Origin of the sequence: Nocardia sp. NPDC059154, from assembly GCF_042755705.1 — a bacterium.
Taxonomy (GTDB): domain Bacteria; phylum Actinomycetota; class Actinomycetes; order Mycobacteriales; family Mycobacteriaceae; genus Nocardia.
Genome location: NZ_JBHZCS010000082.1, coordinates 1 through 43,048 on the forward strand (window position 1 = coordinate 1; position 43,048 = coordinate 43,048).

The 43,048-nt window shown below is 66.9% G+C and carries 28 protein-coding genes; 14 read left to right on the plus strand and 14 right to left on the minus strand.

Annotated features, from left to right (window positions below; genetic code table 11):
- The coding region (locus ACFXN1_RS43545; protein WP_379463923.1) for a helix-turn-helix domain-containing protein at window positions 1–338 on the minus strand (338 nt) is incomplete at its 3' end.
- Between the two features lie 86 nt (window positions 339–424).
- Here ACFXN1_RS43545 and ACFXN1_RS43550 point away from each other — a divergent pair.
- Window positions 425–748, plus strand: a complete 324-nt coding sequence (locus tag ACFXN1_RS43550; protein ID WP_379439243.1) for a hypothetical protein — start codon at window positions 425–427, stop codon at window positions 746–748.
- A 43-nt stretch (window positions 749–791) separates the two neighbouring features.
- Here the strand turns inward: ACFXN1_RS43550 and ACFXN1_RS43555 are convergent, their stop codons facing one another.
- Together ACFXN1_RS43555 and ACFXN1_RS43560 are read right to left on the minus strand one after the other, a co-directional pair.
- Window positions 792–1,358, minus strand: coding sequence for a helix-turn-helix domain-containing protein (locus ACFXN1_RS43555; protein WP_354845361.1), 567 nt, complete (start codon window positions 1,356–1,358; stop codon window positions 792–794).
- Window positions 1,359–1,559: 201 nt separating this feature from the next.
- A complete protein-coding gene (locus ACFXN1_RS43560) occupies window positions 1,560–4,352 on the minus strand; it encodes an aconitate hydratase (RefSeq protein ID WP_379439244.1) in 2,793 nt (930 codons plus the stop codon).
- A 248-nt stretch (window positions 4,353–4,600) separates the two neighbouring features.
- On the opposite strand from ACFXN1_RS43560, the gene ACFXN1_RS43565 reads away from it, so the two are divergent.
- Together ACFXN1_RS43565 and ACFXN1_RS43570 are read left to right on the plus strand one after the other, a co-directional pair.
- Window positions 4,601–5,143, plus strand: a complete 543-nt coding sequence (locus tag ACFXN1_RS43565) for a DUF6676 family protein (RefSeq protein ID WP_379439246.1) — start codon at window positions 4,601–4,603, stop codon at window positions 5,141–5,143.
- Between the two features lie 299 nt (window positions 5,144–5,442).
- The gene (locus ACFXN1_RS43570; RefSeq protein ID WP_379439247.1) at window positions 5,443–6,858 is read left to right on the plus strand and encodes an NlpC/P60 family protein; all 1,416 of its coding nucleotides are present in this window, start codon (window positions 5,443–5,445) and stop codon (window positions 6,856–6,858) included.
- A gap of 103 nt (window positions 6,859–6,961) precedes the next feature.
- Here ACFXN1_RS43570 and ACFXN1_RS43575 read toward each other — a convergent pair whose 3' ends face one another.
- The 3 genes from ACFXN1_RS43575 to ACFXN1_RS43585 form a co-directional block, all read right to left on the minus strand.
- Entirely contained in the window at window positions 6,962–7,360 is a 399-nt protein-coding gene (locus tag ACFXN1_RS43575) for a DUF6463 family protein (protein WP_379439249.1), read from the minus strand.
- A 104-nt stretch (window positions 7,361–7,464) separates the two neighbouring features.
- On the minus strand, window positions 7,465–7,860 hold the full coding sequence (locus ACFXN1_RS43580) for a DUF6463 family protein (protein WP_379439250.1): 396 nt from the start codon (window positions 7,858–7,860) through the stop codon (window positions 7,465–7,467).
- Window positions 7,829–9,112 carry a ubiquinone/menaquinone biosynthesis methyltransferase gene (locus ACFXN1_RS43585; RefSeq protein WP_379439252.1) on the minus strand — a complete coding sequence of 428 codons (1,284 nt, stop codon included), beginning with the start codon at window positions 9,110–9,112 and terminating at the stop codon, window positions 7,829–7,831. Before ACFXN1_RS43585 ends, ACFXN1_RS43580 begins: the two co-directional genes overlap by 32 nt.
- Window positions 9,113–9,206: 94 nt before the next feature.
- Here ACFXN1_RS43585 and ACFXN1_RS43590 point away from each other — a divergent pair, with 94 nt between their 5' ends.
- Complete coding sequence (locus ACFXN1_RS43590) at window positions 9,207–9,767, plus strand: TetR/AcrR family transcriptional regulator (RefSeq protein ID WP_379439254.1); 561 nt, start codon at window positions 9,207–9,209, stop codon at window positions 9,765–9,767.
- Window positions 9,768–9,970: 203 nt separating this feature from the next.
- On the opposite strand, the gene ACFXN1_RS43595 is transcribed toward ACFXN1_RS43590, so the two are convergent.
- Complete coding sequence (locus ACFXN1_RS43595) at window positions 9,971–10,960, minus strand: helix-turn-helix transcriptional regulator (protein WP_379439255.1); 990 nt, start codon at window positions 10,958–10,960, stop codon at window positions 9,971–9,973.
- A gap of 114 nt (window positions 10,961–11,074) precedes the next feature.
- Here ACFXN1_RS43595 and ACFXN1_RS43600 point away from each other — a divergent pair, with 114 nt between their 5' ends.
- From ACFXN1_RS43600 to ACFXN1_RS43625, 6 genes are all read left to right on the plus strand, one after another.
- Window positions 11,075–11,536: a VOC family protein gene (locus ACFXN1_RS43600; RefSeq protein ID WP_379439257.1), complete on the plus strand. Its 462-nt coding sequence runs from the start codon at window positions 11,075–11,077 to the stop codon at window positions 11,534–11,536.
- Between the two features lie 454 nt (window positions 11,537–11,990).
- Window positions 11,991–12,461 carry an HIT family protein gene (locus ACFXN1_RS43605; protein ID WP_379439260.1) on the plus strand — a complete coding sequence of 157 codons (471 nt, stop codon included), beginning with the start codon at window positions 11,991–11,993 and terminating at the stop codon, window positions 12,459–12,461.
- Window positions 12,462–12,882: 421 nt separating this feature from the next.
- Entirely contained in the window at window positions 12,883–13,935 is a 1,053-nt protein-coding gene (locus ACFXN1_RS43610) for an SDR family NAD(P)-dependent oxidoreductase (protein ID WP_379463925.1), read from the plus strand.
- Between the two features lie 31 nt (window positions 13,936–13,966).
- Window positions 13,967–14,869 (plus strand): LLM class F420-dependent oxidoreductase, encoded by a 903-nt coding sequence (locus tag ACFXN1_RS43615; RefSeq protein ID WP_379439263.1) that lies wholly within the window; start codon window positions 13,967–13,969, stop codon window positions 14,867–14,869.
- Between the two features lie 119 nt (window positions 14,870–14,988).
- On the plus strand, window positions 14,989–15,942 hold the full coding sequence (locus ACFXN1_RS43620) for an amidohydrolase family protein (RefSeq protein ID WP_379439264.1): 954 nt from the start codon (window positions 14,989–14,991) through the stop codon (window positions 15,940–15,942).
- 465 nt (window positions 15,943–16,407) lie between these two features.
- On the plus strand, window positions 16,408–16,848 hold the full coding sequence (locus tag ACFXN1_RS43625) for a nuclear transport factor 2 family protein (RefSeq protein WP_379444522.1): 441 nt from the start codon (window positions 16,408–16,410) through the stop codon (window positions 16,846–16,848).
- A gap of 92 nt (window positions 16,849–16,940) precedes the next feature.
- Here the strand turns inward: ACFXN1_RS43625 and ACFXN1_RS43630 are convergent, their stop codons facing one another.
- Both ACFXN1_RS43630 and ACFXN1_RS43635 read right to left on the minus strand, forming a co-directional pair.
- Entirely contained in the window at window positions 16,941–17,636 is a 696-nt protein-coding gene (locus ACFXN1_RS43630) for an alpha/beta fold hydrolase (RefSeq protein ID WP_379395760.1), read from the minus strand.
- A gap of 274 nt (window positions 17,637–17,910) precedes the next feature.
- Window positions 17,911–18,516: a TetR/AcrR family transcriptional regulator gene (locus ACFXN1_RS43635; RefSeq protein ID WP_379444521.1), complete on the minus strand. Its 606-nt coding sequence runs from the start codon at window positions 18,514–18,516 to the stop codon at window positions 17,911–17,913.
- A 56-nt stretch (window positions 18,517–18,572) separates the two neighbouring features.
- Here ACFXN1_RS43635 and ACFXN1_RS43640 point away from each other — a divergent pair, with 56 nt between their 5' ends.
- Both ACFXN1_RS43640 and ACFXN1_RS43645 read left to right on the plus strand, forming a co-directional pair.
- Window positions 18,573–19,811 (plus strand): cytochrome P450, encoded by a 1,239-nt coding sequence (locus ACFXN1_RS43640; RefSeq protein WP_379444519.1) that lies wholly within the window; start codon window positions 18,573–18,575, stop codon window positions 19,809–19,811.
- A gap of 64 nt (window positions 19,812–19,875) precedes the next feature.
- The gene (locus ACFXN1_RS43645; RefSeq protein WP_379395754.1) at window positions 19,876–20,223 is read left to right on the plus strand and encodes a nuclear transport factor 2 family protein; all 348 of its coding nucleotides are present in this window, start codon (window positions 19,876–19,878) and stop codon (window positions 20,221–20,223) included.
- 65 nt (window positions 20,224–20,288) lie between these two features.
- Here the strand turns inward: ACFXN1_RS43645 and ACFXN1_RS43650 are convergent, their stop codons facing one another.
- The 4 genes from ACFXN1_RS43650 to ACFXN1_RS43665 all read right to left on the minus strand — a co-directional run bounded on the left by ACFXN1_RS43650 (window position 20,289) and on the right by ACFXN1_RS43665 (window position 21,648).
- Window positions 20,289–20,756, minus strand: coding sequence for a nuclear transport factor 2 family protein (locus tag ACFXN1_RS43650; RefSeq protein WP_379444518.1), 468 nt, complete (start codon window positions 20,754–20,756; stop codon window positions 20,289–20,291).
- 149 nt (window positions 20,757–20,905) lie between these two features.
- Window positions 20,906–21,232, minus strand: coding sequence for a putative quinol monooxygenase (locus ACFXN1_RS43655; protein WP_379444517.1), 327 nt, complete (start codon window positions 21,230–21,232; stop codon window positions 20,906–20,908).
- 42 nt (window positions 21,233–21,274) lie between these two features.
- Window positions 21,275–21,445: a hypothetical protein gene (locus tag ACFXN1_RS43660; protein WP_379444515.1), complete on the minus strand. Its 171-nt coding sequence runs from the start codon at window positions 21,443–21,445 to the stop codon at window positions 21,275–21,277.
- On the minus strand, window positions 21,442–21,648 hold the full coding sequence (locus tag ACFXN1_RS43665) for a nuclear transport factor 2 family protein (RefSeq protein WP_379444514.1): 207 nt from the start codon (window positions 21,646–21,648) through the stop codon (window positions 21,442–21,444). Before ACFXN1_RS43665 ends, ACFXN1_RS43660 begins: the two co-directional genes overlap by 4 nt.
- Window positions 21,649–22,267: 619 nt before the next feature.
- Here ACFXN1_RS43665 and ACFXN1_RS43670 point away from each other — a divergent pair.
- A complete protein-coding gene (locus ACFXN1_RS43670) occupies window positions 22,268–22,945 on the plus strand; it encodes a hypothetical protein (RefSeq protein ID WP_379463927.1) in 678 nt (225 codons plus the stop codon).
- 9 nt (window positions 22,946–22,954) lie between these two features.
- On the opposite strand, the gene ACFXN1_RS43675 is transcribed toward ACFXN1_RS43670, so the two are convergent.
- Window positions 22,955–41,200, minus strand: coding sequence for an amino acid adenylation domain-containing protein (locus ACFXN1_RS43675; RefSeq protein WP_379444511.1), 18,246 nt, complete (start codon window positions 41,198–41,200; stop codon window positions 22,955–22,957).
- Between the two features lie 980 nt (window positions 41,201–42,180).
- On the opposite strand from ACFXN1_RS43675, the gene ACFXN1_RS43680 reads away from it, so the two are divergent.
- Window positions 42,181–42,927, plus strand: coding sequence for a glucose 1-dehydrogenase (locus ACFXN1_RS43680; protein ID WP_379444510.1), 747 nt, complete (start codon window positions 42,181–42,183; stop codon window positions 42,925–42,927).
- Window positions 42,928–43,048: the final 121 nt, after the last annotated feature.

A 43,048-nucleotide genomic window follows, 5' to 3' on the forward strand; every position in this document is an offset into this window, starting at 1 on the left:
GTGGCGTCCGGGTGGGTGAGCATGGACCGAATCGCCGCCAGCGCGTTCACCGGTTCCTCGGTGAGCTTGGCCGTGAGTGCTTTCAGCAGCAGTTCGGCGGCCTGCTCGGGCGTCCCCGTGATCGCCTCCACGTTCCCCACCACCGCGACCTGCGCGAACAGATTCTCCTTCGACCCGAAGTACCGCATCACCAGCGCGGGATCGGTGTCCGCCTCGGCTGCCACGGCGCGAATAGTGGTGCGGTCGTAACCCGATTCGGCGAACAGCCGCCCCGCGGCGGCCAGGATCCGGGCCTCGGTATTCCGACGTTGCTGTGCGCGAGTGGTGGCGGGATCCATTTGTTCAGTCTACGGATGTTGACTCGATTCTCCCCGCAGGCGTAGTTTCGGTCTACCGTTGTTGACTGAAACTGAAGAGGTGCCTGATGTGGTCCACGGTGCTGCTGTCCGTTCTTGCCGGAGTCATGGGCGCGAACGCCCTCCCGCACTTCATCAAAGGTCTTGTCGGCGAAGAGTTCCCGAACGTCCTGGGCAACTCGCCCCTGCGGAACGCCCTCGCCGGCTGGCTCGGACTCATCCTCGCCGGCCTGCTGATCCATGCGGCGGAGCTGCCCGCACACCCCTGGCCGGACGTCCTCGGCATTGGTGCCGGAGCGTTGGTGATGGCCGTTTTCCATGGCCGCGGTGGCGCCTATCGCCTGAATGAAGCACTGGGCCTGCCCAATCCGCCCCGCAAGGTCGCGGCGTAACTCACCGAGGGATGATCTCAGTGCCCGGCGACCTAGGGGTTCGTCACTGCTTGCGGCGGACCGAGGCTTCCACCAGGTCGAGGACGGCTTCGAGGTTGTCGTTGGCGTGGCCGGAGGCGATGCGGGCGATGAGGCCGTCGAGGACCAGGTCGAGGTAGCCGAGGAGGACTTCGGTGGGGACGTCGTCGCGCAGGGCGCCGGCGGCCTTGCGGCGTTCCAGGCGGGCGACGGTGGCGGCGGTGAGCTCCTCGGAGCGTTCTTCCCAGTTGGCCCGGAATTCGGGGTCGTTGCGCAGGCGGCGGGCGATCTCCAGGCGGGTGCCCAGCCAGTCGAAATCCTCTGGGCGGGCCAGCATATCGCGCATGACCTGGATCAGGCCCTGGGTGGCCGCGACCTCGGCCATGCGGCCGGCGTCCTCCTGGGCCAGGGCCAGGAACAGGGCGTCCTTGTCGCGGAAGTGGTGGAAGATCGCGCCCCGCGACAGACCGGTCGCTTCCTCCAGTCGACGCACGGTGGCGCCCTCGTAGCCGAACTCGGCGAAGCAGCGGCGGGCTCCGTCGAGAATCTGGCTGCGCCGGGCGGCGAGGTGATCGTCACTGACCTTGGGCACTGGCTCCTCCGAAACGTGTTGTGCGGGTTCTCCTTATCGATCTTGCGACCAAATCGGGGAACCCGCACGAGCGACGAGCGAAGCGGCCCGGGAGCGGGCCGCGTGGCGGGCGGCGGACCTGCGACAATCGCGAGATCCACCGCCTGCCACCACGTCCCGGCTTCGAAACAGCCCTTCGAAACCGAGGCGGTATCGCGGTGACTAGCCGCGAATCATGTTGCGCAGCACGTACTGCAGGATGCCGCCGTTGCGGTAGTAGTCCGCCTCACCGGGGGTGTCGATGCGGACGACCGCGTCGAAGACGACCTTCTCGCCGTTCTCCTTGGTGGCGGTCACCTTCATGGTCTTCGGAGTCACACCCTCGTTCAGCTTGGTGATGCCCTCGATGTCGAAGACCTCGGTGCCGTCCAGGCCCAGCGACGCGGCGGACTGGCCGGCCGGGAACTGCAGCGGCACAACGCCCATGCCGATCAGGTTCGAGCGGTGGATGCGCTCGAACGACTCGGTGATGACAGCCTTGACGCCCAGCAGACGGGTGCCCTTGGCGGCCCAGTCACGCGAGGAACCCGAGCCGTACTCCTTGCCGCCCAGCACGACCAGCGGGATGCCCGCGGCCTGGTAGTTCTGCGAGGCGTCGTAGATGAAGGCCTGCGGGCCGCCGTCCTGGGTGAAGTCGCGGGTGTAGCCACCCGAGACGTCGTCCAGCAGCTGGTTGCGCAGCCGGATGTTGGCGAAGGTGCCGCGGATCATCACCTCGTGGTTACCACGACGCGAGCCCAGCGAGTTGTAGTCCTTGCGCGCAACGCCATTGGCGTCCAGGTACTGCGCGGCCGGGGTGCCCGGCTTGATCGGACCGGCGGGGGAGATGTGGTCGGTGGTGACCGAGTCGCCCAGCAGCGCCAGCACGCGCGCGCCCTTGATGTCCTCGACCGGGGCCGGCTCCATCTCCATGCCGTCGAAGTACGGCGCCTTGCGGACGTAGGTCGACTTGTCGTCCCACGCGAAGGTGTCGCCCTCGGGGGTGTTCAGACCCTGCCAGCGCTCGTCGCCCGTGAAGACGGTGGCGTAGGACTTGGTGAACATCTCCTTGTTGATCGCCGACTTGATGGTGTCGTCGATCTCCTGCGGGGACGGCCAGATGTCCTTCAGGAAGACGTCGTTGCCGTTCTGGTCCTTGCCCAGGGCGTCGGTCTCGAAGTCGAAGTCCATGGTGCCCGCGAGCGCGTACGCGATGACCAGCGGCGGGGAGGCCAGGTAGTTCATCTTCACGTCGGGGGAGATACGACCCTCGAAGTTGCGGTTACCCGACAGCACGGCGGTGACCGACAGGTCGTTGTCGTTGATCGCGGCCGAGATCTGCTCCGGCAGCGGGCCGGTGTTACCGATGCAGGTGGTGCAGCCGAAGCCACCCACGTAGAAGCCCAGCTTCTCCAGGTACGGCCACAGGCCGGCCTTCTCGTAGTAGTCGGCGACGACCTGCGAGCCCGGAGCCATGTTGGTCTTGACCCACGGCTTGGACGCGAGGCCCTTCTCGACGGCGTTGCGGGCGAGCAGCGCGGCGCCGATCATGACCGACGGGTTCGAGGTGTTGGTGCAGGAGGTGATGCCCGCGACCACGACGGCGCCGTGATCCAGCACGAACTCACCGCGCTCGGGGTCCGAAACCTTGACCGGCTTGGACGGACGCCCGGCATTGCCGTTGGCGGCGTTCGCGACAACGTTCTCGTCGAAGGCGGTGCCGGAGGCGACCGGATCGCTGGCCGGGAAGGACTCCTCGAGGGCCTCGTCCAGCGCGGTGTGCGGAACCGGGTCGTTGGTGTAGCTGCGGATGTCCTTGCGGAAGGCGGTCTTGCTCTCCGACAACAGGATCCGGTCCTGCGGGCGCTTCGGGCCGGCGATGGACGGCACCACGGTGCCCAGGTCCAGCTCCAGGTACTCCGAGTACGCGGGCTCGTTGGCGGCGTCGTGCCACATGCCCTGCTCCTTGGCGTACGCCTCGACGAGCGCGAGCTGCTCGTCGCTGCGGCCGGTCAGGCGCAGGTAGTTGATGGTCTCCTCGTCGATCGGGAAGATCGCCGCGGTGGAGCCGAATTCGGGGCTCATGTTGCCCAGGGTGGCGCGGTTGGCCAGCGGCACCTCGGCCACGCCGGCGCCGTAGAACTCGACGAACTTGCCGACCACACCGTGCTTGCGCAGCATGTCGGTGACGGTGAGCACGACGTCGGTGGCGGTCACGCCCGGCTTGATCTCACCGGTCAGCTTGAAGCCGACGACCCGCGGGATCAGCATGGAGACCGGCTGGCCCAGCATGGCGGCCTCGGCCTCGATGCCGCCGACGCCCCAGCCCAGCACGCCCAGGCCGTTGACCATGGTGGTGTGCGAGTCGGTGCCGACGCAGGTGTCGGGGTAGGCCTGGCCGTTGCGGACCATGACGGTCGGGGCCAGGTACTCGATGTTGACCTGGTGCACGATGCCCATGCCCGGCGGGACGACGCGGAAGTCGTCGAAGGCGCCCTGGCCCCAGCGCAGGAACTGGTAGCGCTCGGAGTTGCGCTCGTACTCGAGGTCGACGTTCCGCTCGAGGGCGTCGGCGCGGCCGAACACGTCGAGGATGACCGAGTGGTCGATGACCATGTCGGCGGGGGAGAGCGGGTTGACCTTGTTCGGGTCGCCGCCGAGGGTGGTGACGGCCTCACGCATGGTGGCCAGGTCGACCACACAGGGGACACCGGTGAAGTCCTGCATGATCACGCGGGCGGGCGTGAACTGGATCTCGGTGTCGGGCTCGGCCGACGGATCCCAGCTGGCGATGGCGCGGATGTGGTCGGCGGTGATGTTCGCGCCGTCCTCGGTGCGAAGCAGGTTCTCCGCGAGGACCTTCAGGGCGTAGGGCAGCTTCTCGGTGCCGGGCACGGCCGAGAGGCGGAAGATCTCGTAAGAGTTGCTTCCGACCTCGAGGGTGCCCTTGGCGCCGAAGGTATCGATACTCGTCACGTTCAGCTCCACTCGTCTGTGAATGGGAGGGCCACCGGCGGGGCTGTGCCGATGGCTCGTCGAGGCGCGGGCCTCGTCCGTTTTCCGACATTAACAGTACGCTTGTCCTGTGAGCACATCGGGGGCGGGTTATCGGGCCGTCGGGCCCGGGATTCCGCCCAGCGCGAGACACGATTTCGCGCGATCGGTGAGGTGACTTGCACGGCGCGGTGAGGTGATATGACACGCCGTCCCGTACCCTGCGTTTCGTGACCGCTCCGCACTCCTCGGTTTTCACGCCCTCGAAGGCGGAACTACCGCCGAACACCGACCTGAATGCCATCATCGCCGATCTCGCCGATGATCATGTCGCCGCCCCCACCGGACGCGATCAGGAGGCGCTCGCCGCCATCGCCGCCGACGCGCGTGAGCACGGTGTTCAGCTCGACATCATTGTGGTGCAGGGCAATCCGGGGATCGAGGCGAACCTGCGCGATCTGGCCAACGAGGTCGGCAAGATCGAGCACGGCACCGTGGTGGTCTTCAGCGACGACTGGGTGGGCACCTACAGCGACCAGTTCACCCGCGGGCACCTGGAGTGGGCCGAGGACAAGGCCAAGTATCGCGGCCCCGAGCACACCACCGACGCCGCGCGGGTTTTCGCGGATCGGCTCGAGCAGCCGGAGACCGTGTCGTGGACGGTGATCACGCTGGTCATCCTGGGTGTGCTGATCGCGACGATCGGCGGGTTGTATGCGGTGAAGGTGCGGCGCGGGCAGCGGCCGGTGGGTGCGCCGACGCCGGTCGGGTAGCGCGTTCGCGCTGGGAGGCGGTGTCTCCGTTCGGGGTTCGGGTTCGTCCCGGGCCCCTTTTTTCATGCCCGGATCGGGGTGTGCCGGGTCCGGTTCGTCCGCGACACGCCGAAAACGTACCGAGTGTCGCGTGTTGTGACGCATGGTGATTGTGGGATTTACCTGCAACTTCTTGGCTACCAGCGAATTACATATATGTGATTGTGGCGTGCCTGACCGGCGGGATCCTGGACGTGCCGTACGGTTTCGCGATGGCACGGTTGGGGATGTTGTGCTGGATGGGACTCCAGGGAGGTGCGATGCGACGACCGGCGAAGCGACTACGACGCCCGGTGCGGGTCGCTACGGAGTTGCTCGTGGCGCTCATCGTGCTGGCATTGCCCATGGTCGGCGGGCACGCGGTACCACCGCCGCCCCCCAACCCCAGCGACAGCGACCTCAATGCCGCGGGCGCCCAGGTCGACGCCGGCGTCGGCGAGGTCGGCGCCCTCATCAACCAGGTGGCCGCTGCCGAACAGCAGCTGCAGCAGCTCGACGACACGGTCGCCGGTCGCCGCGAAGCCGTCAACAAGGCCCTGGTGGATCTGCAGATGGCCCGCGACGCCGCCGACACCGCCGCCGGCGCCGTCACCCGGTGCCAGCAGGATCTGACCGACGCCGGCGCGAAAGTCGATACCGCGCACGGGAATTTCGACCAGTACGTCGCCCAGGTCTACATGCGCCCCGGCTCCACCTCACTGGTCAGCTATCTGGCCGCGCCCAGCCCCGAGATCGCGCTCAACCGCGCGCAGGTGCTGACCATCGCCTCCAAGAACCAGCAGCAGGTGGTCGACGGCCTGCGCCACGCCCAGATCGACCAGGCCAACAAGACCTCCGCCGCCAAACAGGCCCAGCAGGCCGCCGACGCCGCCGCGGCCGACGCCGACGCCAAGAAGACCGAGGCCCAGAACGCGGTCACGGCCGCCCAGGCCGAACTCGACCAGCAGAACATCCGCCGCAACGACCTTGTCGGGCAGCGTGATTCGGCCCAGCAGCGGCTGGACGCGGCCCGCGCCAACGTCGCGGGCCTGCAGAGCCAGCGCGACACCTTCGTCGCCTGGGACCAGCAGCGCAAGGCCGAGGAGGCCGCGGCCCGCGCCGCCGCCGTGGCCGCCGCCGCCCGCGTGGCCGCCGACCGCGCCGCCGCCGACCGCGCCAGCCAGGTCGGCCAGGGCCACCGCCCGCACGTCGTGCAGGACACCTCACCCCCACCGAAGCGCTCCATCCAGCCCAGCCGGCCACCGGGCTCCAACTCTCAGCTCATCGAGACCGTGGTCGACCGTGCCATGTCCCAGCTGGGCGTCGTCTACGCCTGGGGCGGCGGCGACGAGGACGGCCCCACCCTCGGCATCCGCGACGGCGGCACCGCCGACAGCTACGGCGACTACAACAAGACCGGTTTCGACTGCTCCGGCCTGATGATCTACGCCTTCGCCGGCATCGGGGTCTCCCTACCCCACTACTCCGGCTACCAATACACCATGGGCACAAGGGTTCCCGTCGCCCAACGCGCCCGCGGCGACATGCTCTTCTGGGGCCCCGGCGGCAGCGAACACGTCGCCCTCTACCTCGGCAACAACAAAATGATCGAGGCCCCCCAAAGCGGCGAGGTCGTCCGCGTAGCCGCCGTCCGCGAAGACGGCATCATGCCCTACGCAGTCCGCATCGTCACCTGACCCCAGCTGTGCTGTTTGTCGTCGAACTCCCCCCATCGTCCGGCCGACGTCCAGCGTCGCCGTATCCGGTTTCGGAGCCGATCGGATGCCCGGCCGCCGACGCTCACACCTCGCTGTGCGCCGGTGCGGGCCGGGCGTGTTCGGCGGCGCGGTGAATGCCGCGCCGGAGCAGGACTGCGGCGGCCACCACCGCTGGCGCTGGGGTGGGCTCGACGATGAGAGCGCACACGCCACCCCAGGCCAGCACCATCCACGCCAGGAATATCGGCGGGACGATGCCGTTCCGGTCCATCCACACCACGAGCAGGCCGACGATCAGCAGCGGCAGGCCGAACCCTGCCGGGTTGGCCCAGAAGGCGTGGGCCGACAGGGTGTCCTCCTGCCAGTGGCCCCACAGCCGTAGCGACAGCCAGTCCCCAAAGTAGGCGTGGCTGAGCAATAACCCGATGGCGAGATGCCCGGCGCCGATGAGCGCGATGATGCGTCCGGACCATTTGATCATGTGAATCAGACTCCTATCACGGAATTACAAGTTATGGGCGCATGGAAGGCTGGTCAGGCCGGCGTGGTCCGGCCGATGGCCCTGATCAAGCAATGGCTGCCGGCCTAGCTGGGGCCCGTGGTCACGGCGTCTCGCCTCCTGATCCAGCCCCTGTAGCCGACGGCGACGGGCACGAGGACGGTGAGGAAGCCCGACACAGGTTCGAACGCCAGCCCGAATCCGGTCAGCGCCGCGATCGCAGCGAGGATCGGCGCGGTGACGTAGCCACGGGCCCGCTCCACCTCGATGACGGTGACACCCAGGGCGATTCCAGCGACGCCGAATGCGGTGAACCAGAACGAAAGCTCGGTGTCCTGGTCTTCGGTGACCCATATAACGGTGCCCAGCGCCGTGTGGGCGGCCCCGATGAAAGTGAGCATGCTGCCGACTATCGGGAACCGAGTTTTTGAATTCATTTTCGATAACCGATCATCGTGGCTTGTCGGCCCAGAGGATGACATTGGTGCCGAGGAACTTCTTGCTCCACCCGATGTTCTGAAAACCCATTTCGCGCAGAACATTCGCGACGTGTTGGGGTGAGGTGAAGGCGAGGGTGCTGGATTCGAGGTAGGTGTACGACGATCGGTCGCGAGCAATCGTCTGCCCCAGCAGCGGAATGATCGTGCTCATTCCCCATTCGAGGATCGGCTTCAACGGGCCGCTGGGAGGGCAGGTTTCGAGGATGACGATCCGGCCTCCGGGCACGAGGACCCGGTGCTGTTCGCGAAGCACTCCGGGGAGGTCTTCGACGTTGCGGAGCAGATAGCCTTCGGTGACCGCGTCGAAGGACTCGTCGTCGAACGGCAGCCGGGTCGCGTCGGCCTGCTGCCATCGAACCGCGCCGGCCACGGATTTGATCCGTGCGCGAGCGAGCATCGCCTCGGAGAAGTCGGCACCGGTCACGGCGACAGTGGGATACATCTGTGCCGCCGCGAGAGCGATCGCACCTGTCCCGGTGGCCAGGTCCAACAGTTGTCCGCCCGCGGGCGGCGCGGCGCGGGCGGCCACTTCACGGCACCAGCGCGCATGGCGGCCGAGCGTCATGACGAGGTTCATCCGGTCGTAGTATCCGGCGATCTTCTCGAAGATCGTGTGTACCGCAACACCTTTGCCGTACGAGGCCTCGGCGACGGTGTTCGCTTGCCACTCGCGGCCGATGGCGCGCATCAGCGCCGGATACACACCGAGATACCGAAAAGGCTTGATACCGGCCATGTAGAGGGCGCCCAACAGGCCGTTCGGCTTCACCAGGACAGCCATCTGACCGCGGTAGCCGCCGGTTCCGTCCGCAACCCAGCCGAGGTGCATGACCGCGTGGACGGTCGTATTGCCCATTTCGGCTGCCCATTCGTTCTCCAGTTGGTAGACGGACCGGAACGGCGATGTGCCGAGGTCCGGGCCCCGGGAGCCCGAGCGGAGGTCGGCGGGCAGGCGGTCGTGCAGGGAGGGCAGCCGATCGCCGGTGCCGGTATCGGGCCGGTCCCAGCCGAGCAGTGCTCCGAGCTTCCAGCGAATGGTGAACAGCGCCCGGGAGATCGCGGTATCGCCGGTCACCCCACCGCTGACTCCTTCGGCGAATTGGCGTACCAGCCAATGGAAGTCGTCGGGGCCGCCCGGGGTGGGCAACGCCCATACGTCCTCCACGGTGAAGTCGTCGGCGATGTCGTGGATCCGCCACGGGCGGTTGGTGTGAGCGGTTGGAGGAAGTCTCACGAGCGCGGCTCCGATCTATACGGGGGCGTATAGATCGAACATAAACCCATCTATACGCCCCCGTATACTCCTTGCCGACGTGAGGAGGCGCACCATGGCCGTGGCTCGCACACCGCGAGGCAGATGGATCGAGGAAGGCTTACGGGCACTCGTCGCGGGCGGCCCCGAAGCCGTACGGATCGAGGCGCTGGCACAGGCGCTCGGTGTCAGCAAGGGTGGCTTCTACGGTTACTTTCGCAACCGGGACGCACTGCTCACCGAGATGCTCGACACCTGGGAGTACGAGGTCGCCGAAGGTGTGGTCGAACAGATCGAGCGCGATGGAGGGGACGCCAGAACCAGGCTGGAGCGGCTTTTCACCATCGTCGCCGACACGGCGGACGGGCCGGTGCGGGGCATCACCGCCGATATCGCGATCCGCGATTGGGCTCGCCGCGATGTGGCCGTGGCCGAACGGCTCCGCCGCGTCGACAACCGCCGCATGGACTACCTGCGGTCCCTGTACTCCTCATTCTGCCCCGACGAGGACGAGATCGAGATCCGCTGCCTGATCACCGTTTCGGTGCGCATCGGCAACCACTTCCAGGCCGCCGACAACGGCCCGCGCAGCCGCACCGAAATGATGGAACTGATCAAGCAACGGCTGCTGGCCTAGGAGAACTGGTGAAACCGATTGCGGGCCTGATCAATTCGCTGGGGTGAGCGGGGTGCCGGATCGCCTGGGGTTGCACGGTCCTCCAATGACCCATGGGAACATGCGTTTTGATAGAACGCAGGGTTGCTGACTTGGCGCGACTGGTCGGTCTGTATGGGGCAGGATGGCGAGTTGTTCATGCAGTTGCAATGCCCGCAAAGCGCCTATGTCTGCGTGCGTGCGGCACGGCTTGCGCGGCGCGACAATTCGGCGAAGGCGTCACGTAGCGGATCCGGGCCTACGACCTCGATTTCGGTGTCGAAACGCGCCAGTGTCGCTGCTAGTGCCGCCCAGGACCAGGAGCCGGTCAGCAGTCTGGTTCGGGTGGGGCCGAGTTCCTCGGCGATGCCGTCGGCGGCGAACGGGGCCACCTGGGTGGCGGGGAGATCGAGGATCACCTCGCCCTGGCATGGCCAGGTGTTCGCGCTCTCGGAGCCTTTGAACCGGGCGGAGAGGAAGGTGGCGATGTCGCCGCCTGGCAGTTGTCGGGGGGTGAAGCGCGGCCCGTTGGGGACACGAAGCGTCATCCGGTCGGCGCGGTAGATACGCCAGTCCGAACGCTGCGGGCTCCATCCGATGAGGTACCAGCGTCCACTGTGGACCACGAGGTGATGGGGCTGCACTCGTCGCGGCGGCTGCGGATCGGTGTCGTGCGGCGGTATCGGCGACTGGTAGTCGAACCGCAGTTCCTCTCTGGATCGGATGGCCGCGCTCAGCGCGAGCAGGACTTGGGGGTCGGCCCGGCGCGCGGCTGGTTCGACGGCCGTGATTTCGAGCATGTCGATGCGCTGGCGTAGGCGGGAAGGCAGGACCTGGCGGACGGTCGTCAGCGCTCGTGCCGCAGCCTCTTCGATACCGGCGCCTGTCCCGGCCGCGATCCGCAATGCCACGGCCAGCGCGACGGCCTGCTCGTCATCGAACAGCAGCGGCGGCAGTTCGATGCCTGCTTCGAGCCGGTAGCCGCCCTCGGGTCCCTTGACCGCTCGGACGAGGTAACCGAGCTCGCGCAGGCGATCGACGTCGCGGCGCACCGTGCGTTCGCTGACACCGAGCCGCTGGGCGAGCAGGCCTCCCGGCCAGTCACGGCGGACCTGCAGCAGCGACAGCAGCGAGAGCAGGCGGCGGGAGGTCACCGTCGAGGAGGCGGTCGGCATGGTGGCCAGACTGCCACAGGTAGCGGACGTTCCCTGTCCGGTATTGCTGACAAGGTGGCTCTCGTCGCGGGAAAGACCTCGCGTCGAAACCACTTGTGAAGGGACCGAATCACCATGTCGGTAAACGCTGTTGCCCACCTCAACTTCCACGGACAGGCTCGTGCAGCCCTGGAGTTCTACCAGTCGGTGTTCGGCGGGCAACTCTCTGTGGCCACCTACGGTGACTTCGGAATGCCCGCCGAGTTGCCGGACGCCACCAAGGTCGTGTTCGGCCAGGTCATCGCCGACAACGGATTCCGGGTCATGGCCTATGACGTGCCCGGTGAGAACGCGCCGGCCGCCCAGGGCGCGACCATTACCCGCCGCGAGAACGGCACGACCATCACCACGGAGCCGTTCTTCCTCTCCGTGCGGGGTGACACCGTCGAGGAGGTCGGCGCGTTGTGGGAACGCCTCGCGGCCGGTGCGACTCTCATCGAGGAATTCGGTCCGGCCCAGTGGGCGCCCGGCTTCGGGATGATGCGCGATCGCTTCGGTATCACCTGGATCCTCGATGTCGCGCGAGTGGCCCAGTAACGGTCCCCCGATCGCCGAGCCCGGCCATGACTGGGAGGTCGACCCGATCGTGCCGGACGGAAAACCCTCCACGCCACAGGAATTCGTCGACGACGCTCGCACACGACAAGTGCTCTCCGGTGTCCGATCACATGGTTCGGTCGGCGTCACCTCCCACGGCGACGACGTGGTGATCTTTCCCCTGAAAGACACCCCTCCTCGCTGAACCCACCACCTCGCAATGCGGATCCGTTCTCGGCGCATTCGTTCGGTCAAGGCCCCAGCATGATTTTGCAAGGGCGACAGGCAGTCCCGACCAAGAATCAGCAGAGAGCGGGCAGCGAGGCCGGATCGGCTGTCGAGGCCCCACAAGGGTGCGTCGCACCCGAGTGGGGCACACTTCAACACACCTCGAGTGGGTCGACCCGCTCGGCACCTGTCGGTCCAGCTGATGCGGGCTCGCTAATGTGTGGAGATGAGCGATTGGCGCAACGACCGGATCGGCAGCGCCTTGCATGGGGCGAATCCGACAGTGATGTGTCGGCTCACGGCCGGGTTCGCCGTCATCGGTGATACGCAGTTCCTGCCCGGCTATTCGCTGCTACTGACCGATGATCCTGCGGTGCAACGCCTTTCCGAATTGTCGCGCCCGCGGCGTGCTGCGTTTCTTGCCGATATGGATCGGTTGGGGGAGGCGGTCGAGCGGGCGTGCACCCGACTGGATCCGGCCTTCCGGCGGGTGAATCTGGAGATCCTCGGCAACACCGATGCCTTTCTGCACGTTCACGTGTGGCCGCGATTCGATTGGGAGCCAGACGATCTGGTGGGCGGCCCGGTGTGGCTCTATCCGCCCGATCGGTGGACCGATGAGCGCTACGCACTCGGCACACGCCACGACCAGATCCGGCAGGCGATCACCGGCGAGCTGCAAACGCTGTCCGCCTGAGAGCGGCGCGCCCTCGCCTACGTTCGTACCGGGGAGCTCGATGACCAGTCGACATTCGGTCTCGCGAAAAACTCTTGTCCCGCTTGGTGTTCGGGCCTCCCGTAACCGCTTGCCCGGTCGCCACTCACAAGGTGGGAAGATTTGCCGACGGTGAAAAGCATTCAATACCAGATCGGACATGAACAGGACCGTCCTGGTAATTACACGTTTCGGTGACTGATGCTGGGCGTAAGCGATACGGCGATGCCAGGCCGGGGGATATCGGGATGCGGAGTCTGTGGCGACGCCGGCGAGGTAGATGGAATGTTCCTGTGTACATCGACTTCGACTGTGCTGGGCGTGACAATTGGATTGCTGGTAAGAGCGTTCTGGTCGGAAGTCGATGCGGGCGGAGACGGTTTGCGGCTCGCCAGGCGGTGGGTTGGGGGAGTCCGGCGCATACGGCGCCGATCGGTATTGCCGGCGGTGGAGACAGACGTTTTTGCGTGTGCGGACGACGTGGATTCGGTTCACACGGAAGGAGCTCACGATGCCCACTACTGTTTACGGCGCCGCGACCACGGCGGCCGAGATCGTCGCCGATATTGATCTTCATGGTCGGCGTGTCGTCGTCACCGGCGCGAGTTCGGGAATCGGTACCGAGACCGCCCGGGCGCTGGCCTCCGCGGGTGCGGAGGTGACCCTGGCGGTACGGAATGTAGAGGCCGGCAGGAAAGTTGCGGACGAGATCGGCGAGAAGCTGCCGGGCGGGGCGGGTGGGGTGCACGTGGCCCGGTTGGATCTGGCCGATCCTGGGTCGGTGGCCGATTTCGGGCGTGCCTGGAACGGACCATTGCACGTGTTGGTCAACAACGCCGGTGTGATGGCCCTGCCGCAACTCACCCGCACCCGGGCCGGGTATGAAATGCAATTCGCTACCAATCATCTCGGTCACTTCGCATTGACGACCAGCTTGCGCCCGTCGCTGGCCGCCGCGGGCGGTGCCCGGGTGGTCTGCGTGGCCTCGATCGGGCATCTGTTCTCGCCGGTGGTCTTCGACGATCTGCATTACCGGTTCCGCCCGTATGACCGGTGGACGTCGTATGGTCAGTCGAAGTCGGCCAATATTTTGTTCGCTGTGGGTGCTGCACGGCGTTGGGCCGATGACGGTGTCACGGTCAATGCGTTGATGCCTGGCAATATCGCCAGCACCGCGTTGGCGCGTCATATGAGTCCGGGCGACCTCGAGGCTTTCGGGGAGCAGACCGATCTGTCGTTGCCGCCGGTGAAGACGGTCGAGCAGGGTGCCGCGACGTCGGTGCTGCTCGCCGCCAGCCCTCAGGTGGAGGGTGTTACGGGTCGCTACTACGAGGATTGCGCTCCGGCTCCGGAGATCAGCGAACGCGCCGGCCACACCGGTGGGGTCGCGCCCTATGCACTTGATCCGGACAATGCCGAACGTCTCTGGCGGGTCTCGGAGGAACTGACCCGATGATTTCGAGGTTGATTCTGCCCGGGAAACCTCGATGACGTCGCGAGGAGTAGCAGTGACCACGCCAGAGAAGGCCACAAGCGACCTCGGCAAATTCGGCGTCTTCACATTGGGCGGCGTCTTCTCCGGCGGCCCCACCCCCGAGCAGGCCCAGGAAATCGAACGCCTCGGCTACGGCACGCTATGGGTCTCCGGTTCTCCGCCCGCCGAATTATCGTTCGCGGAGCCACTTCTGGAGGCGACAACCGCGCTGAAGGTGGCGACCGGCGTTGTCAACATCTGGTCGGCGGACGCCAAATCTGTCGCCGAGTCGTTCCATCGCATCGACACCGCCTATCCGGGCCGATTCGTGCTCGGCATCGGGGCCGGTCATCCCGAGCACACCGAGGAATACCGCAAGCCCTACGACGCGCTGGTCGACTACCTCGACGAGCTGGACGGAAACGGCGTGCCGGCCGATCGGCGCGTGCTCGCCGCGCTCAGGCCGCGCGTGCTGAAGCTGGCGGCACAACGCACTGCCGGGGCGCACCCGTACAACACCACACCCGAGCACACCGCACAGGCCCGCGACATCATCGGGCCGGACGCACTGCTGCTCCCCGAGCACAAGGTGGTGCTGTCCACCGACGTCGACGAGGCCCGCGCGATTGCCCGCAAGGTCATGGCGGAAACCTACAACTACTTCGCCCTCACGAACTACGTGAGCACCTGGAAGCGGATGGGTTTCACCGACGCCGACCTCACCCGGCCCGGCAGCGACAGGTTCATCGACGCCCTGGTCGCCCACGGCACCCCCGACGACATCGCCGACCGGCTAGGCGAGCATCTGCGGGCCGGCGCCGACCACGTCGTGATCCACGTGCTCGGCGGCTCGGACCAGCTGTTGCCGACGCTTGGCGAGCTGGCCGGTGCGCTGGGGCTGACTCGACGGCCATGACCTCTCGCGATGTTTCCCAACAGGTCTACGTCATTGAACGGATTCCGGACGGGGCGGCGCAGCCATAACTTCGTCCTTTCCAGGGTGCCGATCGGGTCTCGAGAGCAGGAGGTATCCGAGTGCGAGTAGATGTGCACGTCCACTATTGGACCGACGACTATCTCGACCTGCTGGTCGAACTGGGCAAGACCGACACCGATACCCAGCGCGGCATGGGTGCCGGCGGGGGCACCGAACTCGAGGCGCGGCTGCGGCTGATGGACCGCGCCGGAGTGGATATGCAGATTCTGTCCGCGGCACCCCAGCTGCCCAATGGCCAAAACCGCGAAAAGGCCGTTGCCGCAGCACGCTTCGTGAACGACCAGTACGCAGACGTGGTGGCGCGCCACCCGGATCGGTTCCTGGCCGTCGCGACGACGCCCATGCCGCATATCGACGAGTCGATCGCCGAACTGGGGCGCGCGATCGACGAATTGGGCATGGTCGGAGCCGTCATGAACACCACGGTGCTCGGACGGGCCCTGGTCGACCCGGAATTCGCGCCGGTGTTCGCCGAACTCGATCGCCGCGGCGCGGTGCTGTACCTGCACCCCGCGGGCAACAGCGCGTGCAGTCCGCTGATCGCGGACTATCACCTGACCTGGATGGTCGGCGCGCCGATCGAGGACACGATCAGCGTCATGCAGTTGATCACCCACGGATTTCCGGTGCGCTACCCGAACATCGAGGTGATCAACTCGCATCTGGGCGGAGCCCTGCCGATGCTGTTGCAACGGGCCGACAACCAATACCGTTGGGAGGCACCGGAAACCCCGGACCTGCCGAGCACTCTGGCCCGCCGGATGTGGTACGACACCGTCGGGCACGGTCATCTGCCGGCCTTGCGTGCCGCCATCGATTCCTTCGGCGCCGACCGACTGATCCTGGGCACCGACTTTCCCTACGAGGCCGACGACATCTTCGTCCGCGCCGTCGACTACATCAACAGCCCCGACATCGCCGCCGCCGCTGCGAAGGCGATCCTGGAAACCAACGCCGAACGCCTCTTCCGCATCTCTCGTCGACATGGCTGACTGCACCGGCCAGGGGAGAGCGGGCGCCCGGCATCATTTGCCCACGTCGAAGGTGCCAGTTATGCGGTCGCAGCGGATGCGGCGATGCCGGACAGCATGTGAGAAACGACGCAGCGAACTGGACGGTGTAGTTGGGCAGGAACGGCAGTCGCTCAGGAATCGTGCCGGATTGCAGCATCGTCGAGGTGATGCACCCCGTCGGTCCGAACACGTACGGTGGCCTCCGGGGTCAAGCATGATGGAGTGCGGGGCCGCACCAGAACCGGCGCCGCTTGCCCGGTTCACGTGGAAGCAGGCGCTGGGTCTCGCGGGCGGATTTCTACTGCGCATGCTGACCGAAACCATCGCATCCGGATATGGTTCACGGCCCACCGGTGATGTCGAGAAGGTAACCGGTTCGGCGCCAACGGACTTCACCGATTTCGCTCACCGCACGGCAGCAGCCTGGAGTAAGGAGACAGCCCGATGACCCGGATCGGCAATCTCGAGGATTTCCGTGCCCTGGACCCCTTCTTCCGAATCATCGAGCAAGGCGTCAACGGCCTCGTGGACGGCGATCATTTCTTCGACATGCTCGCCGAGGACGTCGTCATCGAATACGTGATCACGGTTCCCGGCTATCCACGCCGGGTGATCGGCCGGCAAGCCATCGCCGAGCTGTATCGCCCCTACGGCGAGACCTTCGTCCTCGACCGCTGCCACGACCTGGCCGTCCACCACGACAAGGACACCGGCGTGGTCGTTCTCGAATACGCATCCCAAGGCCGTACCGTCGCCACCGGTGCCGCCTACGCCAACCGCTATATCTCGGTGCTGACCATCGGCGATCGCAAGATCGTGCACTGGCGCGACTACCTCGACCCACTAGCGGTCTTCGACGCGATCGGATGGCCCGCCGGCACCTGAGGTCTCCCCGGCGATGATCTTCCCGCACAACGAAACTCGAGCAGCCGCTCTCTCGAACGCCTGCTGAAACTCTTCCCACTGTGAGAGGCCGGCTACGCCCCCTGACAGGATTTCGCGGCGGTACGGATCACGTCGATCACCAGGCCGGGCTGGGACAGCATGGGGACATGGCTGCTGTCCACCTCGTAGGTGCTGGCGTTCATGCGTTTCGCGCAGAAGCGCTCCAGCTCGGGGTGCACGGTGCGGTCGTTTCTGGCGACGATGTACCAGCTCGGCGTCGACTTCCATGCGGTGCCCGCTACCTGCTGGTCGAAGAGGTCCGCGGTGGGGACGCCCTGGGTCGCCAGCACGAGTTGCTGCTCCTGCTCGGAGAGATCGCCCGCGAAGTACTCGATACCGTCCGGTCGCAACCAGATTCGACCCTCGGCGATCTCGATGTGCGCGAACAGATCCGTCGTGGGGAACTTGGCCTGCAGACTCTGCGATGTCTCGTCCTCGTCCGGGGCGAGCGCGGCGATGTAGACGAGTCCCGCGACACGGTCATCGGTCCCCGCGGCCGTGATGACGGTGCCGCCGTACGAGTGACCGACGAGGATGGCCGGGCTGCTGACCCGGCCCAGCGCCCGCTTGACCGCGGCGACGTCACCTTCCAAGGTGTCGAGGCTGTTCTGCGTGGACACCACCTGGTGTCCCTCCGCCTGCAAGGTGGGAATCACCTTGCTGAAGCAGGACCCGTCGGCCCACAAGCCGTGAGCGAAGACAATGCTCGGTGTGGTCGGCGTCGACATGATGCGCACCCTTCCTCGGCACGAATCAGCCGGATCCGCACCGCACTAGGTTGGTTCTCCGTCTTCGAACCGTGATGGCCGGATCGGCCCCCACAGCCCTCATCGTCCTCCACGACCCGCACTTGGACCGAGCTTTCGCGAGGTTCTGTCGAACCCACCCGTGCACACACGCCATTCGAACCCGCCGGGGTCGGCCGCAGCCGGGCGCGCGCCACGCGGCAGTGGGTGCGAGGTCGGGTACGCCGAAGGCGGGTCTTGGTTGAGCCGGTTGAGGTTATGGCCGGGACTTCAGCCCGAGAGCGGGGACGAGCCGGCGGCGCAGGTAGCCGCGCAGGCGCTCGGAGTCGCTGGTGGCGGGGGTGTCGAATTGCAGGATCGAAATGAGGAATCTGATTGTCGTTTCCGCGATTTCGTCGAGGTCCAGTTCCAGGTCGGGCTCGTACTCGCGGATGGGTTCGAGATAGTGCCGGGCCAGCCGCAGTGACTCCGGTGTCATCAGAGTGGCGAGCCACTCGGCGTCGGCGGAGCCTGCCGAGGACAGGGCGGTCCGCTGGGTCTCGCGCAGTAGTCGCGCGCCCGCGACGGTGGCCTCCACCACGAAATCCGCTGCTGTGGGCGCGTGCCTCGCCTCGTCGACGATGTGCTGGAACAACCCGGCCGAGACATGCGTCGCGGCGAGTTCGATCAATTCTTCGCGGCCGCTGAAGTGTGCGTAGACGGTCGGTCGTGAGACCCGCGCCTCGGCGGCGACCACGCTGATCGACGTGCGCGCGCGACCCAACCGGATCAGGCATCGGGCCGCGGCCTCGACGAGCCGTTGCCGCGCACCCGCGCCGTCCATGGGTGGATCCCCACCCCAGGCCAACTTCGGAGCTGTCACAGTGGGTCATCCTAGGTGCTTTACAGATTTATCTAGAAGTGTATAGCGTGTAACACATGGCTGAGTCGCTCTCGTCCGTGGATCTCACCGATCTGGACAACTTCGCCGCGGGCTTTCCGCACGGCCTGTTCGCCCTGCACCGCACCGAATCTCCGGTGTACTGGCACGAGCCCACCGCGCACACCCCCGATGGTGAGGGGTTCTGGTCGGTGGCGACCTACGCCGAGACCAAGGAGGTCCTGACCAGTCCCGCGGCCTACTCCTCCGAGACCGGCGGCGACCGGCCCTACGGCGGCACCGTGCTGCAGGACCTGCCGATGGCGGGCGTGGTGTTGAACATGATGGACGATCCGCGGCACTCCAGGATTCGGCGTCTGGTGTCGAAAGGCTTGACGCCCAGGACGGTTCGCAACCTGGAAGAGGATCTGCGGGCGCGTACCGGGCGCCTGCTGGACACCGTCGTCAGTGGCGGCGACCACGACTTTCTCACCGAGATCGCGGCCGAGCTTCCGATGCAGGCGATCTGCTTCCTGCTCGGCATCCCCGAGGCGGATCGTCACCGCCTGTTCGGGCTCATCGAGCATGTCTTCGACATTCCCGACGGCCAGGACTACCTGACCACGAGCCCGGAGCGGACGGCGGCGATGGGGGAGCTCTACGAGTACGGCTTGGCGCAGATCGCCCAGCGCCGGGCAGATCCGGGTGCGGACATGCTGTCGCTGGTCGTCCACGCGGAGATGCCGGACGAGGACCCGTCGCGCCTGTCCGACGAGGAATTGCGGTCGTTCTTCAATCTGCTGTTCTCCGGCGGCTCGGACACCACCCGCAACGCCATTGCCGCCGGACTTCTCACGCTGATCGAAAACCCTTCGCAGCTGGCGGAATTGCGTGACAACCCGGAACTGCTGCCGGTCGCCATCGAGGAGATCGTCCGCTGGACCGCGCCGTCTCCGTCCAAGCGCCGCACGGTCACCCGCCCTGTCGAACTGGCCGGGCACCGGCTGGAACCGGGCCAGAAAGTATTGGTCTGGGAGGCCTCGGCCAACCGTGACGAGCTCCGATTCGACCACGCCGACCGCTTCGACATCCATCGAGACCCCAACCCGCACTTGGGATTCGGTCAGGGCATCCATTTCTGCCTCGGGGCGCATCTGGCCCGGTTGGAGATGCGGGTCGTATTCGAGGAGCTGTTCGCCCGCTTCGACGGCTTCGAACTCGCCGGACCGGTCGAGTGGACACGCAGCAGCCGCCACACCGGACTGCGTCACCTGCCGCTGCGCATGACCGCACGCTGACCGAATCCATTGCTGCCCTGCGGCTCTCGTCAACCAGACCCTCGCATAGAAGAAAGTTGTTTCCATGGGCAAAGCTCGACAACTCGCCGACCGCTATGTGGACAGGGTCAACGCCGGTGACCTCGATGGCATCGTCGCGCTGTTCGCCGACAACGCCGAACTGCTCAATCCGTTCGGGCATTTCGCCGGTTCCGAGCAGATTCGCGGCTTCTACGAGAAGACCATCCTCGCGGTCACTCCCAGGGTCACCGCCGCCGGGTGGATCGAGCAGGACAACCGAATCGCCTTCGAACTCCAAGCGCGAGTCGACGGCTACGACGCGGTCCAATACGCCATGGACCATCTCACCGTCGCGGCCGACGGCGACCACATCGCACGCATGGCCCTCTACTACCGCCAAGTTTCGCAGTGACCCCGAACGTTCCGAAACAGATTGCACAAGTGGAGATTCCGCGTCTGATCGATGTGCCGCGGGACTCAGGGGGAGCTGGGGCGCGTGTCGGTCCAGTCGACCATGAGGTTGCGTTCGGTGAACAGCCAGACGCCGTCCTGCTTGATCGTGGTGTCGAGGTAGCGGATCCAGGCCGTCATGATGGTGCGGGACCCGTCCTCGTTCTCGGTCAGGTGCTGGGCCATGCAGTAGGTGACGCCCGCCGCGCGTTCACCGGACAGGTCGACCGTGCTCTGTCCGTTGAAATGCATTGTGGCCGCATAGGCGTTGAGGGCGTCGAATACGGGTGCCAGGGACTCACGGCCGTTCAGTTCTTGTGACGGTTCAGGGTTGCGTGCATCCATGAAGACGACGAAATGCGTGTCCTCGGTGAACAAGGCCATCTGTCCCTTGGCATCACGCCGGTCGGCACACTGCGCGTAGGCGTCGATGAGTTCACGGATAGCGAGCCGGTCGGCTGCTTCGGTCTCGGTCATGTGCGGATGCGTTGCCATCTCGAGAGCTCCTTCGGCTCGTTTCGTACCCGCTCGGCCCACTCCATCAACCTGATGAAAGGCTAGCCCAGGGCCGAGACCGACAATCGGCAGTGGCTCGCGCGGCCGGGGACCATCCGCTTGTAAAACGGAATCGGGTTGCCGGGCTGTCAGATTGCTCGTGTGCGTGCTGCGATGCCCTGGTTCTGGAAGATCTGGTCGTAGTAGTGGATGACCAGCGGGCGGGTGAGCATGGCCTCGAAGGTGGCGGTGAAGCCGTGTTCGGTGCGCCAGGCGAGGTAGTCGGTGTAGTTGTGCCGCTCGGTCCACTGGGTAAGGCCTGCGACATGGTCGGCGTCGTCCTGATCGCGCAGGATGCGAATTTCTTCGCACCCTTCGTGTTCGAGGCTTTCTCCCAGAATGTTCAGCAGCAGTTGCGCGACGTCGTCGCCGCGGCCGGGCTGGGCGAAGAATTCGGCGGTGACCAGCGTGCTCACGGAGTGCTCCTGCAAGGTGCCGGCTGCTGATGTGGGCGCGGTTCAGTAGGGGGCCGGCTGGTTGTGCACGATGATCAGGGAAGTGATCTTGCCGTCGGTGGTGGTGAAGTAGCTGGTGAGTATCAGTTCGTCGGGCAGATTCGTTTTGTCGTACTGCCCGTCGTAGCGTGCCCGCACGATGGTCAGGTCAGGGTGGGGGACGACCGCTGTCACCTCCAGGTGACCTTGTCGGCGACCAGTTCGTGGCGCGCCCAGGCGCGGATCGACGCGGTGCCGGCGAATTCGCGGCGCACGTCGTTGACCAGGGCGTCCTCGGCGAAGGTGGCCATGATGGCATCCAGGTCGAAGGCGTTGACCGCAGCGATATGGGCAACGACGACCTCGGGCAGTGTGACGGTCGGGGCGGTGGCGTTCATAGGAGCTCCTTCGATGGTCTCGGGGTGGAACGGTGCTCACCGAATATCCCGGAAACAGCCCCATTGGCGTCTGTGAACTCGACCTGAAACACCCCCGGCCACGGAATGTCGGTGAGCCATATGGCAGCGGTCGCGGGCAGTTCGCATACATGGTCTCTCCGCGTTGAGCTTTCGTGGAACGTGTGTGGCACTTGCTCGTTTCGCGGCGCGGAAGAAAGCGGCGACTCGATGAGAATCCGGCGCCGCCAATTCTCATTAGGAGTCGTCGGCATTGCGATCCCGCGCCGCCCTTGCCCGGGCCCAGGTCCACGGTCAGGAGCGCAGCGCTGGCTCGAACTGAGAAATTCGATGACAAGCAGCTAACGGCTGGCGGGGTTAGCGGGATATCGGCCGGGTGCATTCGGATGGCGGAGGGTTCTGCGCAACGTCTGGTACGGCCACGGATTTGCCAGGTGCACATGGAATTCGGCATTTCTTCCCGATCCGGCCGTGCCTGCCGCTTAAGCTATCTACGCCGTACGACAAATGCTCGATGCAGAGAAGCTTTGAGTCCAGGAGGTGCGGAATGCCGGAAGCCAGCCGTTGGTGCCGCTCACGTCCACTATTGATTGCGAGTTTTTTGCCGGTTGCCGTCATCCTCGGAACCGGAGTCGCCGCGGCATCCCCGGATGGCACCGCGCCGCCACCTGCCGCGCTACCCACGACAGCGGACTGGCTATCGCTGAGGCAATTCGCGCAAGGGCAGGATCCGTTCGCGCTGCCAGCCGAACTCGCTCCGCTCGGCCAGTCGCTGGTCGGCGTCGCACCCGCGGTCGATATGAGCAGCGGCGATCCAGCCATCGGCCCGGCGAATCCGCTTGCCGCCGCGGGTTGGACCGGAATCGAGAATGCGGACGCGGCGGACTTGATGCCGGCCATGGATCAGCAGCCGGTCCAGACGTTCTGCGCGTACCTCCCGGTAGATCCCCAGAGATGCTCCGTCGCCGTCGTCGACGCGGGCGTCGGTGCGGCAATCGGTGCAGGCCTCGGCGCGGGAGTGTCCGCGCCCGTCGCGGTAGGTGCGGGCCTGGTCGGGGCCGCCGCTGGATTCGTCGTCGGTATCCCGTTCCTGCCGACTGGTTTGGTTATCGGCCCGCTCCTCGGCGCGGCTGTCGGCGTCGCCGTCGTTGCCGGACCGGCCGCCCTGCTCGGCGGGGCGCTCGGGGCGTCGGTCGGGGCGATACTGGGCCTCGCTTCGCCCCTCCCGCCGCCGGGCGGCCCGACCGATGGATCCGGCGCGCCCGTCACTTCGCCATAAAGGTCGCGGTCATCGCTCCAGTCGCGTGTTGAGAATCCGGGCGATCTGAGCAACCGCGCCCGGTTCGGTCATCGCGAGGTGGGCCGCATCGATGTCGAAGGTCGAGATCCGACCACGAACCACCTGCGCCCACCCCTCGTGACCCGCAGCATCGGATCGCCTGTCCTGTGTCGCGGTGAAATAGAGCATGTCGCTGTCCAGGACCGCGGGCCGCCACGCACTGGCTGCCCGGATCGCCAGGTTGTAGGCGTCGGTCAGGCGCTCGATCCTGGCGGCATCGATGCCCAGGCCGCCCCCGAGGTGCCGTTCGATCAGGTCGGCGGCCTCCTCGGCGGTCGCATCGGCGCTCACGAAATCGACGCCCATGACCGGGCCGAGATTGCTGATCAGCTCTCCGGCCGTGACGGCGCGGACCGTCGACTCGTCGACACCACCCACCTCGGCATCCAGCAGTGCCAGTAGGGCGACCTCTTCACCGGCGGCGCGCATCTCGACGGCAATCGCGTGGGCGATCGCGCCACCCAGCGACCAGCCGAGGAGGTGATAGGGGCCGTGTGGCTGAACCGCGCGAATCTCCTCGAAATAGCGTTCCGCCATTTCCTGGATCGACGTCGGACCGGGGTCCTCGCCGCCGATCTGCGGCGCCTGAATGCCGTAGATCGGCCGACCGTCGGCGAGGTACCGGTCGAATGTGCGGTAACACCACGACAGGCCCAGGGCCGGGTGGATACAGAACAGTGGTGGTCGCTCGCCGCCGGTCCGGATGGGCAGCAGAACGTCGAAGCCGATGTCTGTCCGCTCGACGGTGGTACGGGAGCGCATTCCGGATTCGATCCGCTTCGCCAGGTCGGCCGGGCAGGGATCGGACAACATCCAGCTGATCGGAACCTCGTAGTCGAGTCCCTTGCGCAACTCGCTCACCACTTGCACCGACTTCAGCGAGTTGCCACCCAAGGCGTAGAAGTCGTCGTCGGCGCCCACCCGATCCACACCGAGTACCGTTCCGAAGGCCCGCGCGACCTCCTCTTCCAGCCACGACGAGGGCTCCCTGAACTCTCCCACCGCGAGCGCCGGCTCCGGTAGTCGCGCACGGTCCAACTTGCCCGACACGGTGAGGGGCACCGTGTCGAGCGCCATCACCGTGGTGGGCACCATGTAGTCGGGCAGTTCGCTCGCCGCGTGCGCCAGGACGGCCGCGGTGTCGACCGTCGCGCCCGCGGCGGGCACCACGTAGCCGACGAGGTGGTCAGCCGTACCGGAGGTGTGCACCACGGCGATCGCGCGGGCGACGCCCGGGTGCTCGGCGAGTACGGCCTCGATTTCACCGAGTTCGATACGCAGGCCGCGCAGCTTCACCTGGAAATCGGTGCGGCCCAGGTATTCCAATTCGCCGCTGTGGCGCCAGCGCACCAGGTCGCCCGTGCGGTACAGGCGCCCGCCGTCACCGTACGGGTCGGCCACGAACCGTTCCGCGGTCAGGCCTCGACGTGACTGATAGCCGCGCGCGAGCTGGGCGCCCGCCAGGTACAGCTCCCCGGCGACACCGGGCGGCACCGGATGTAACCGGTCGTCGAGTACGTATGCCCGTGCGTTCCATACCGGTGAGCCGATCGGCATGCTGCCGCTGTCGGATTCGGTCACCCGATGCGCGGTTGCGGCCACGGTGAACTCGGTCGGCCCGTACAGGTTGTGCAACTCGACCCCGGGCATGGTCCGCCGCACCTCGGCCACCACGTCGGGGCCGAATGCCTCACCGCCCACCAGGAGCGTCCGCACCGACTCCAGCGACTCCGCAGGCGCCGCGTCCGCGAACACCGCCAGCATCGACGGTACGAGCGCGGTGATCGTGACCCGCTGGGCGGCAATGGTTTCGGCGAGGTAGGCCAGGTCGGTATGCCCGTCGGCGCGCGCGATCACCAGCCGCGCCCCCATCGCCAGGGTCGTGAACACTTCCCATACCGACATGTCGAACGTGGCCGGGGACTTCTGCAGCACCACGTCGTTCGACGTCAACGCGTAGGTCTCGGCGTGCCACCGCAGCTGGTTCACCACCGAACAATGCGATACCGCAACACCTTTCGGCCGACCGGTCGACCCCGAAGTGAAGAGCACGTAGGCGATGTTGTGCGGTCGCAGCGGTGCGAGCCGATCGGCGTCGGTGACCGGCGCGTCGTCGAATCCGGACAGCTCCAGTCCATCGAGGGACGAGAGCTCCAACACCGGCACAGCGATCGACAGCATGTACTCGATGCGGTCGGCCGGCAGGTCCGGATCGACCGGCACGTACCCACCGCCGGCGGCGTGTACCGCGTACATGGCGGTGACCTGGTCCAGTGAACGCCGCATACGCAGCGCCACCAGCGACTCCGGACCCACTCCACGGCCGATCAACCACCGCGCCAGCCGGTATACGCGAGAAGCGAATTCCGCATAGCTCAGCGACTCTTCGCCGAACATCACCGCGGGCCGGTCCGCATGCGCCCGCACGGAGTCGGCGAAGACCTCGGCGAGTGTCTCGCCCGGAGGAAGCCGGTGATCGGTCGAATTCCACTGCGTCAGAACGGCTTCCCGCTCATCGGTGCCGAGCAGATCCACGTCGTGCACCGGCTGCGTCGAATCGGCCACCAGTGCGCCGAGCAGCCGCAGCAGGCGATCGGCGATCGTGGTCACCGTGGTCGCGTCGAAGAGGTCGCTCGCGTACGTGACCGCGCCGCTGATGCCGGCCGGGGCACCGGTGGAGTCGTAGGAATCCGACACCGTGACCAGCAGATCGAACAGCGCGGTGTCGGTCTCGGCCGTCACGGCCGATATCGAGAGCCCCGGCAGGTCGAATTCGGCCTTGGCGACGTTCTGGAATGCCAGCATCACCTGGAACAGCGGATGATGGGCGTGCGACCGCACCGGATTCAGCTCCTGCACCAGCCGCTCGAACGGCACATCGGCGTGCCCGAACGCGGCCAGATCGGTCCCGCGCACGTGTTCGAGCAGCTGGGTGAACGTCATCGCCGGGGTCAACCGGGTCCGCAGCACCAGGGTGTTGACGAACATCCCGACCAGATCGTCGAGTTCGGGCTCGCCGCGTCCCGCGTACGGAGTGCCGATCGCTATGTCGTCCATGTCGGCCAGCCGGGCCAGCGTGGCCGCCAGTGCCGCGTGGAAGACCATGAACAGCGTCGTGTTGTGTGCTCGCGCGACCTGCTGCAATGCTGCGTGTAGATCGGCACCGACGGTGATCGGTACGGTCGCGCCCGCATAGGTCTGCACGGGCGGCCGCGGCCGGTCGGTCGGTAGCTCCAGCAAGGGCGGGAGTTCCGCCAATTCGAGTGTCCAGTAGTCGATCTGGGCGCGTAGCACCGAATCGGGATCGTGTTCGGTCCCCAGCACCGTCCGCTCCCAGATCGCGTAGTCGGCGTACTGCACCGGCAGCAGCGGCCAGCTCGGTGTGTCCCCGAGCAGGCGTGCGGTGTACGCGGTCATCATGTCCCGGGCCAGCGGGCCGAGCGACGACCCGTCGCAGGAAATGTGGTGCGCCACCACGGCCAGGACCCACTCGTGCTGCCCGAGCTCGAACAACCGGATCCGCAGCGGCGCGTCGACCGTCACATCGAATACCGTCGAGACGAACGCCGACAACGATTCGGCCAGTTCCGATTCCGTCACCTTGGTCGCGGTGATCGGCGGAATCGCCTCGGCTGTGCGCAGGACAACCTGCGACGGCTCGCCCTCGGCATACGGGTAGACGGTCCGCAGTACCTCGTGCCGGTTCAGCACATCCGCGGTCGCCGCGCGCAGCGCGTCGAGATCCAGCTGTCCGGACAGCCGCAGGATGATCGGAATACTGTAGGCGGCCGAGCCGGGCTCGAGCCGGTTCAGGAACCACATCCGTTGCTGTGCGTACGACAGGGGAATGCGCTGCGGCCGTGGCTGTGCGGTCAGCGCCACCCGCCCGGTGTGGGCCTGCGATTCGGCGCGCGCGGCCAACCTCGCGACCGTCGGCGCCTCGAAGATCATCGCCACCGGGACGGTCGCGTCGAGCGCGGCACCGATCCGGGCGGCGACGCGGGTCGCCACCAGGCTGTTGCCACCCAGTTCGAAGAAGTCGTGGTCGGCGCCGATCGGACCGTCGATGCCGAGGACGTCGGCGAACACGCCGGCCACTATCTCCTCCACCGGTGACGCCGGGGCCCGGAATCGCCTGGCCTGCACGACGGGTGCGGGCAGGGCCGCGCGGTCGAGCTTTCCATTCGGCGACAGGGGGATCGCGTCGAGGATCGTCACCGCGGCGGGCACCAGGTACGACGGCAGCATCTCGGCCAGCGCCGCCCGCAACTTCTCGCCCGAGAGACTCATTCCAGTGTCGGGCACCACATAGGACACCAGCTGCGCCGGACCCGTGCCCGTATGCCACGGCGTCGTGATCGCGTATGCCACGTCCGTTTGCGCGCTCAGCGCCGCGTCGATCTCGCCCAACTCGACCCGATAGCCGCGGATCTTCACCTGGAAGTCGTTGCGCCCCAGGAACTCCAGGTCACCGTCGGCATTCCAGCGCACCACATCACCGGTGCGGTACATGCGGCGTCCGGGTTCCCCGAACGGGTGCGCCACGAACCGCGACGCGCTCACCGCCGCCTTGTCCAGGTACCCGCGCGCCAGTGCCGGGCCGGCCAGATACAACTCTCCGGCCACCCCCACCGGAACCGGCTGCAGCCGGGCATCCAGGACCAGCGCCTGGATGCCCTGCAGCGGGGCGCCGATCGTCGGCCGGTCACCCGATCGCAGCCCGCCCGTCGCCGTGGCGACGATCGTGGCCTCGGTCGGCCCGTACAGCTCCCGGAACTTCCGGGCGCCGGCGGGATCGGTTCCCGCCCACCGGTTCACCAGATCCGCCGGGACCTCGTCACCGCCGGACAACACCACCCGCACGTGGTCCAGCCCGGCCGGATCCACCGACGCGAGCGCGGCAGGGGTCATGAAGGCGTGGGTCACCCGCTGTGCGCGCAGGAGCTCGGCCAACTCTCCGCCGCCGTAGATCCCCGTCGGCGCCACGACCAGCGCACCGGCCCGGCCGACCGCCATCAGGGTCTCCAGCAGGGCGGCGTCGAACGACGGCGACGCGAAATGCAGCACCCTGGACGTGCGCCGGAGGTCGAGGTCGGCGCGGAGCGACGAGACGAAGTCGGCGATGCCGGAATGGGTGACGGCGACGCCCTTCGGCACCCCGGTGGATCCGGAGGTGAAGACCACGTAGGCAACGTTCGAGGCCCGGAGCGGACGGAGTCGCTCGTCATCGCCGACCGGGCCGCTCGCCAACCCGTCGATCCGCGCGGCCACGCCCGGGTCGTCGAGCACGATCCAGTCCACCGAATCGGGCATCCCGGCAGCTGCCGACGACACCGTCACGCCCAGCGTCGCACCGGAATCCGACACCATCTGCGCGATCCGGCCTTCGGGATAGGCGGGGTCCACCGGCACGAAGGCCGCACCCGACTTCACCACCGCCCACCACGCGACGACGGACTCCATCGACCGCGCTGCCGCCACCAGCACCGAACTCTCCGGTCCGGCGCCTCGGCTGATCAGCAACCTCGCCAGCCGGCTCGACCGTTCGTCCAGCTGTGCATACGACAACGTGGCATCTCCCGAGACGACGGCGATACCGTCGCCGTTGTCCCGGACGGCCGAGGCGAGCACCTCCGGCAGCAATCCGGACGGCTCCGGCGCCGCCGAGGTGCGTGCCCCGACTCGCGAGGTGAGTGCCGAGCGCTCGTCGGCGTCCAGCCAGTCGATGTCCCCGACCACGACGGCCGGATCGTCGACGACGGCTTCCAGGACCCGCAACAGCCGCCGAGCGATTCCCGCCGCGGTCGCCTCGTCGAAGAGATCCCGCGCATAGCTCATCATTCCCGAGATACCTTGTGCCACACCGGAATCAGACGATTCCGACAGCACCAGTTGCAGATCGAACTGGGTCGCCCCGGTATCCACCTCCGCCCGGGCGACGTGGACATCGGGCAGCGCCACCTCGACGTTCGACAGATTCTGGAACGCCAGGACCACCTGGAACAACGGATGCCGCGCCGCGGATCGCTCCGGCTTCAGCTCCTCCACGATTCGCTCGAACGGCACATCCGCGTGTTCGAAAGCCAGCAGATCGGTGTCCCGGGCGCGCGTCAGCAACTCGGCGAACGGCTCGCCGGCATCCACCCGGGTCCGCAATGCCAGCGTGTTCACGAACATCCCGACCAGCTCGTCCAGGCCGGGCTCGCCCCGCCCCGCGACCGGGGTGCCGATCACGACGTCATCGGTGTTGCCGAGCCGCCCCAAAACCGTTGCCAGCGCGGCATGCATCACCATGAACAGCGACGATCCCCGCGACCGTGCCAGCGCGAGCAGTTGCTCGTGCAGCCTCGCGCCGATCTCCAGCGGTACCCGGCCTCCCGACAGCGATGCGACGGCCGGGCGTGGCCGGTCCGCCGGTAGGTCCAGCCGGTCCGGTGCGCCGGCGAGCGTCGAGCGCCAGAAGTCCAGCTGGGTGGACATCAACGACGCCGGGTCGTCTGCGGCCCCGAGCATCTGCCGTTGCCACCACGCGAAGTCCGCGTACTGCACCGCAAGTGGCTCCCACTCCGGCGCGTGCCCGGCCAGGCGCGCGGCATACGCCACCATCACGTCATGGGCCAGTGGGCCCATCGACTGACCATCGCCGGCGATGTGATGGACCACCAGCACCAGCAGGAATTCTCCTGTGTCACTGCCGGGTTCGGCGTCGAGCTCGAACAATCCCACTCGCATCGGCACTCGGGTGGTCACATCGAATCCACGTCGCACGAACTCGCCCACCACATCCGGGACCGCATCCGCCGGTACCCGCACCGGCTCCACCGGCACCGCGGGCTCGTCGAAAACGACCTGCCGCGGCTCACCGGAGACTTCCGGATAGATCGTCCGCAATACCTCGTGCCGTCCGACCACGTCCGCGAGCGCGGCCGCCAGCGCTTCGGTATTCAGCCGCCCCGACAACCGCAGCATCACCGGAATGTTGTAGGCCGGGGAATCCGGCTCGAACCGGTTCAGGAACCACATCCGCTGCTGCGCCAGCGACAGCGGCACGGGGTCGGGGTGCACTCCGGACACCAGGGGCAACCGGCCCCCATCGCCGAGTGACCCGGCGCGCGCGGCCAATTCGGCGACGGTCGGCGCCTCGAAAACCGATCGCACCGGCACTCGCACGTTCAGGGCCGCACCCAGGCGCCCCACCACCAGCGAGGCGCTCAGCGAATCGCCGCCCAGCGCGAAGAAGTCGTCGTCGGCGCCCACTCCGTCCACATCGAGCACCTGCTCGAATGTTCGCGCGACCAACTCTTCCACCCCTGGTGCCGGTGCCCGGAACTCGCGCGCGACGGCAACCGGCTCGGGCAACCGCTCGCGATCCAGCTTCCCGTTGGCGGTCAGCGGTACCTCGTCCAGCACGATCACCGCGGCCGGCACCATGGTCCGGGGCAGCGTCTCGGCCAGTGCCGCACGCAACTCCGCGCCCGATACCTCGAAACCGGTCGCGGGCATGACATAGGACACCAGCTGCACCGACCGGCCGTCCTCGCGGCGCGGCACGGTGACCGCGTATGCCACATCCGCACGCGCGCCCAGCGCCGCGTCGATCTCCCCGAGCTCGATTCTGGTGCCGTGCACCTTGACCTGAAAATCGTTGCGTCCCAGGAATTCCAACTCGCCATCGGCGCTGCGGCGCACCACGTCACCGGTGCGGTACATGCGCTGACCCGGCCCCTCGAACGGGCATGCGACGAACCGCGCCGCGGTCAACCCCGTCCTGGCGACGTAGCCATCGGCCAGACCGGCGCCGAACAGGTACAGCTCGCCCGCGATACCGTCCGGTACGGGTCGCAGCCAGGTATCCAGGACCACGGCCGCGACGGTACCGACCGGCCTGCCGATCGTGATCGCGGCACCGGGCGCCAGCGCAGCGCTGGTGGTAGCCCAGATCGTGGTCTCGGTCGGCCCGTACAGATTGACCATGGTGCGGTTCGGCCCCCACCGATCGACCAGTTCGGTCCCGACCGGCTCACCGGCTGCCGCGAGCACTCGCAGCCCGTCGAGACCGTCGGGCGAGACCGTCGCCAGCGCCGAGGGTGTCACGATGGCGTGCGAAATACGTTCATGCGCAATCAGATCCGCCAATTGGGGGCCGGCGTAGATCTCGGCGGGAGATACGACCAGCCGGCCGCCCGAACCGTGCGCCATCAACAACTCGAACACCGAGGCGTCGAAGCTGGGCGAGGCGACCTGCAGGACCACCGACATCGGGTCGGCGCCGAACAGTCGCCGTTGCGCCGCGACGATTTCGGCCAGGCCGCGATGGCTGATGAGTACGCCCTTGGGCGTTCCGGTCGACCCGGAGGTGTAGCTCACGTAGGCGATCTGATCCCGCCGGATCGGCCCGCCGCGTTCGGCATCGGTGATCGGCAGGGCGGGCGCCGTGTCGGCGGTGCCGAGCGCCGAGTCGGCGGTGCCGAGCGCCTGGTCCTCGTCGAGGATCAGCCAATCGACTCCGTCGGGAGGACGTTGCCCGGCGGACGTATCGGTCAGTCCGAGCACGGTTCCCGAGTCGGACAGCAGAAATTCGATCCGCTCCGGGGGCAGGGCCGGATCGATCGGCAGGAATGCGGCACCGGTCTTCGCCACGGCCCACAGGGTGACGGTCGCCGCCAGGGAACGCGGAAGCACGGAGGCGACGACCTGTCCCCGCCGGGCGCCGTGCCGCAGCAGGATCCGGGCCAGACGGGTGGATCGCTCGTCGAGCCCGCGGTAGGTCATGGTGGTCGTGCCGTATCGCACGGCGATCGCGTCGGGATCGGCGGCAGCGGAGGCGGCGAGTATCCGGTCCAGCGTGTTCGGGATCGTAGCTTCCGCACGGAAATCCGGCCACGATGGCCGCGGTTCCTCGTCGAGCGGTAGCTCACCGAGTCGCGTATCGGCGTTCGCGGCGAACCGGCACAGCAACTCGACGAAGCGGTCGAGGATGCGGCGCGCCGAGACGGTGTCGAATTCACGGTCGTGGAACCGGAGGGTGATCCGCAGTCCTCGTGGCTCGCCGTGCTCGGATTGCGTGGGTTCCACGATCAGGCTCAGCGGGTACGGTGTCGCGTCCAGTTCACTGAGTTCGTTCACCCGCAGGCCCGCCGAATCGACGAGCTGTTGCAGTGCCGTCCGGTCGACGGGAAACGACTGGAAGGTGAGGGCGGTGTCGAAGAGTGCGGGCAGGCCGGCGCTGCGGTGGATCTCGGGCAGGCCGATGTGGTGATGCTCCAGCATGCGGGCGTGCCGCGCCTGAATGCCGATCAGCAACTCGCGGACCGTCATCGTGGGTTCGAGCGGGACGCGCACGGGAATCGTATTCAGGAACATGCCGAGCGCTTGATCGACCAGCGGCAGTTCCGGGGGGCGGCCCGACACCGAGGAACCGAAGATCACATCGGTCTCGCCGGTGAGTACACGCAGATTCAGGGCCCAGGCCGCGGCCACGGCCGTATTGATGGTGACGGCCGTCTCCGCCGCCACGCGACGGAGTGCTCCGAAACGATCCGCCGTCACCTCGGCCCCGACCTCGGCGGCGGATACCTCGCCCGCCGCGTCGGCGTCGCGGGACACCCGGGTGGGTGCATCGACATCCGAAAAGTCTTGCGCCCATGCCGCTTTGGATGCGTCGCTGTCCTGCCGACCCAGCCAGGCCAGATAGTCGCGGTAGGAGGGCGCGGGTCCGGCGGAGTCGATATGTTCGGGAGATCCGTAGTAGTCGAGCAGTTCTCGCATCAGAAGCGGCATCGACCAGCCGTCCAGGATCACATGATGATTCGTGACCAGCAGCCGGAAGGACTCCGCATCGAGACGGATGAGCGTCAAGCGCAGCAGCGGGGGAGCCGACAGGTCGAATCCCGCCGCCGCGTCCGCCGCGGCAATCGATTCCGGGTCTGCCGGGGATTCCGCATCGCCGCCATCGGCGAGATCGATCTCCCGGAAGTCGATTTCGGCATGGTCCAGCACGATCTGGCACGGCCCGGCCGACGTCTCCGCGAAGGCGGCCCGCAGGATGTCGTGCCGGTCGACCACGGCCTGAGCGGCACGCCGCAGGCGCTCACCGTCGACCGCGCCGGAAAATCCGATCATCGTCTGGACGGTGTAGTTGTCCGCCGCATCCGGATCGAACGTCGAGTCGAAGTGCATCCCGGATTGCATGGGCGACAACGGCCATACGTCCGACAGCGCGGGGTACTGCCGCTCGAGCCGATCGATGTCCTGCTGCGTGAGCGCGACGAGCGAAGAATCCGAGGCGCGATACGCGTGATCGGTTTTACGGAGTCGCGGGGGTTCCTCGATGGTCTCCGGAGCCGCATCGCCGCCCGCCATCACGGCGAGAGCGGCAACTGTTTTGCCTTCGAACACATCTCGCGGCGTGAGCGTGAGCCCGGCGGATCTCGCCAGCGCCACCAGCCGCATCGAGACGATGCTGTCCCCACCGAGGGCGAAGAAGTTGCTGTCGGCGGACACGGTGTCGAGATGGAGCACATCGGCGAAGAGTTTCGCCACGACTCGCTCCGTCGGCGTCGACGGTGCTCTGCCGCCCGTGGCGCCGGCATCGAAGGCGCGCTGCTGCAAGGCTTTCCGATCGATCTTGCCCGTGGGCGTGCGCGGCATCTCCTCGAGCCGCACGATCGCCGCGGGATTCATATAGCGCGGCAGCCTGCCCGCGAGATCGCCTTCGATGGCCGCCACATCGACGGCAGCGCCCGGCGCGGAGACGACATAGGACACCAGAACCGGTTCGCCGGCAGGCCCTTTCACCGCCACGGTGGCGACGCTCGCCACGTCCGGGCGCCGGGCCACGTGCGCATCGATTTCCCCCGGCTCGATCCGCAGGCCGTGAATCTTGACCTGCTGATCGCAGCGGCCCAGGTATTCCAGTGCCAACCCGGCGGGTCCGCGCACCCAGCGCACGGAATCACCGGTGCGGTAGATCCGCTCGCCGCGGGTGGATCGCGGATCCGCGACGAAGCGGGACGCGGTCACGCCCCGTCGACCGACGTATCCGCGGGCGAGTCCGGGCCCGCCGATATAGAGTTCGCCCGCGACACCGACCGGCACCGGTCGCAGCCACGGGTCGAGCACCATCGCGGACGCGCCCCGGATCGGGCCACCGATCGTCACCGGGGCGCCGGGTGCGAGGACATCCGACCCCGTTGCCCAGATCGTGCACTCGGTCGGTCCGTAATGGTTCATCAGCCGTCGCCCCGGGGCCCACCGGTTCACGGTGTCCGGCCCGACTGCTTCACCGACGACCGCGAGCGATGTCAGCGATGGTATCCGGGAAGGATCCATGGTGTTGAGCACGGACGGGGTGATGATCGCGTGCGAAACCTGCTGCGACCGAAGCAATTCCTCGAGTTCGGTCCCGGCGAACACCTCCGGCGGGGCCACCACGAGACAGGCGGCGCTGCTGTGCGCCAACAGCAACTCCGCTACGCAGGCGTCGAATCCCGGCGACGCGACCTGCAACACCACCGAATCCGGAGTCGGCGCGAAGGCGTCGGCCTGCGCCGCGACCAGATCGGCCAGACCTCGATGGCTGAGGTGGACGGCCTTCGGTGTGCCGGTCGATCCGGACGTGTAGATCACGTATGCCGCATTGTCGGCCGACAGGCTGTCGTGCCCGGCCACGCCGGACGGGTGGGGGAGACCCTCGTGAGCGTCCGATGCGGAAGCGTCCAGGATCAACCAGTCGACGGTATCCGGAAGCTGCTGTGCCACAGCGCTTGTCGTCACACCCAGCGTGGTCCGCGAGTCGGACAGCAATTCCCCGATCCGCGCGGCGGGATTGCCGGGATCCAACGGCAGGAAGGCGGCACCTGTTTTCGCCACCGCCCAGATCGCGACGACGAGTTCGGCCGAGCGGGGCAGGGCCAAGGCGACGATCGACTCGGCGCGAGCGCCGCGGCCGACCAGCAGGCGAGCGAACGCGTCGGCGCGACGCTCCAGCTCACGATAGGTCCACGTGGTGTCACCGCCCCGGACAGCCACGGCATCCGGATACCTCCGCGCCGTCCCCGACAGGATGTCGCGGAGCACGAGTTCCGCGGCCGGCTGCTCGCTTCCGACCGAAAGCAGTTGCGCGCGTTCGGAATCCCAGCAGGAGGAGATCGAGGAGACCTTCCGGCCGGGATCGCCGACGATCTGCATGAGCAGCAACTCGAATCGTTCGAGCAGCGTGCGGGCCTCGTACGAGTCGAATCGATCGGTGGCGAATTTCAGTGTCACCGTGTAGGTTCCGGGCTCGTCGGTGTCCGGTCCGCCGTCGCGACTCGACCGCGGCGGGGTCACCTGCAGGCTCAGCGGATACGGCGTGGCATCGTGCGCGACGATCTCGACGAGCCGTAATCCGGCGTCGGAGAGATCGTGTGCCAGCAGTTCCCGGTCGAACGGATAGGACTCGAGCACCGTTGCGGTATCGAACATGTCGGTGATGCCGGCGGCCCGCTGCAGATCCGCCAAGCCGATGTGCTGATGATCCAGCATCGCCGCCTGCTCGGATTGCACCCGGACGAGCAGGTCGCCCACGGTCTCGTCGGGTTCGAGCCGGACGCGGACGGGCAGCGTGTTGACCATGAGCCCGACCATGCGCTCGACATCCGGAATCCGCGGCGGGCGGTTCGACACCGTATTTCCGAACACCACGTCCGGCCGTCCGGCCTGGACGGCCACCAGCAATGCCCACGCCACGTGCAGGGCCGTGTTGGGGGTGACGCCATGCGAGCGGCCGAGATCGAGAATCGCAGCGGTGGTCGCGGCGTCGAGGTTCAGGCCGACTTCGTCGGCGTGCGCGGTGACGGTCCGATCCGGCCCGTTCGTGACCCGCGTCGGACTGTCGATTCCGGCGAGCATCTCCCGCCACGCGGCGGTCGCGGCGTCTCGGTCCTGAGCCTGCAGCCACTGCAGATACTCACGGTACGAACGAGGGGGCGCGAGCTGGGCCGTATCGCAGTCGGATATGTACAACGCGAGTAATTCGTGGATCAGCAGTGGCATCGACCAGCCATCGAGGACGAGGTGGTGGTTGGTGACCAGCAACTGGAACATATCGACGCCGGTGCGGACGAGGTGGAAACGCACCAGCGGCGGGCGGGCCGGATCGAACGGAGCCGCGGCCGCCGTCGCGAGTCGCCGCAGTGCTTCCGCCTGCCGGCCGACACCGCTGAGATTCGACTCGCCCCAATCGACCGTCGTGTCGCGCAATACGATCTGCCGTGGCCCATCGTCACTCTCGACGAAGGCGGTCCGCAGACTGTCGTGCCGGTCGATGAGCACCTGCGCGGCCCGCCGCATCCGGTCCCCATCCACCTGCCCGGCGAACGTCAGCGCCGCCTGCACGATGTAGCCGTCGACGCCGTCCGGATCGTAGATCGTGTGGAACAGCAGGCCGGACTGCAAGGCGGTGAGCGGCCACACATCGGTCATCGACGGGTACTCCCGCAGCCAGCGGTCGACATCGTCCTGCGATACCGCGGTGAGCGGGAAGTCGGATGGCGTGAAGCTGTAGGTGGTTCCGGACCGCACGTGATCGGCCAGCGCCCCCAGGGCTCGAGCCCACAGTCCGGCGAGCTCGTCGACCTCCTCACCCGTCAACACCTGTGAGGCGAACTCCCAGGTCGCGGCCAGTTCGAGCCCGTCGTGGCCACCTTCGGCGATCGCATTGATATCGAGCACGGCCGGCAGCGCCATCGCCGGATCGCTCGTCGCGGTCAGTGCGGTGAATTCGGTGGTGGGTGCCCAGGGCCCCGAGCGTTCACCGGAACCCACCCGCCCGAGGTAGTTGAAGCTGACCTGAGGTTCGGGCAGGTCTGCGAGCTCGGCGCGCGCCTGGGAATCGAGATGACGCAGTACCTGATAGCCGATGCCGTTGCCGGGCACCGCGCGCAGCTGCTCCTTCACCTGCCTTATCGCCAGTCCCGCACTCACGCCGCCGGCCAGCGCATCATCGAGATCGACGTTCTCCCAGTCGATCCGGACCGGGAAGCGGGTGGTGAACCAGCCGACGGTGGCGCTCGGATCGGCGCCGGGTACGGCCGACTCCTCGCGGCCGTGTCCTTCCAACGAGATCAACTCTCCGGCCGCCTCGGCGGTACCACGCCTGCGCCGCCACTCACCGAGGGCGAGCACCAGAGCCGCCACCAGCGGATCGTTGGCACTGCAGTGGAAGCGGTCCGGAATGGTGGTGAGCACCGCCTCGGCAACCGCTGCCGGGATACGCTGATCGACCCGGCCCGCCGTGGCCCCGATGTCACGGTCCGGGATCAGACGACGCGATCCGAGTAGCTGATCGCCGCGCTCGAGGACGTCTTTCCACAGGTCGAGCTCCGCCGCCCGCCTGCCCGGCGCCTGCTCGACCAAGCCGTGCGCCCACCGCCGAAACGAGGTGGTGAGCGGGCCGAAATGCGGCTCGCCGCCGGCGGAGACCTGCGCCCAGGCCTGCGCGAGGTCGGTGAGGATGATGCGCCACGACACCGCGTCGACGGCGAGATGGTGGATCACCAGCCACATCAGGTCGGGCCCCGAGCCGCTGCGATCCTGAATCCAGACGGCCTGCACGAGCGCACCGTTGCCCGGGTCCAATCGATCCGCGGCTCGGTTCAGGTGCCGGTCGACTTCGGCGGCGTCACGTCGATCGATCCGGACTTCGACGAGCGCGGCCTCCGGGTCGACCGCTTCCCGATCGAGTACCTCGACGAACCGATCGGCCGAATCGCCACCGCGCAATACCGCGCGCAGCATGTCGTGGCGGTCCAGCAGGAATCCCAGCGCGCGCACCAGACCCGCTCGATCGACCCCCTCGGGCAGCTGCACCAGCGCGGCCTGCGCAAATCGGTCGTAATGACCCCGATCGAGCATGGCGTGCATGATCGGCGACAACGGCATCGGTCCGACGCCGCCACCGGGCAACTCGGCCAAGCCGGGAGTATCGCCGACTTCCGTCGCCGTGGCCGCCAGGCCCGCAACGGTCTTGTGCACGAACACGTCCTGTGTGGAGAAGCTCAGGCCTTCGGCCTTGGCCCCCGCCACCAGCCGGATCGACAGAATGCTGTCACCGCCGAGGGCGAAGAAGCTGTCGTCCGCCCCGACCCGGGGCACGCCGAGCACCTCGGTGAACAACCGTGCGATCGTCTTTTCCCGGGCCGTGGCCGGTGCCCGCCCGACCGGCGCGGTCCCGAATTCGGGCTTCGGCAGAGCGCGGCGATCGAGCTTGCCGAAGGCGTTCACCGGGAGGCTGTCCAACGGCAGGACCACCGCCGGGACCATGTGCGGCGGTAGCGAATCGCGAGCGAAGCGCAGGATTTCGACCGGATCGATCCGACGGCCGCTGACCGGGACGACATAGGACGCCAGCACGGTCGTGCCGACGTTGTTCTGCACCGGCACCGTGACGCACAGATCCACGTCGTCGTGTGTGGTGAGCGCGGCGTCGACTTCACCCGGCTCGATCCGGTATCCGCGGATCTTGATCTGGAAGTCGCTGCGGCCCATCAACTCCAGCGTCGTCTCGCCGTTCTCGCCGGTCCAGCGCGCGATGTCGCCGGTACGGTACATGCGCGCGCCGGTGCCGCCGTACGGATCGGCGACGAACCGGGCGGCGGTTTCGACGAAGAGATGGCTGTATCCCCGGGCCAATCCCGGCCCGGCGAGGTACAACTCGCCCGCGGTGCCCCTGGGCACCGGCTGCAGCGTCCGGTCCAGCACCATGGCCGAGACGCCACGGATGGGGCCACCGACCGTGTGGGCGTGGCCGGGTCTCAGCATGGCGCCGGCGGCGGTCACGGTGGATTCGGTGGGACCGTATTCGTTGTACATGGACGCCGACAGGGTCCACCGTTCGACGAGGTGTGGTGGGCATACGTCGCCCCCGACCACGACCACCTGCACGTCGGTCGGCAGCTGCGGGTCGACCGTGGCCAGCATGGTGGGCGTCAGCGTCAGGTGGGTCACGTGCTCATCGGCCAGCAGTTGCGTGAGCGACTCACCGCCGGTCACCTCGGGCGGCACGATCACCAATGTGGATCCGTTCGCGAAGCAGGTCAGAAACTGTTCCAGGGAGGCGTCGAAACTGGGCGAGAGGGCATAGGACACACGGGATTTCGTGTCGATGCCGTACGTGGCGGCGCGATCGGCAACGAGATTCGCGAGGCCGGTGTGGGTGACCTGGACGCCTTTCGGCGCTCCGGTGGATCCCGAGGTGTAGGTCGTATAGGCGACGTTGGACGGTCGTAATGGGCGGATGCGGTCCTCATCGGAAATCGGCCCGCTCGCGGTGTCGCATTCGGCCAGGGTTGCGGGGTCGTCGAGAATCACATGGTGGATCCCCCGCGGGAGCCGCTCGCGCAGGGCGTCGACCGTGATCGCCACGGTCGCGCCGCTGTCGGCAACCATGTGGTCTATCCGCTTCGACGGGTACTCGGGGGCCAGCTGGACGAACGCCGCCCCGCTCTTCGCGACCGCCCATGTCGCCACGACCGATTCGACCGAGCGTCGCAGCATGATCGCCACCGCTGTGTCCGGACCACACCCCAGAGCGATCAGATGCCGGGCCAGCTGCGAGGATCTGGTGTCCAGCTCGCCGTACGTCATCGTCTTGCCGCCCGAGACGATCGCGCACCCGCTACTGTTCCGGCGCGCGCTCTCGGTGAGAATCTCTGGGAGCAGCCGTGTTTCGACCGCGCTGGGCCCTCGCACAGGTAGTAGCGCAGAGCGTTCCTGAATTTCGAGTAGCGGCAGTCTGCTGACCTTGCATTCCGGTCCGCCTGCGAGGAATTCGTGCATGAACATGCGGAACCGTCGATGGTGATCAGTGAGCTCTTCAGGGCTGTACGAATTCGGATTCCCCTGGAAGTCGATATGGGTGCTCTCTCTGCCCGCGCCCGGGTAGATATTGACGAAGAGGTCGGCGGTAGGTCCTGAGGTGAGGACGTGCAGGCGGCCTGTCGTGTTGCCCAGTACAACCTCGTTCTCGACCATCATGAGGTTCACGGCCGGCCCGAATGATGCCGCCTCGTCGCGCGCAATCCCCATGTCATGGAATATGTCCTCTTGGCGGTAGCGCTGCCGCCGGAGTGCACTGGTCAACTCGCTTTTCACCGCGGCGATCAGTTCACCGACGCTTTGGCCGGCGACCTGTACTCGCAGCGGGACCACATTTGCCACCATCCCCCCGGAACGGCGCAGCACCGCAGAGTGCCGCCCCGACACGGGCAGGCTCAGCAATACTTCATCGCTTCCGGTCATCCGCGCGAGATAAGCCGCGAACGCCGCGACGATGATCGGAGTCACGCTCGACTCGTGCTCGAGCGCGACGTTTTCGAGTAGCTGCGCGGTGTCGTCCGCCAGCTCTGTGCTGACCAGCGTGGGATGAATGGTGGGTTTGCTCACGCGGTCGGCCAGGCTGACGACGGGAGGCGCGCCCGCCAGGTGCTCCATCCAGTGTTTGCGGTCATTGTCGAGACGCGTCGAATCGCGGTACGCCAGATCTTGCTCGACGACTTCCCGCAGGTCCTGTGCCTGGCACGGCGCCGCCTCCTCGGACTTCACCCAAGCGTTGTACAGCTCGGTCATCCGATGCAGCATTGTTACCGCGGCGAATCCGTCGAGCGCGATGTGGTGTGCGCGCTGATACCACAGGTAATGGTCCTCACCGACCTGGAACACGATGCTCGTCATGAGGTGGTCGTTCAGCAGGTCCAGTGGGGCGGAATAATCCTCGACCATCATTCTGTGCGCAGTCGCAACGGGATCGACGTGCCGGCGCAGGTCCATGACCGACGCCGGGCCGCCATTTTCCTCGTCGACGAACTGGCAGGGCTCTCCGTCGACCTCGATCAGGCGCATATGTCCCGATCCGAACTCCCGACCGGCGGTTCTGCATGCCTCGGCAAGTAGTTCCGCATCCAACTCGCCGACGATCTCGACGTATTGGGCGACAGATATCGGCGTGGATTCCGCGAGATGCTGCGCAAACCAGATTCCCCGCTGCGCCGACGTCAGCGGGAGAATATCGGCCGGCGATGCATTACTGCTGGGCGTGCTGGAACTGTTACCCGAATGTGTGTGCCTGGAGGATTGACTGGAGGATTGAAATGTGCCGGTTGGCAACGATTTGGAACGGTCGGGATTGCCTTCGCTGCCACTCTTCGATTGGCGCATTTCGACCTCCGCAAAATGTTGTTCATTTCAGGAACTCAAAACGCCCGAGGACCGGCGGATACGCTGTCGCGCGCCGGTCCGGGGACCACGAACGAGGCCAGGGCGGGGACGATTTCCAACACCCGCATAGTGCTGAATACGTCGAGTCCGCCGCCAAGATCATTACAGCCGATGCCGACCGATTCGGGGCGCATTACGCCGACGGCTAATTTCCGGCCACCAGTTGCGGCACCTTCGACCGCCGCTCGACCGTCGACCGGTACACGATGGCAACATCCCCGACCCCGCTATCACCCCCGACTCCTCGACGAACGGTCCAGTACGTCAACGACCCCAGCGTCGACCACACCCCGTCGCAGACGCCGCTGTACCGACCGGCAAGCCACCTTCCCCGGCGGTCCCTCCGCCGACGCAACCCCGCGCACCACCGTCTGCTCCGTTGCAGCTTCGACTGAGGCCATGCCGGACATCCCTACTTCAAAAGCGACTGTCCATTATGATTCGACGCCGACGCCGCAACCGATTGGTCTCTCGACCAAAATTTTTGAAACAGATGCACTCCAGTCATGTGTGCCCACGTTGTCCTGGGCGACACGCCGGAAGCTCCCCTCTCCGACGGCATTGATCGGCGATGACGGGACGGTCAGCGAACGGCCTGCAATCGCTGGTCGTCTGGATCGTCACCCCCCGGCGCACCACGGCCGCCGGGCGGCCTTGCACGGCGACCTCGATCGACTGGCCCGGCTCGCGGAGCAATCCGTCGCTCACGAGGGGTGAGCGACGGCGACGGCTCCACGCCGCCGAGGTCTTCCCTCCCGCGGCCGCAGGCGACCGCTTATCGACGGCTGGCGGCGCCGGTGAGCCGTCAGCAGTTTCAGGGCCATACCTCATTCCACTGTTTCAATCAATGATTGAAACAGTGATTGAAGACATGCTTAGCTGCCCTCATGACCGAGAAGCTCTCAATGGAAAGCCCGAGCATGAACAAGCGAGTCGCGGGCAAGGTGGCCCTTGTCAGCGGAGGCGCGCGTGGCATGGGCGCGGCGCATGCCCGTGCTCTGGTCGAGCACGGAGCCGGCGTGGTGGTCGGCGACCTGCTCGAGACCGAAGGCAGGGCGCTGGTTGCCGAATTGGGTCCGGCGGCTCGCTTCGTCCACCTGGACGTGACCGACCCCGAGCACTGGAAGCGGGCCGTGAGTGTCGCCGTCGAGGAGTTCGGTTCGCTGACCGTCCTGGTGAACAATGCCGGAATCGTCAACGGCAACACCATCGTCGACTTCGAACTGGCGGCCTGGCAGCAGATCGTCGACATCAATCTGACCGGTACCTTCCTCGGCATCCAGGCCGCGGCCACGGCGATGATGAATGCCGGCATCGGGTCGATCGTCAATATCTCGTCGGTCGAGGGCCTGCGCGGCAGCGTCGGACTGCATGGCTACACCGCCACCAAGTTCGCGGTCCGTGGATTGACCAAATCGGCCGCACTCGAGCTGGCGCAGCACAACATTCGCGTGAACTCGGTCCACCCCGGCATGGTGCGCACACCGATGACCGAGGGCATCCCCGAGGACTTCCTGCAGATCCCGCTCGGCCGCGCCGCCACCGCCGACGAGGTCGCCAATCTCGTCGTCTACCTGGCCAGCGACGAATCCAGCTACACGACCGGCGCGGAGCACGTCATCGACGGCGGACTGATCGTCGGCGTCCCGCACAAGACGCTCGGATGACGCTGCTACCCAACGGATTCGAGGATTTGATTCATGACCAACGCTGTTGATCTGCAGGCTCTGGCCGCGCAGGTGGCCGGGAAGCTGACCGGGCCGGGTGGGCCGTTCGAGATGACGGTCG

What these genes read in the sequence shown, in the direction of transcription:
- ACFXN1_RS43650 (WP_379444518.1), bottom strand. Translation starts at nt 20,756, where the DNA reads ATGGCAACGCATCCGCACATGACCGAGACCGAAGCAGCCGACCGGCTC.
- ACFXN1_RS43605 (WP_379439260.1), top strand. Translation starts at nt 11,991, where the DNA reads ATGAGCGATTGGCGCAACGACCGGATCGGCAGCGCCTTGCATGGGGCG.
- ACFXN1_RS43675 (WP_379444511.1), bottom strand. Translation starts at nt 41,200, where the DNA reads ATGCGCCAATCGAAGAGTGGCAGCGAAGGCAATCCCGACCGTTCCAAA.
- ACFXN1_RS43615 (WP_379439263.1), top strand. Translation starts at nt 13,967, where the DNA reads ATGACGTCGCGAGGAGTAGCAGTGACCACGCCAGAGAAGGCCACAAGC.
- ACFXN1_RS43625 (WP_379444522.1), top strand. Translation starts at nt 16,408, where the DNA reads ATGACCCGGATCGGCAATCTCGAGGATTTCCGTGCCCTGGACCCCTTC.
- ACFXN1_RS43580 (WP_379439250.1), bottom strand. Translation starts at nt 7,860, where the DNA reads ATGTCATCCTCTGGGCCGACAAGCCACGATGATCGGTTATCGAAAATG.
- ACFXN1_RS43590 (WP_379439254.1), top strand. Translation starts at nt 9,207, where the DNA reads ATGGCCGTGGCTCGCACACCGCGAGGCAGATGGATCGAGGAAGGCTTA.
- ACFXN1_RS43550 (WP_379439243.1), top strand. Translation starts at nt 425, where the DNA reads ATGTGGTCCACGGTGCTGCTGTCCGTTCTTGCCGGAGTCATGGGCGCG.
- ACFXN1_RS43640 (WP_379444519.1), top strand. Translation starts at nt 18,573, where the DNA reads ATGGCTGAGTCGCTCTCGTCCGTGGATCTCACCGATCTGGACAACTTC.
- ACFXN1_RS43665 (WP_379444514.1), bottom strand. Translation starts at nt 21,648, where the DNA reads ATGAACGCCACCGCCCCGACCGTCACACTGCCCGAGGTCGTCGTTGCC.
- ACFXN1_RS43630 (WP_379395760.1), bottom strand. Translation starts at nt 17,636, where the DNA reads ATGTCGACGCCGACCACACCGAGCATTGTCTTCGCTCACGGCTTGTGG.
- ACFXN1_RS43595 (WP_379439255.1), bottom strand. Translation starts at nt 10,960, where the DNA reads ATGCCGACCGCCTCCTCGACGGTGACCTCCCGCCGCCTGCTCTCGCTG.
- ACFXN1_RS43680 (WP_379444510.1), top strand. Translation starts at nt 42,181, where the DNA reads ATGAACAAGCGAGTCGCGGGCAAGGTGGCCCTTGTCAGCGGAGGCGCG.
- ACFXN1_RS43575 (WP_379439249.1), bottom strand. Translation starts at nt 7,360, where the DNA reads ATGATCAAATGGTCCGGACGCATCATCGCGCTCATCGGCGCCGGGCAT.
- ACFXN1_RS43645 (WP_379395754.1), top strand. Translation starts at nt 19,876, where the DNA reads ATGGGCAAAGCTCGACAACTCGCCGACCGCTATGTGGACAGGGTCAAC.
- ACFXN1_RS43570 (WP_379439247.1), top strand. Translation starts at nt 5,443, where the DNA reads ATGCGACGACCGGCGAAGCGACTACGACGCCCGGTGCGGGTCGCTACG.
- ACFXN1_RS43600 (WP_379439257.1), top strand. Translation starts at nt 11,075, where the DNA reads ATGTCGGTAAACGCTGTTGCCCACCTCAACTTCCACGGACAGGCTCGT.